Raw genomic sequence first — 56,672 nt, 5'->3', positions numbered from 1 at the left:
GGCCCCCTGGCACGCCCGTCATCGCGGCGCGTTCCTTGCCGCTCTCGACGCCGACCCCTTCGCCAAGGGGCTGGTCAGGCTGCTGGGCTCGACCAAGTGGATGCCCGCCCACGTCGTGCTCCCGCCCGCCGGCGGCATGCGCACCGTCCTGGACGACGAGCTCGCCCATGTGGCGACCATGCCCGACGCCCAAGTGCGGGCCGAGCTGGAGGAGTCGGTGGCGCACAGCTGGGAGCAGCACGCGTTGGACCAGTGGCTGAGCGGACGCAACTGGGCCGCCAGGACCGCGGACCTGTTCCGCTCCACCTGGACCGCTCATGTCGCGCCCGACTGGCCCCGCCGCCGGGCACTGCTGGAACGGGACGTCACCTACCGGGCCGGGCTGCTCGCCGCCTACGGCTGGCCCCGCGCCCTGGAGCAGATGAGCCGCCGCAGTGCCTGGGTCGGCACCGACGCCGTCCGCTTCAGCGACCGGCCCTCCCCGGACCGCTTCGTCGGCGAGGACGGCATGCAGTTCATACCGATCGCCGCCATCTCCGCGGGCACGTGGCTGTGCGAGGCGCCACCGGCCTCCTACGCCCTGGTCTACCCGGCCCGCGGCAGCGCCGCCACCGACCCGCGCCCCGAACCCGGCCAGGCGCTGGCGCGCCTGATCGGTACCGGACGCGCCGCCATCCTCCACGAACTGAGACGCCCCGCCACCACCAGCGAACTCGCCGCCCAACTCGGCCTGTCGCTCGGCACCGTGGGAGGCCACCTGACCGTGCTGCGCGACGCGGACCTCGTCACCGGGACGAGGATCGGCAGACGCGTCGTCTACCACCGCACCACGACCGGCGACCTGCTCGCCGGCCGGCACCAGGACCCATGACGTCGGTCCGTGACTCAGCCGCTCTTCGCCGCCTCGACGGCGCGCCGCAGGCTCTCCTTGAACGACTCCCCATCGGGGTCGCCGCCGAGGGCGAGGTGCAGCGACCCGGCCTCGGACTGGTGCGACCAGCGGGCGAACACCGACACTCCGGTGTCGTGCGCCCAGCGCGGATCGACGTCGGTGACCGTGATCCCGTCCAGGCGTGCGGAGTGTGCCGTGACACTGCCGGTGTTCCCGACGGCAACCGCGACCAGCAGATGCCGGGGCAGCACCACGGCCGCCGTCAGTGTCTCGGGCAGGGGCCTTCCCCCGAGCAGTCGCCCGACGCCGGTTCGGCGCCGGGGCACGCTGCGGGTCTCCACGCAGCAGACGGCGGTTGCCGTGACGTCACCGAGCAGTTCGCCCTCGGCCTCGGCAAGGATCGCGGTCCGCAGCCCGGAATCCAGATGCCCGACCGCGCACCCGCGGCTCGAGCGGTCGTACAGCTGCTCAGCCATCCGCGCATCGTAGCTCCGCCACAACTCCCGTGCGGCCGGAATGCCCTGGCCTTCCGCGCTCGGTGGCAGGCCACCCGGACGACCCGTCCGCGCCGGCTGTGCCGACTCGGTTCCCTTGGTCCCCGGTCATCCCGGCAGCGATGGGGAACACCCGTGCGATCGCCGCGGCGGTTCGGCATGCGCGCCTGAGAGGGCCGGCACCATCAGCGGGGCGTGGCCGGCGTCCGGGCGTCTCCACCGGTCAGCCCGCCTGAGCGGGCTGACCGTCGACGGGGATGTCCAGGCGGCCGGCCACCGTGGTGAGCGCTGTGCCCAGCGGGAGCGCGACGCGGGTGCGGGCGTACCGGTCGCCGCGGGTCGCGTCCCGGTTGACGATCAGCACCGGCTTTCCGGCCTCGGCCGCCTGCCGGACGAACCGGAGCCCGGACATCACCGTCAGCGAGGAGCCCAGGACCAGGAGCGAGGCCGCCTCGGTCACCAGCGCACGGCAGTGCTCGACCCGCCCCGGCGGAACGGCCTCGCCGAAGAACACCACGTCGGGTTTGAGCACGCCGCCGCAGACCGTGCACGGCACCACGTGAAAGTCCCGTACCTGGTGGTCGGTGAGGTCGGCGTCGCCGTCCGGGTTGATGCCCGCGGCCACCGGTTCGAAGCCCGGATTGGCCTCCTCCAGCCGCCGCGCGAGCTCGCGGCGCGGGCTGAGGGCGCCGCAGGAGAGACAGACGACCCTGGCCAGGCTCCCGTGGAGTTCCACGACCGCTTCGCTGCCGGCGGCCTGGTGGAGGCCGTCGACATTCTGCGTGATCGCGCCGGCGAGCAGGCCGTGCCGTCCGAACGCGGCCACGGCGCGGTGCCCGGCGTTGGGCAGGGCCCGGCCGAAGGTCCGCCAGCCCAGGTGACTGCGCGCCCAGTACCGGCGCCGGGCCTGGGCGTCGGCGGTGAAGTCCTGGTAGGTCATCGGGGTGTGCCGGCTCAGGCTGCCGCCCTCGCCCCGGTAGTCGGGGATGCCCGACTCCGTGGAAATACCCGCCCCGCTGAGGACCAGCACGCCCCCGGTGCTCAGCGCCTCGGCGACCGGTTCCAGGTCCGTGGTGCCGGGCGGTAGGTCCTCGGTCGGGGTCCAGCTCAAAGTAGGGCGCATGCGCATGCCGCCAGGGTACGGAACGCACCGCCGGTGCACGTTTCCCCCTGCCGGGCGCGGGCCCCCCTGTGGCTGCCCCGGGGGGTAACCACGACCGTACGGGTCAGCCCCGCGGCCGGGGAGGGGCCACGTGGCCGGCCCGGTTCCCGGAGGCCGTGTCCTCGGCCGGCTCGTCGGCCGTCCGGTCCAGGAGGAGTCGCAGCGATTCCGCGGAGGCGCTGCCGGGCTCGGCGGTGTGGACCACGAGGGCCTGTGCGGGGTCGTCGGCCACCCGCAGCGTCTCGTAGGAGAGGGTGAGGTCCCCCACGACCGGGTGATGGAAGCCCTTGGTGCCCGAGGTCTTGTCCCCCACCGGGCTGCCGCCCTGTCCATGCGCTGGAGGAGTCGACGCTGGTCATGAACCAGGAAACCAAGATCCCCCCAACCTCTTTCAGAGACCCGAGTCGATCGTGTGAGACTTGTTGTACAGGTCGCACGCCCGACCCGATCGGCCCTCCGGGCATGCCCCGCAAGCTCCTCCGTTCCATCACCCCCTATGCGACGAGGAAGTACCGGCCATGGGCCAGGAAACCGCACGTCCCACCGATGCCCCGGGAGGGTCCCGCCCCGCCGGCGGCCCGCCCGTGGACGGACTCAAGGCCGCTCTCGGGCCCTTCGGGATCTTCAGCCACGAACTGCGCTCCGAGGACCCGGCGCAGCAGGACCGGATCCGCCGGGCGGCCGCCGACGTCGAGAACCTGGGATTCGGCGCCATCTGGCTCGGCGGCAGCAGCAGCGTGCGCCACGCCGCCCACCTGGCCGCATCGACGGACCACGTCGTGCTGGCCACCGGAATCCTCAACATCTGGTTCGAGGACGCCCACAGCGTCGCGGCGCAACGCGCCGACCTCGAACGGAGCGACCCCGGCCGGTTCCTCCTCGGCCTGGGCGCGAGCCACGCCGCACTGGCCCGCGACTACCGGCGCCCCTACTCCACGATGGTGGAGTACCTCGACGCCCTCGACGCGGCCGCCCCGCCCGTCCCGGCCGACCGCCGCGTCCTGGCGGCGCTCGGCCCGAAGATGCTGGGACTCTCCCGCGACCGGGCCGCCGGCGCCCACCCCTACCTCGTCACGCCCGAGTACCTCGAACAGGCCCGCGGCATCCTGGGACCCGAGCCCCTCCTGGCGCCCGAGGTCACCGTCGTCCTGGACGACGATCCGGCAACGGCCCGCGCGACCGCTCGCGGCTTCCTCGGCTACTACCTCGGACTCCCCAACTACGCCGCCAACCTCAAGCGACTGGGCTACACCGACGACGACCTCGCCGACGCCGGAAGCGACCGCCTCGTCGACGCCCTCGTCGTCCGGGGCACCGACGACACCATCCACCACCGCCTGCGTCAGTTCCTCGCCGCAGGCGCCGACCACCTGGCCCTCCAGGTCATCACCGCAAGCGGCGACTCCGAGCCGCCGCTCCCCCAGTGGCGCCGCCTCGCCGCCCTCACCTCCGGGCTCACCCGCTGACCTGAGCACGGGGACGGCGTGCCCCGAGCGCGCGGGGCGACAATGAGGTCATGAGCGATGAGCCTTGGCACCAGGGTGGCGAGCCGGCCTGCATGCTGCATCTGGTGTGTCCCGCGTGCGGCCGCGTCCGGGAGCGGCCGGGCAGCGCTGTCTGCGAGCACTGCGGGGTGCGACTCGCCGAGGAGACAGTGGCACTCGGCGACGAAACAGGCGGACGCGCGCGGGACCGTGACAGCGCCGGCCGGGCGCGCAACGCCCGGCCGAGGGACGGCCTGGGCAGGCCCCTGCCCTACGGCGCCGAAGGGGTCACCAGGCAGCCCGAGGGAGTCGTCCGCTCCCCGGAGGAAACCCTGCGGGAAGCGCAACGGCTGCTCGACGCCGGAATGCCGTTCCATGCCCACGAGGTACTGGAGGACAGGTGGAAGGCCTCGCCGGACGACGAGCGGGCCTTGTGGCGCGCACTCGCCCAGCTCGCGGTCGGCCTGACGCACGCCGCGCGGGGCAACGCCAAGGGCGCCTCGGCTCTGCTGTCCCGAGCGGCCGACGGCCTCGCCCCGTACGCCGGCGCCTCCCCGTACGGTGTCGACGCCGCCGCGCTGGTGACCTGGGCGCGAGCACGGACCGGCGGGCGGGACGGCATACTGCCGCCACCTCCGTTGCACCGGCGATGAGACGAGCGCCGGGCTCGGAAAGCGATCCGGATCCACTTCTCACCCGTCGTCCGTGGGTCGATACTCTGCCCAGCGCCGGATGAGGGTCCACGCGCTGAGGCCGTCGGAGAGGCCAGTGGAGGCCGAGATGCTGTTCAAAGGGCTGCCGCAGGGGTCCCTGCCCAGGCTGGAGCGCCCGGGACCGTTGCGCGAGCGGGTGTACGAGACGTTGCTGCACCTGATCGGCTCACGGTCACTGCCGCCCGGCACGCACCTGGTGGAGAGTGAGCTCGCGACCCGTCTCGGGGTCTCCCGGCAGCCCGTGCACGAGGCGTTGCAACGGCTCGACGCCGAGGGATGGGTGGACCTCCGTCCCGCGCAGGGTGCCTTCGTCCACGAGCCGACCGGGGAGGAGACCGACCAGCTCTTCGTCGTCCGCACGCTGTTGGAGACCGAAGGAGCGCGGCTGGCCGCGGTCGGCCCGTCGGCCGAGGGACTGCAGCGGCTCGACGAGCTGTGCGCGACGGGCGAGGCCGCGGTCGCCGCCGACGACGTGGACGCGGTGGTGGCGGCGAACGCCACGTTCCACGCCTGCGTCATGGAACTGGCGGGGAACGCCGTGCTCGCGGAGTTGGCGTCCCGCGTCGAGCACAGGGTCCGCCGCTCCTACACGCCCATCGTCCGCCAGGCGTGGGTGGAGCACCGCGAACTGGTCGCGGCTATCGCCGCACGCGATGACACACGTGCCGAGCAGGTCATGCGCGCCCACACCCAGGACGCCAGAACGCGCTTCCCCCCGAGGTCGTAGGACTGTCGCCCCGGCGGTGGGAGGTCACGCCGGGGGCTGTGCCGGGTGGCGGAGCAGCCTCCCGGCCTTCTCCTCGAGCAGGGCCACCGCGAGCAGTTCACCGTCGGCGGGACCGTAGTGTTCGAGTGCCTCCTCATGGAGGCGGCGAACGGTGTCGGCTATGGCGTACGGCGTACCGAAGTGCGCCGCCAGGGCCGTCACCGCGGCGAGTTGGTCACGGATGTGGTCCAGGCCGAAACTGGCGAGGTAGTCGCCGCCGAGAAGGGCGGGCAGATCCCGCCGGATGAACGCGGTCGAGGCCGGGCTCTCGGCCAGGACCGCGGTGAGCACGCCCAGATCGATACCCGCGCGATCACCCAGCAGCAGCGCCTCGGCTGTGGCTGCCGCCTGGCCGAACCACAGGAGGTTCACCAGCAGTTTGGCGGTGTAGCCGGTGCCGAATCCCCCGAGGTGGGTGATGCGGTCGGCGACCGCGGACAGGAGCGGGCGATGACGCTCCAGGAGAACGGCGTCACCTCCGGCGAACAACCGCAGCCGTCCCGCGGCGGCATCCGCGGGAGAGCCACCGATGGGGGCCTCGAGGACGCCGACTCCGCAGGCGGTCGCCCGGTCCCGGCAAGGAGCCGCCGCTGTCGGCGTGTTGCTGCTCATGTCGATCCAGACGGCCCCTGGCGCCAGCGCCTCCAGCACACTGTCCTCGATCGCCTCGGCCACCTCGGCCGGCCCTGGCAGCACGGTGAGCAGCACCTCCGCCCCGGTCGCCGCGGCCAGGGCTGAACCGGGCCACCGGGCCCCGCGGGACACGACCGCCTCCCGGCGTTCGGGCCGGACGTCGAAGGCCCGGACCTCGTGTCCCGCGCGGACGAGATTGCCGCACATGGGTTCACCCATGCGCCCCACACCGAGAAGGCAGACCGTCGACACAGGCGGATGCTATATCGGTCGAACGCCACCACTCCCACGAGGTCGGTCCCGCCTCCAACGCCGTCCCGACCACCCGGCGCCGGGCCCAGGCACGACGGCCTCGTCCGGGCCTGCGAACGGTGGCGTCACAGGTGGTACGGGTACAGGCTGACGCTGTGCCGCGCGACGCGGACCCCCACCCACGTGGCATCGGCGCCCTGGGGCGGTGGCGGGTCGGCGAGGTCGAACAGGATCGATGCGGCACCCGCGTCCAGAAAGGCCGCTCCGTCCACGGTGAGGTGCAGTCGGCCGCGGAGAACGATCCGGTCCGCCTCATCTGACGCCCTCACGGGCCGGCCCACCGATCTGCACGGGCAGATCCACGACCAGGCCGGCTTGCAGGCCGCACTCCTTGCGTCGGCCGCCATGCCGCTCCTCGCAGGCGAACCCATCGAGATCAACGGCCGATCCTTCGTCGACGCCGGTGTGAGCGAGGCGGTGCCCGTACGGACCGCCGTGGCGCAGCGGGCCACCCACAGCGTGGCACTCCGTACGCGGCGTGCGGACGAGACCGCGTCCGCTCCGTCCGCCGTCCAACGCCTCGTGATGTCGCGCTGGTTCGCCCGGCGCGCACCAGGAGCCCTCACGCCGTGGCTGCAGCGTGAGGCGGTCAGAGGGGAGGAGGAACGGATCCTGGCCTCGCATCCCACGACCCTGCAGATCCGCCCGCCCCTCGGCAGCACGGCGATCGGCCAGACGGAGCGCCGCCCGGATCCGCTGCGCATGGCGGTCGACACCGGCCGGCAGGCGGCGCTGGACGCACTGGCGGGCTGCTGCGACAAGCCGCCGGCAGTGGGCTGAGTCGACGCTTCGCGAGGGTGGCGGGCCGGTCACCGGCCCGCACCTGGAGCCACCCCGCCTGCCACCCGGTGGTCACCCGGCGCCGGGTGTCAGCTGAGCCTGCACCAGGGGCCCGTACCGCGCGACGAGGTCGTCGGTGCCGGACTCCCGCATGACCGGACCCCGCGCGATGCCGTACATGACGCCGAACCCGAGCAGCGCGCCCAGGGCGAGCTCCGCGCGCAGCCCGGCATCGGGGCCGGGCAGCCGGCGGGTGAGCCGCTCGGTCACCTGGGCGTGGAAGTTGGCGCGCAGGACGTCCCCGGAGTCGCTCTGCAGGGACGCGAAGACGATCCGCAGGACGGGGTCGGTGCCGTGGTGGCGCTGGGTCTCCAGCACATGGCGGACCATGTGGTGGCCCAGCCGGTCGAGCGGCGCGTCCAGCAGTGCTTCCGCGTCGCTCTCGAAGGACAGCACCCGGGCGAACAGCGCCTCCTTGCTGCCGAAGTACTTCAGGACCAGCGGGGGGCTGACGCCCGCCCGTTCGGCCACCGCCTTCAAGGTGATGTCGGCGTGCGCCTGCCGGGCGAGGAAGTGGCGCACGGCCCGCAGGATCGCGGCCTTGGTCGCCTCCGCGTCCCGGCGCCCGCCAGGGCCGGCGCCGTGGGAGGCAGCGCCGTCGGAAGCGCCGGCGCTCACGCGTCCTCCATGGTCTGGGTCCGGGTCGGCGCCACCTGCCCGGCGCCCCGCCCGGCTCGGCGCTCCGCACGGTCGCCGGGGATGGACAGCGCGGCGCCGATGGCGGCGACCGCGACGACGCCTGCCAGGGTGAAAGCAAGCTGGTAGCCGGGGAGGGTCGGCACGGGTATGCCCGCGACCGGGCTGGTGTGGTGGACGAGTACGGCGGCCACCGCCGCGCTCGACGCGGCCTGACCGATGGTGCGCATCAGCACGTTGACGCCGTTGGCGGAGGCGCTCTGCTCGGCCGGCACGGCTCGCAGGATCAGGGTGGGCAGCGCCGAGTAGGCCAGCGTGGTGCCGCTGGAGATCACCGTCGCCCCGACCAGGATCACCCACAGGTCGCGGCTGTCCACGACGCGGATCACGTAGCCGAAGGCGATGACGGCAGCGCCGAGGGCCAGCGTGATCCGCGGACCGCGGGCGGCGGAGATCCGGGCCGAGACCGGTGACAGCAGCAGCATGGTCAGGCCCGCGGGCAGCAGGCACAGGCCGGTCTCGAAGACGGTCAGGCCGAGGCCGTACCCGGTCGCCTTGGGCGCCTGGACCAGTTGCGCGGTGACGAGGGAGTTGGCGTAGAAGGCGAAGCCGGTGAGCATCGCCGCCACGTGCGAGAGCCCGACCCGGGGGCGGGACGCCAGGCGCAGGTCGACCAGCGGATGCGCGCTGCGCAGCTGCTGGAGCCACCACAGCGCGAGGACGATCACCGCAGCGACGAACAGTCCGACGATGCGGCCGCTGACCCACCCCCACTGCCCGCCCTGGGACACGCCGAGCAGCAGGCAGATCAGCCCCGCCGCCAGCCCCAGTGCCCCGACGACGTCGAACCGGCCGCTCCCTCGGTCCGGCGAATCGGCGATCGCCCACCAGACGCCGGCCACACCCAGCGCGCCGAGGGCGCTGGTCAGCCAGAACATGGTGTGCCAGTCCGCGTACTGCACGACCAGCGCGGCGAGCGGCAGGCCGAGGGCGGCGCCGATGCCGACCGTGGAGCTCATCATCGCGACCGCCGAACCCCGCCGCTCGGGTGGCAGTTCGTCACGCAGCACGCTGATCGACAGCGGCACCACGGCGGCCGCGGCACCCTGCAGTGCCCGGGCCGCGATCAGGATCCCGATCTGCGACGACAGGGCGCACATCACCGAGCCGAGGGTCATCAGGGCCAGGGCCCCCGCCAGAACCCGGCGCTTGCCGTACAGGTCACCGGCGCGGCCGAGCACCGGGGTGAGCACGGCGCCGGACAGGAGGGTGGCCGTCACCATCCAGGAGACGGCACCCGCCGAGGAGCCGGTGAGCCGGGGCAGGTCCGGCAGCAGGGGGACGACCACGGTCTGCATGACGGCCATGAGGATGCCGCCGAAGGCCAGCACCGGCACGGTCATACGCTTGCGCAGACCGTCCGGGACGCGCCCGGTACTGGTCGTGTCGGGTATCGGGGCGGGCTGGGCCATCACGTCTCCAGACGAGCCGTACAGTCGGTGAATCAGAATTCACCGTAGCGGGTGAATTCTGATTCACCAACACGGCCGTGCCCTGCTACGTGACCGGCGCGGGCACCGCGGCTGCTGCCGGCGCCGTCGAATCCGGCGCCCCGGCGCCCTCGACGAAGGCACGGGCGGCCGCGAGTTCGTCGCGCGCCGACTCCTCGATCGCACCCGCGATCGCGTAGGCGTCCGCCCCGATCGGCACCCGCACCGGTGCCGCGTCCGCCGCGATTAGGCGCAGGACATGGGCGGCGAACAGCTCGGGGCGGCTGAGGGCGGGGTTGTCCTCCATGCCCCGCAGACCCGCGCGCACCTCCCCCGTGCCCTGCGCGTAGGCGGGGATACGGGTGGCGGTCTCGGCCAGGGCGGTTCCGTAGCCCGTCGCGAACTGGCCCGGCTGCACCACGCTCACCCGGATCCCGAACGGGGCGACCTCCGCCGCGAGCGCCTGACTCATCCCCTCCAGCGCGTACTTGCCCGCCACGTACGCGGACAGGCCGGGAAAGCCCATGCGGCCGGCCAGCGACGACACGTTGACGATGTGACCGGAGCCCTGGCCCCGCATCAGCGGGAGCGCCAACCGGACCAGGCGCCACGGCGCCACGGCCAGGACCTCCAACTGCGCGCGCAGTTCGTCGTCGGCCACCTCCTCCACGGCACCGAACAGGCCCGCCCCGGCGTTGTTCACCAACACGTCGAGTCCGCCGAAGCGTGCGACGGCATGGGCCACCGCCGCCTGGCACTGCCCGGGATCGCACACGTCCAGGGCCGCCGTCGTCACCCGGTCCGGGAACCGGGCCGCCAGGTCCTGCACGGACGAGGGATCGCGGGCCGTCACCACCACCAGGTCACCGGCCGCGGCGACAGCACCCGCCAGCGCCCGCCCCAATCCCGAGGAACACCCCGTCACCAGCCATCGTCGCGTCATGCGTCCCCCGTCGCCCACGGTCACCAATACGGCCGGGAGCCCGGCCGCCCGCGTCGATCGTGGCAGGCGGTCCGCTCCGGCCACAGGAGCGCACAGAGGCAGCAGCGGGGGCGCGCCGGGGGCGCGGGCGCGCGTCGCCCATGCCGCCGGGCCCGGACGTTCAAGGCCGCCAGGTGTCGGACGGCGGTTCGGGGCGGGACCGGGTGAGTTCCGGCTCCAGCCCCTGCGCGGGCGTGGTGAAGGGGCGTCCGACATCGGCGCGCCAGGCCTGGAAGGTGAGTGTGGTCGCGGTGACGACGACCAGGCCCAGCAGCCAGCCGCCCACCACGTCGCTGACCCAGTGCACGCCCAGGGCGACCCGGGTCCAGCCGACGCCGACGACCGTGATTCCGGCCAGGGTCCACGGCAGCGGGCGCCAGGCCCTTGGCACCACGGGAAGCAGAGCCAGCAGCAGCACGGCGCAGGAGGTGGTGGCCGTCATGGCGTGGCCCGAGGGGAAGGAGAAGCCGGGAGCGTGGGCGACCGGGTCCGGCAGGTGGGGGCGGGTGCGTTCCACGGTGTTCTTGGCGAGCAGCCCGGTCAGTCCGCCGGCGACGGCGGTGACCGCGGCCCAGACCGCGAGCCGCCAGGCCCGGCGGGTCAGCAGCCACACCGCCAGCGCGGCGACGAGCGTGCGCAGGGTCACCGGGTTCCAGACGACGTCGGTGAGGAACCGCAGGGCCTGTACCAGGCCGGGATGGTCCAAGGCCGTACGGTGCAGGTGGCCGGCGGTGCCCTGGTCCAGGCGGCGCAGTGGCGGCCATCGGGATTCCACGAGCAGCACGGCGAGAGCGAAGGGCACCGCCGTGATGGCGGTGACGGCCGTGGCGGCCGCCAGCCGGGCGCCGAATCGGGCGTCGGGTCCGAAGTGGCGGGTGAAGTGCGGTGTCGTCATGGGCGCGGACTCCTTCGCTGTCTCGGGCGGGCCGTCACACACCGGGGTCGTCGCCGGCTGGTGGCGCCACGCCGGCTCGCATCGCCTCCAGTTGCGCGGCGAACGCCAGCCCGAGGAAGAGCGCGACCGACGTGAGATAGGACCACAACAACAGGGCCACGAAGGCACTCAGCGGCCCGTACATGCTGGTGAAGGATCCGCTCGCTCCGACGTACAGGCTCAGGGCCCAGGTCGACGCGCTCCACAGCAGCAGGTAGACCGTCGCCCCGAACGCGAGCCAGGTGTAGCCGGGTTGGGCACGGCGCGGTGAGCGGCGGAAGATCGCGCTGGTGGCGAGCATCGCGAGGACGATGCCCAGCGGCCAGCGCAGCACGTCCCAGGCGTGGGTGGTGGCGGTGCCCAGGTGGTAGACCTCGGCGAGAGCACGGGTCAGGTCGGCGCCCAGCACGGTGAGGACGAAGCTGAGGCCCAGCGGCGCCCCGGCCAGCACGGCCATCACCAGCCCGCGGCTGTACTTGCGGAGGAAGGGGCGGTCGCGTTCCACGCCGTAGATGCGGTTGGCCCCGCGTTCGACCTGGCACAGCCCGGTGGTGACGTTGACGACGGAGAACAACAGCCCGAGCCACAGAGCCGCCTGGCCGCCGCTGTCGGTGTGCTGGTGGCTTTGCCGCAGGGCGTCGTCGATCACGTCCTGGCTGGGGCCGCCGGCGATCCGGCGGATGGTGATTTCGGCGACTCGGCCGATGTCGTCGGTGTGCAGGACACCGGACAGGCCGATCATGGCGATGGCCAGGGGGACGATCGACAGGACCGTCTGCAGGGCCAGCGCCCGGGAGTGGCTGAATCCGTCGGCGTAGCGGAACCGCACGAAGGAGTCGCGCATCAAGGGCCAGCCGCCGTAACGGCGCAGTGCGGCCCATGCCTCGTCGCCGGACAGTTCGTCGCCCCGCACGTCGGCTCGTTGCGGGACGCGGGTGGCTGTACCCATCGTTCTCCTTGGTGGCGGTGGCGGTGGCGGTGGGAGCAGTTCAACTGCCGGAGGTGAGGGCGCGATCGCCGGGTGTGCGGGCGTCGGCAGGCACGGGGGCGGCGGGACGGGTGGCGGGGAGATGGACGCGCAGTGCCGCCGGTTGCACCTGGATGGTCAGCCGGGTGCCGTCGGCGACGACGTCGCCGTCGAGTTCGCGTGCCTGGGGAGTGGCGAAGGCGATGTCGATCCGCCGGGCCCGGTAGTACTCCAGTGCCCCGTGGGCCACCAGCGGTCGGGTCGTGGCGCCGGTACCGCGGCGCTCGGCACGGCGGTGGGGCAGCATGCGCGCTCCGAGATATCCCGCGGCAGCCACCCATCCGACCGGGCCACGGGGGTTGAGCAGCACCAGGTCCAGGAATCCGCTGTCGGGGCGCGCCCGGGGCAGCAGCGGCAGCCCGCCCTGGAGGGTGCCCACATTGCCGATGAGGACCATCCGCGCCCGGCGACGCAGCACCGGGCCGCCGTCCAGACGGAGCGTCAGGCGCATCCGCGGGTCGGCCAGATGACCCATCCCCGAGAGGACATAGGCGCTCCAGCCCAGGCGCGCCTTGAGGCGGTCGGACGCGTCGCGCACCATGGCGGCGTCGAGGCCGGCACCCGCCATGACGGTGAAGCAGGTGGCGGGCAGACCGTCGCCGTCCACCCGACCGACGTCGATGCCGGCGGGCTCCCCGGCCAGCGCCTGCTCGAGCGCGGCGGCCGCATCGGTGGGCAGGCGGAGGTTGCGGGCCAGCAGGTTACCGGTGCCGCAGGGCACGACCGCCATCGCGGTGCCGGTGCCGACCAAAGGGCCCGCGCAGGCACGTACGGTGCCGTCGCCTCCGCAGACCACGACCAGCGCGGTCCCGGGCACCGCGGCCAGAGCCTCCAGCCCACCGTCGGGGCGCTCCGCGGTGGTTGACGTCCAGTGCTGGTCGGTGTAGCCGTGGCGGCTCAGGACGGAGCGGACCTTCGCGGCCAGCTCGTCAGGGCAGGCGTACGGATGCCGTACGACGACGACCCGGCGGCCGCCCGGGCCCGCGTCGGCGGCCGCGGCGGCGCGGAGACGGGAGTCGGGCGGCCGGAGGGTGAACCCGCGGGCAGGCGGCACGGCCCGGGTCATGACGAACAGGGTGCAGGCTCCGTTGAGGAGACCGCCGATGACGTCACTGGGGTGGTGCATCCCCGCGTACAGCCGGGAGACCGCGGCAGTGGCCGGGACGATCAGCAGCGCCGCGGCCGACGGCAGCCTCCACGGGCCACGCAGAACGGTCGCCGCGAGCAATGCGAGCCCCCCGTAGAGAGCGAGCGCGGCGCCCACGTGCCCGGAGGGAAAACTCGAGGTCGGCGGGGCGTGCTCCAGATGCACAACATCCGGACGGGACCGGTTCACACACACGGTGACCAGGACGAAGACCGCCGACTGCGCGGCCACCGCTCCCCCGAGGAAGAGCGCCTCGCTCCACCACGGGCGCCGCGGGAGCACGAGCAGCGCCACCACACAGACGCAGGCCACCGCGATCACGCCCTGCGTACCGGCGATCGTCGACACTGCCTGCGAGGCGGCGTCGCCCACCTCGGTGCGGTGTGCGGCCAGAGCCCGGTTCACCCCGTCCTCCACCGACAGCGGCCGACCGGCCGCCCACGGTCCGGTGACCAGCGCGCCCAGGCCCACGAGCAGCGCCCACTGCAGGGGCAGCAGCAGGAACCACCGCGGCCGGATCATGGCCGTACCGCTATCAGTCCTCATGGAGGGCGTCTTACCCGCACTCGTCAGGTAATGGCGGTCCCTGCCCCCGGGCTGCGAGGCCACTGCCGCCGGCGCCCGAGTTGCGCAGGGCGGCGCCGGCGATGCCGCAGGCGAAGGTGGTGAGGCAGCGCGCCGTCAGCCCGGCTCGGTGTGCGGAGGCAGGGCTCCCCCGTCGACGGCACGCCGGAACCGTGCTCGGTGCGGGCGCAGCCGTGCATCGTCAGCGCGACCTGAACGCCCGGACCCGCGGGCGCTCCAGGTCGGAACGACTTCTCCTCGGTGCCGAAGGTTGCGTCCAGGTGCCCTTGTCGAGCGGTGTGGGCTCGTAGGCGCACGGCGCGGCGCACAAACCGTGAACAAGCGCAGGTGCCCCGGTCACCGCCCGTCCACTCGCCCGCGGCAGTCCGGCCGGCTGCCCCGGACGGCCATCACCCCCCGGTCCCGGGCCCGTTCGGAGCCGAGTGTCCCCAGCCCTCGCGCTGGAGCCGCGCCAGGGCGTGGACCGTGTCGTGTGTCGCCGGATACAGGTCCCGGTACAGGCGGTGCAGCCTGTCGTACGCCGCTCCCGCGGCCGCGTCCGGTACACATCGCTCACGTACGGGGTTCCACGTCGCGGTTGCCGCGTCATCGGTCAGCCGGGCGGCGAGCCGGGCAGCCCCGTAGCTCGCGCCGACCGTGACGGTGGGGATGTCCTGGGGCAGTCCGGTGACGTCGGAGACGATCTGCGTCCACAACCCGCCCCGCGTGCCCCCGCCGACGGCGACGACCCTCTCGACGCCTGCACCCGCCTGCCGCATGGCCTCGATGTTGTGGCGCACACCGTGCGCTGTGGCCTCCAGCGCGGCCCGGTAGAGGTCGCCGCGGGTGTGCTCGACGGTGAGACCCGCGATCACCCCGCGGGCGTCCGGGTCGGCGATCGGGGTGCGCTCGCCGGCGAAGTACGGGAGCATCGCGAGGCCGCGGGCACCGACGCCGCTCTCTGCGGCCTCCGCCAGCAGCACGTCGCGGCCGGGCGAGCCGAACAGGCCCCGCATCCACTCGGTCACCGCTCCGGAGGTGGCCATGCCGCCGGCCAGTGAGCGGGTGCCGGGGAAGGCGCCGGCCGTGCTCCACAACTCGGGTACGCGCAGGTGTCCGGCGACGGTGGCGATCAGGAACATCGTCGTGCCGTACATGAGCATCAGGTCGCCCGGCCGGGTCGCGTCGACGCTGACGGCCTCGGTCCAGGCATCGACGGTCCCGGCGAGCACCGGCGTGCCCTGCGCGAGCCCGGTCGCCGCGGCCGCCTCGGCCGTCACCGTTCCGGCCTGGTCACCGGGCCAGCACAGCTCGGGCAGTTCCGCGTGCGGCCACACCGCGCGCACCCACGGGCGGTACCAGTCCTGCGCCCGGGCGTCGTAGAACGGGACGGACTGGCTGGCCGAGTGGTGGTCGAGCACATAGGCACCGGTGAGCCGGTGGGCGAGAAGGGAGGCCGGCATGAACAACCGCCGGGCGGCGGTGAAGACCTCCGGCTCGTGTTCGGCCACCCAGGCCACCTTCGGCCCCACCGCCTGGGTGGACAGCACGCTTCCGCACCGGTCGAGGACGGCCGCGCGGCCGAGCTCTTCGTCGAGCCGGGCGATCTGGGCCACGGCCCGCGTGTCCACACCGTAGAGGATGGCCGGCCGCAGCGGCCGGTTCGAGGAATCGGCCAGGCAGACGCACGGGCCCATGCCGCTGACTCCGACCGCCTCCACCCGCCCACCGGCGGGCAGGAGTTCACGCGTGATGCCGCGGAATTCCCGCCACCACACCTCGGGATCCATCTCGACGTGTCCCGGTCGCGGGCGGGAGACGGTGTGCGTGCGCACCGCGGTCGCGATCACCTCGCCGGAGGCGTCGACCAGGACGCCCTTGCTGCTGGATGTGCCGATGTCGACACCGAGAAAGGTCACACCCCACGGTAGGGCGACCGGGCCCGGGTGCCGACTCCCCGTGTCTGCCGGGACTGGCCTCGGTGCCGGCGAGCGCCGCCACCGCGCCGCCACCGCATCACCGTGCGGACGGTGGGGCGAATTCCCTAAGGCAGGTTGATAAAGTAGCCTTAGCATATGAACGATGATCTGGACCCCGCCACGGTCGCCTCGGCCCTGCTGGCGAGCCTCAGCGTGCTCTTGCGACGGGTGCGTCAAGTGCCCGTCGAAGGCGGGCTCACGATGCCGGAGCGGACCGCGCTGTCGCATCTCGAACGCTCGGGCCCCACCACCTCCTCCGCACTGGCCCGGGAAGTCCAGATCACCGCACAGGCCATGGGAGCGACGCTCAGCGCCCTGCGGGTCCGCGGCCTGGTCGAGCGCCGCCCGGACCCAGAAGACGGCAGGCGCGTGGTGCTGACGGTGACCGGCGCCGGCCTTCAGGCGCTGAAGGACAAGCGCAACGCGCGGACCGAACTCCTCGCCCGCGCCCTGACCGGCGGCGCGTTCACCGCGGCGGAACTGGAGCAGCTCGCCGCGGCGGCCCCGCTGCTGGAGCGGCTGGCCCGGAACATCTGATGCCGGACGGAGAACCGAACCCGGAGGAAAGCCCGTTGATACCCGACCCTCCCGAAGCGCACACCGCCCGCCGGGCGGCCGGCGACCGGTACAAGTGGACGGCGCTGACGAACACGACGGCAGCCGTCTTCATGTCCGCGCTGGACGGCTCGATCGTGCTGATCGCGCTGCCGGCCGTCTTCCGCGGCGTGCACCTGGACCCGCTGGCTCCGGGCAACATCGCCTACCTGTTGTGGATGATCATGGGCTACCGGCTGGTCCAGGCCGTGCTGGTGGTCACGGTGGGCCGTCTGGGAGACATGTACGGCCGGGTCCGGATCTACAACTGCGGATTCGCGGTCTTCTCCTTCGCCTCGATCCTGCTGTCCTTCGACCCCTTCGACGGGGGCCACGGAGCGATGTGGCTGATCGCCTGGCGCGTGGTGCAGGCCGTCGGCGGCTCGATGCTGACGGCGAACTCCGCCGCGATCCTGACCGACGCCTTCCCCAAGGAGCAGCGCGGCTTCGCCCTGGGGATCAACCAGGTCGCGGGCCTGGCCGGGATGTTCATCGGCCTGGTCGCCGGAGGACTGCTGTCGGCCTGGGACTGGCGGGCGGTGTTCTGGGTGAACGTGCCCGTCGGCGTGTTCTTCACGGTGTGGGCCTACCGCACCCTGCGCGAGACCGGCACACGAGGCGGCGGCAGGATCGACTGGTGGGGCAACATCACCTTCGGGGTGGGCCTCAGCGCGACCTTGATCGCGGTCACCTTCGGCCTGCAGCCGTACGAAGGCCACACCATGGGGTGGACCAACCCGCTGGTCGACGGGCTGATCGTCGGCGGACTGGCCCTCCTGGCGGCATTCGTCGCCGTCGAGAGACGCGTTCCCGCGCCGATGATCCGGCTGGGCCTCTTTCGCCAACGGGCCTTCACCTTCGGCAATCTGGCAGGCCTGGCCATCTCGATCGGCCGCGGCGGGATGCAGTTCGTGCTGATCATCTGGCTGCAGGGCATCTGGCTTCCGTTGCACGGCTACGACTACGGCGACACTCCGCTGTGGGCCGGCATCTTCATGCTGCCGCTGACCGCCGGATTCCTCGCCGCGGGCCCCGTCTCCGGGTACCTGTCGGACCGGCTCGGCTCCCGGGGCCTGGCCACCGGCGGCGCGCTGCTGTTCGGCGCCAGCTTCCTGGGCCTGATGGTGCTGCCCATCGACTTCAGCTACTGGATCTTCGCCCTGCTGATCGCGCTCAACGGGATCGCCAACGGCATGTTCGCCTCCCCCAACTCCTCCTCGATCATGGGCAGCGTTCCCGCAGACCTGCGCGGCGTCGCCTCCGGTATGCGCGCCACATTCCAGAACTCCGGCACCGCCGTGTCGATCGGCGTGTTCTTCTCCCTCATGATCGCCGGACTGGCCGGCAGCCTCCCGCACACCCTCACCGCCGGCCTGCGGGAGCAGGGCGTACCGGCCCACGTCGCCACCCAGGTCGGCAGCCTGCCACCCGTCTCGTCCCTGTTCGCCGCCCAGCTGGGCGTCAACCCGATCCAGCACCTGCTCGAGCCCAGCGGCACCCTGGCCCACCTGACCGCGGCGCAGCGACAGAGCCTGACCGGACGCGAGTTCTTCCCGGGCCTGATCGCCGGCCCCTTCCACTCCGGCCTGGTGATCGTGTTCGCCTTCGGCGCCACCCTCGCCCTGCTCGCCGCCATCGCCTCCCTCCTCCGCGGTGCCGGGCCCGCCACCCCGTCCTCACGACCGCGACCGGCCTCCACCGGTGACGCCGTCGCCCTGCGGCCGAAGGCCTGACAGGGACGCCGGACGGCTGAGACCGCCACGCCTCCGACCTCGCAACCAGCCGACCTCCACAGGAGCAACCACCTCCATGACCCTCACAGCGATCGACCCCCGGTCCGCGCTCGTCGTGATCGACCTGCAGAAGGGCATCGTCTCCGCCCTCGACGATCCCGCGGTCACCGACGCGGTCGAGCACGCCGCCCATTTGGCCGCCCAATTCCGCCGGCACACCCTGCCCGTGGTCCTGGTCAACGTCACCGGACGCGCCCCCGGACGGACCGAGGACGGACGGCCGGGGAGCAGAACGGCCGCACTGCCGACCGGCTGGGCCGACCTCGTCGACGAACTCGACGTCCAGCCGAGCGACCACCTGCTCACCAAGCGGCGCCGCAGCGCGTTCCACGACACCGGACTCGACACCCTCCTGCGCGACCTGGGCATCACCCAGATCGTGCTCGCGGGGATCTCCACCAGTTCAGGCGTCGAGTCGACCGCACGCTCGGCGTCCGACCACGGCTACCACGTCGTCCTGGCCACCGACGCGATGACCGACCCCGACGCAGAAGCCCACCGCCACAGCGTCGAGCGCGTCTTCCCCAGGATCGGCGAGACCGCCACCACCGCCGAGGTGGTCGACATGGTCGAGGCCACACGATGACCCTGCTCGGCCGGCTCCTGAACAACCGCAGAGCGGGCGAGACCCACACGGCCTGGAACCTGCCCAACCTGCAGGGCCCCGAGCTGCTGACGCTCACCAGCCGGCACTTCGCCGACGGCGGCTCCCTACCGCTGGAACACTGCGCGAAGCACATAGGCGGCGCCGACCGGTCCCCTCACCTGGCCTGGGCTCCGCTCCCACCCGGCACCGCACAGCTCCTGCTGGTCGTCGAGGACATCGACGTCCCCCTGGCCAAGCCCGCGGTCCACTGCACGGCCCTGATCGACCCGGCAGCCGGACACCTGGAGCCCGGTGCCCTGGCCTCGCGGCAGCCCGGCCCCGGGGTGCGGGTGCTGCGTTCCACCATCGGCCGGGGCTACCACGGTCCCGCGCCCATCAAGGGCCACGGGCCGCACCGCTACGTCTTCGAACTGTTCGCCCTGTCCGCCGCCGTGGACGGCACACCTGACACCACGCCGGTGGACCGGGCACGGCCCCGCGCCCTTCTGGGCGCCGTCACCGCCCCCGTACTCGGCCGCGGCCGACTCACCGGCGTCTTCGAACGCTGACACCGGGGCCGGGCCGCCCTCCGGGCAGCGTGCTGTGCGTTCTCCGGCGCAGCCTGAGAACGCACAGCACGGGACCGGGTCACAGGCCGAAGGCTCCGCCTTCCACAAGGATGAGCAGGCCGATGGCGACGAGAACCAGCGGCAGCAGGACGTGACCCCCGCGGGCGAGGCCCCTGGAGACAACCGGACGGGTCGCGAACCAGCGGCCCGCGAAACACCACACCGCCACCAGCGCCAGGAACACCACGGCGTACACGCTCATCCCGCCGACGCCCGCGGTGGTGAGGACGGGAACGTAGACGCCGATGTTGTCGCCGCCGTTGGCGAAGGTGACCGCGGCGACCTCCAGCGGGCCCGGACCGCTCCCCCCGGCCCGTGTCCTCTCCTTCGTTCCGCCTCGCGGCGGCCCTTCCACGCCTGCCACGCGGATGTGAGGCCCAGCGCGACCGGCAGCAGACCGAGGTAGGGGACGGCGGACCCGGGCAGGAGCGTGGCGCCGAACGCGGCCGCCACGGCGACAGCGAGGATCGCGGTGAGCCCAGGTACTGACCGAGCACGATGCGGCCCGTGGAGCCGCGGTGTCCGGCGCCCTGGGCGAAGAACAGCGCCAGTACCAGGATGTCGTCGATGTTGGTCACGGCGAACAGCCCGGCCGCCTGCCCGATGACGCCTGGACTCTCAGGTGGGTCGTCTTCCTCTCGGAGCCGGGGACCAGGCGACGGATACCCGGTGCGGGTGACGGTGCCGTCCTCCGGATCACGCCGCTGGCCCGACGAGGGGACGGCCCCCGCGTGCGCGGCGACGGGGACCGTCGGCACGCGTCTCGTTCCGCACAGCCGGCGGCCGCCAAACGGCCGTCAGCGCCCCGTCAAAAAGGCGTACATGGGACGGTCGCGGTCTCCCCGGGCGCCTACCGTCGCCGTGTTCGGGCAATGTGGGAGGTGGAGTGGTGCGCGGCTTCGCTGGAGCATCCCTGGTCGCGATCCTGGCCGTCTTCGCGCTGGTCGGGCTCGGCTGCTGCCTGGTGGTGATTCCCGCACGGACGAACCGCTTCCTCAACGAAGCGTTCGTCGTCGTCCCCGTGGTCGGCGGCAGACGCCACGGGCTGAAGCGGGCGATCGCCACGGCGGTCGGCGCGACCCTGATCGTCCACGGCGTGTACTTCGGCGACCATGTCCTCATGGGCGGCCGGGTTCTCTGGGGTCGCGTCAGCACCAGCACCTGAACCGCGCGGCACCAACTTCCCCCGGTGCCCACCTCGTTCTCCGCCGCACCGGAGGACCTGGGCGCCGGCCCGCGCGGCCATCGCCGGCAACGCCGGGTCCGGCTGCCGGCACCGCTTCGCGGTCAACGCCAACGGCGCACAACAGACCGCGGCGGACGTCGACTTCGGCTCCTCGCCGACGGACGGCAGCACCCCGCTCCCAATCACGGGGAGGAGCCGGGTGCTGTCGTCCCGCGCTGCCGGGGCGAACCGAGGATCCGGTCGAATCCGTACACCCACTTCCAAGGACGCAACCGTCGGACCCCGACGCACCAAGCATCCGTGACACATGGGGGCCAGCGGAATGACCGGTTCGCTCACGTCGGTGCGACCGCGGCGGTCACACCGACGGCGTCGGCGGCCCGGAGCTCGCCCCTGCCGGGTATCCGGCGGCCATCTCGACCCGGACCTCGGCGGATTCGAGGCGTCCGGCTGCCTGGGACGTGATGGCAAGATGGGCCGGAGGCGATCACACCGGTGGTCGTGCGCGACGGTCACGCAGGGACGGGGACAGCCATGAGCTCGGAAAGTCAGCCCACTCCGCGGGCCGTCCTCGGGACGTGGCCGACTCCGCTGGAGCCGATGCCGCGGCTTGCCCTCGCACTCGGCCTGGGCGCCGATGACCTGTGGGTGAAACGGGACGATCTCACCGGACTGGGCGGCGGTGGGAACAAGGTGCGCAAACTCGAGTGGACCTGCGGTGAGGCACTCGCCGACGGCGCGACCGTTCTGGTCACCACCGGAGCACCACAGAGCAACCACGCACGCCTGACCGCCGCCGCGGGGGCGCGGCTGGGACGTGACGTCGTCCTCGTGCTGTCCGGAGAAGCCGGATCCTCGACGTCCGGCAACCTCGCGCTCGACAGCCTGTTCGGGGCCACGGTCGTCTGGGCGGGTGACGTCGACGATCAGGAACTCGCCTCCGTCGCCGACGACGTGGTCGAGCAACTGCGGCGGCAGGGCGCCGTGCCGTCGCTGATCCCCTTCGGGGGTTCGAGTGTCTCCGGCGCCCGCGGCTACGAGGAGTGCGGGCGAGAACTGCTCGTGCAGGCACCCGACCTCGCGACGGTCGTCGTCGCGGTCGGTTCCGGGGGCACGATGGCGGGCCTGCTCGGTCCGCTGGGCGCGACACGCGTGCTCGGGGTCCACTGCGGAGCCGTCACCGATCCCGGACGTGCGGTGGCCGACCTGGCCTCCGGCCTGTCCGGCGCGGACTGTCCGCCCGAAACGCTGCGGCTCAGGCTCGACCAGGTCGGCGACGGCTACGCGGCCCTGACCGGGGCCACCTTGGCGGCCCTCACCGTGACCGCGCGCACCGAGGGCATCGTGCTGGACCCCGTCTACACCGGGCGCGCGATGGCCGGCCTCATCGCGGCGATCGCGGAAGGCGAGGTACGCCCGGGGCAGCGCACGGTCTTCCTGCACTCGGGCGGAATGGCCGGCTTCTTCGGCCATGGGGCGACGATCGCGAAGCTGGACGAGAGGCTGGCGGTCTCGACGTCGCGGACCGTACGGCCCTCGACGTCGTAGGCCGCGACGCACCCGTCCGCACCGCCGACCCACCGGGCCGGGCGGGCATGACAAGGCACTGCCCGTGTGTTGAGGTCCATGAAGCGTCCATGAAGGGGTCCCACCACATCCCGTGGAGAAGCCGCCCACCGGACCGAACCGAACCAACGGGAGACACCATGCCTGTCTGCGGGGAATGCAAGCACCCCGTGTACGCCCATGCCGGAACGGCACAGGGCGGGACCGCCTCCTCGCGGCCGGGCTGCCACGACAGCTGCGGCACCTGCCGGGGTCAGGAACTCTCGCGGTCGGCAGAGGTGTTCGAAACGGCCCAGACGCCTCCGACACACGCGCGGATGGTCCTGCTCACGCCGCACGGCGTCTCCACGGTGGAGTTCGCCGTGGAACCCGCGGTGAGTCTGCGGTGCACCGCGGACGAGGGGACCGCGGCCCTGGCCCTGGGTGCGTGGCTGTTCACGACGGATCACGCCAGGTACAGCGACCTGGAGATCCCGCTGCTGCAGTTCGCCTGCAACCCGGGTCACGAGTCCTTCACCGCCGACGAGATCCTGGCCCTGCGCGACTTCCTGGCCGAGCAGCAGGGCACGGCGCGCTGGAACGACGCCCTGACCGCCCTGCTGGCGAGACTCAGGACCACCGAGGCAGCGCTGCGCCACACGGCCGACGGCACACCTGACTGACGCACTCGCGCGTCGCCTTCCTGCTCGGGGACCTGCTGCTCGGACCTGTTGCTCGGACCCGCTCGGCCGGCGCACCGGAGCCGCCCGCCACGGGTGAAGCGTCCGTCGCAGGTCCTGACCCATCGGACGGGACCGACCACCCCGGAGGCGTCCGTGCAGGTGATGCACGGTTGGTCTGCTCGGCGGCCAGCGGATGCGGAGTGACGGGGCCGGTGTCAGAGTCGGACGACAGTGATCACCAGTGGCGAGGGACGCTCCCTGGCGGATGTGCCCTCGTTCCAGGTGGGGTTGCGTCCGCCAGGGGCTTCGGAGGTGAAGGGCGGTTGTCCAGAGTGGAGCCGCAGTCGCTCCCGCCGAGTGAGGCCGCCGCCTGGGTCGTCGACCGGCAGGCGGACGCGCCGAGCCCGGAGGCAGGACCGCACACCGACGTGGTGGTTCGGGTCGAGGCCGAGCTGGTCGCCTGCATGGCGGAGCGGCGTCTGGTCGACCTCGATGTCGCGCCGGGCGGTGTCGCTCCGGCCGACGCACTGACGGCGTTCGTGCTGCGGGGAGGATCCCGGCTCCGTGCGCGATGCGTGTGGTGGGGCTGGCTCGCCGGTGGCGGTCCGGACGCGGGGGAAGCGTCCCGGTCGCCGGTCGGACTGGCGGTGGCGCTGGAGCTGTTGCAGGCGTCCGCGCTGGTGCACGACGACGTGATGGACGGCTCGCGGACACGGCGTGGCGGTCCGGCGCTGCACGTCCTCTTCAGTACGGCGCACCGCCGTGCGGGGTGGTGCGGGGACGCGGCGGCCTACGGTACGGCGCAAGCGGTGCTCGCCGGGGACCTGGCCCTGATGTGGGCGGAGGACGTGTTCAGGTCGGTTCCGCTGGACGTCCCTGTGCGACGTCGCGCCGACCGTACGTGGCGGTCCATGCTCGCCGAGATGGTGGCGGGTCAGCACCTCGACCTGCGGCTGCAGGCGGAAGGCTCGGAGTGCCCGGAGGCGGCCCTGCGGACCGCGGAACTGAAGACCGCCCTGTACAGCGTCGCCCGCCCGCTGGAACTCGGCGCCGTCGCGGCGGGCGCCGCGGATGACGTGACGCGCATCCTCCACGAATACGGCCGTCGGATCGGGCTCGCCTTCCAGCTCCGGGACGACCTGCTGGGTGTCTACGGGGACCCCACGAAGACGGGCAAGCCGTCGGGCGACGACATCCGCTCGGGCAAACGCACCTACCTGACGGCCGTGGCGTTGCGTCTGGCCCGGAAGGCCGCGTCGCCGGAGGCGGAGAACCGGATCCGGGCCACGCTGGGTGATCCTCTGGCGAGCGGCACGGCACTCCGGGCCTTCCGTGAACTGCTGGTGCAGCTGGGTGCGGTACAGGCCGTGGAGGCCCGCATCTCGGCTCTGGCCGACGAGGCCGTCGCCCTCCTCGGGGACGAGGCTCTCGCCCCGGAAAGCGCCCTCCCCTTGGAGCGGCTCGCCCGCCGCGTGGCCAAGGGCACCGTCACGTGAACCCGCGATGGAGCCCGCCGCGCCCGCCGCGCCCGCCGTGCCCGCCGTGCCCGCCGTGCCCGCGAAGGAGGACGCACCGCCGATGAAGACCGTCCAGGGACCCACCGACCAGGTCGTCGTCGTGGGAGCGGGGCTGTCGGGCCTCTCGGCCGCCTTGCACCTGCTCGGCGCAGGACGCCGTGTGACCGTACTCGAACGTGCCGGCGTTCCCGGCGGCAGGGCCGGCCTGCTCGAACTCGACGGTTACCGCATCGACACCGGCCCGACCGTGCTGACCATGCCCGACATTCTGGAGGAGGCCTTCGCGGCCACCGGCGGATCCCTCGCCGACCGCCTGGATCTGCGACCGCTGCACCCCGCGTACCGAGCGCAGTTCGTCGACGGTTCCGCCCTCGACGTGCACACCGATCCCGCCGTGATGGAGTCCGAGATCAGCCGGTTCGCCGGCGGGCGGGAGGCCCTGGGGTACCGGCGCCTGCGTGCGTGGCTGAGCGAGTTGTACCGGGTGCAGATGCGCAGCTTCATCGACTCCAACTTCGACTCGCCGCTGTCGCTGCTCACCCCCGACCTGGCCCGCCTCGCCGTGCTCGGCGGCTTCGGCCGGCTCCAGCCGCGCATCGCCCGGTTCATCCAGGACGAACGCCTCCAGCGTGTCTTCTCGTTCCAGTCCCTGTACGCCGGAGTGCCGCCGGCCCGCGCGCTTGCCGCCTACGCCGTCATCGCCTACATGGACACCGTCGCCGGCGTGTACTTCCCCCGCGGCGGCATGCACGCCGTCGCCGAGGCCCTCGCCGCGGAAGCCGCCCACGCCGGGGGCGACATCCGCTACGGCACCGAGGTCGCCGCCCTGGAACGCACCGACGGCGGCCGCGTCACGGCCGTACGCACGGCACACGGCGAGCGGATCGGCTGCGACGCCGTCGTCCTCACCCTCGACCTGCCGGGGGTGTACGCGCTGCTGGGCCGCGCTCCCCGGCGGCCGGTCCCGCTGCGCTGGTCCCCCTCGGCGTTCGTGCTGCACGCCGGCACCCGCCGGACCTGGCCTCACCTGGCCCACCACACCCTCTCCTTCGGCGGCGCCTGGGGCCGTACCTTCGCCGAACTGACGCGGTTCGGACGCCTCATGAGCGATCCTTCGGTGCTCGTCACCCGCCCCACGGCCACCGACCCCTCACTCGCTCCCGAGGGCCGCCACCTGCACTACGTACTCGCGCCCTGCCCCAATCTCGAGACCGGGCCCATCGACTGGGACCGGACCGCCCCCGGCTACCAGGAGCGGCTGATGGAGGAACTGGAGAAGCGCGGCATGGAGGGCTTCCGGGCGTCCGTCGAGACCCAGCGGGTGGTCACACCCGCCGACTGGGCCGCCGAGGGGCACGCCGCGGGTACCCCCTTCTCCGCCGCGCACACCTTCGCCCAGACCGGTCCCTTCCGCTCGCGCAACCTCGTCCACGGTGCCGAGAACGTGGTCCTGGCGGGCTGCGGCACAGTGCCGGGCGTCGGGGTGCCCACCGTGCTGATCTCAGGGAAGCTCGCCGCCGCGCGCATCGCCGGGGATCGAGCGGTCTCCCGGCACCGCCCGCGAAGGAGCCTGCTGTGACCGCCCGGGAGCTCGACGCCGCGGGCATCACCGATCCCCGGGCGCGTGCCGCGTACACCCGCTGCCGCGTGCTCAACGCACGGCACGGCAAGACCTACTTCCTGGCCACCCGCCTGCTCACGCCGGACCGGCGCCCCTTCGTGCACGCCCTGTACGGCTTCGCCCGCTGGGCCGACGACATCGTCGACGACGACCCCGCCGGCGTCACCGCCGCCGTTCGGCAACGGGTACTCGCGGAACTGGAAACGGTGCTCCTGGCCGGTCTGCGCAACGGTCACGCCGACCATCCCGTCGTCACCGCACTCGCCGACACCGTCCGCAGGCACCGGCTCGACCACACGCTGTTCACCGACTTCATGGCGTCCATGCGGATGGACCTGACCGTCACCGCCTACCCCACCTACGGCGACCTCGCGCGGTACATGCACGGCTCGGCCGCGGTGATCGGTCTCCAGGTCCTGCCCGTCCTCGGCACCGTGGTGCCCCGGGAGGACGCCGAACCCGCGGCCGCCGCGCTCGGCCTCGCCTTCCAGCTCACCAATTTCCTGCGCGACGTCGGCGAGGACCTGGACCGGGGCCGCGTGTACATCCCCGGCGACATCCTGACCGCCCACGACGCCGACCACGCGCTGCTGACCTGGTGTCGCGAACGCCGCACCACCGACCCGAGGGTCCGCGCCGCGCTGCGCGAGACCACGGCCCTCACCCGCACCCTGTACCGGCGGGCCGCGACCGGGATCCCGCTGCTCGCGCCCGTGTCGCGCCCCTGCGTCCGCACGGCTCTCGTGCTCTACCAGGGCATCCTCGATGAGATCGAGGCGGCCGACTACCCGGTGCTCCACCGGCGGGTGGCCGTGCCGCGCCGTCGCCGTGCCCGCGCTGCCGCGCGAGGACTGCTCGCCGTCGCTTCGAGCCGCGCCGTCCAGCGGGTTCGTCCGCACGCAGTGGTGTCCCGGACCGCTTCCGACACACGGCAGGAGTCGCCGGTATGAGGCGTTCGCGTCGTCCGCTCACACCGCTCGCCCGGCTCGGCGGCGGCCGATGGGAGGATCAGCGGCCCACTTGGCGCGAGGCCAGGCCCGCCCTCATCGCGTCGGCTCTGAAGAGGGCCCAGAGCCGTCCGTCCGGCAATTGGTACGTGGCGGCGGCAGGCTCCGAGGTCGGCAGCGGCCGGATCACCGGTCGGACCGTGGCGGGCATCGAACTCGTGCTGTGGCGGGACTCCGCGGGCGCGGTGCACGCCGCGCCCGGCGCCTGCCCCCATCTGGGCGCGCCGCTGTGCGAGAGCGGTTTGCGGGAGGGCACCATCGTCTGCCACTGGCACGGCCTCGCACTCGAACCCGGTGGAGTTCCCGGTTGGGATCCCTATCCCGCCCACGACGACGGGCTGCTGGTGTGGGTCCGTCTGGACGCCCCGGGCGGTGAGACCCCGACACCGGCTCCGTTCGTCCCCGAGCGGCCCGCTTCCGAGGCGTCGCTCGCGGCTGTCATGACGGTCGTCGGTCGCTGCGAGCCCGAGGACGTCGTCGCGAACCGGCTGGATCCCTGGCACGGCGCCTGGTTCCATCCGCACGCGTTCGCCGACCTGACGGTGCGCCAGGCACCCGCCACCGCTGAGGACGCGCAGAACGCCGCCGCGGACCGTTTTCTCGTCGACGTCGCCTTTCGGGTCCGCGGACGGCTGGGGGTGCCCGTTCGAGCGGAGTTCACCGCACCCGGGCCCCGCACCGTGGTGATGCGCATCGTCTCCGGCGAGGGGACCGGCAGCGTGGTCGAGACCCATGCCACCCCCCTGGGCACAGGCGCCGACGGACGGCCGCGCACCGCGGTGATCGAGGCCGTCGTCGCCCACTCGCGGCGTCCGGGCTTCGCGGCGGCACGCCACGCGGCGCCGTTGCTGCGCCCGCTGGTCCGTCGCACCGCCGCCCGTCTGTGGCGCGACGATCTCGCCTATGCCGAGCGCCGCTACGACCTGCGCAGCCAGGGCCGTTTCCCGGGTTGAGGACGTCCCGGGACGCGCGCCCGGGCGGCGGACCGGTGACGCCGCCGGCGCCCGGCCGCTTCAGCCCCACCGAGCCAGGGCCCGCAGGAACGCGTTCCGGCCCCCCAGGGGAACCGACCACAAGGGGTGGCCCCGGACTCCCCAGGTGGACAGGAGTGCGTTGGCCGCCTGGATGCCCGTGGTCGCGGCGCGTTCCATCAAGGCCACCGGCAACGCGGTGCGCACCAGGTCGCCGGCGAGGGCCAGACGAGGATGGGCGGTGCGCACGGCGGGCCGGTCCTGGTAGCCGCCGACGGCGAACAGGGGACAGTCCTGGCGCCATTCGTGGCGTACGTCGACCACCCTCGCGCCGGTGCACTCGGGGTAGATCCGCGACAGTTCACGGAGCGCCGCGGCCTCGACGCCGGTCCGATCGGCGGCGGGGTCGACGGCATACGCATGCAGTTCGACCACGGAGCCGCCGGTCGCCTGCGCCCACCGTGCCGCCTCTCCCTCCCAGTGGCTCAGGACGCTGACGTTGTCGACCGGCCCGTAGCCGCTGGTCCCGAGAAAGCCCGGGCGTTCGCGGCGCACGGGGCGGTCCAGCCAGTAGCGCGAGACCAGGAAGGGGGGCGCCTGCCGGAGTTGTTCGATTCCCGTCCGCCAGGTCGCGTCGCCCAGTCCCGGGGATGCCCCGACCACGGATCGCAGACCGGCGCTGTCCAGGGCCAGGACCACGGCGTCGTACCGGTCCTCCTGGACTCCCCCGGACGAACCCGGGACGGTGCGCGCCAAGCGGAAGCCCTCCGCGCAGGGCGTCACGGCGAGGACCGTGGTGCCGGTACGCACCGTGGCGCCCAGCCCGGACAGGTGGTCGGCGAGTGGGTCCCACAGGGCCTGCGGATAGGGCTCTCCCGGTACGTCGAAGAGCAGCCCCTCGGCGGATCCCAGGAAGTAGATGTGGAACATCAGCACCAGTTCCGCGGCCGACAGTTCGCCCGGATCGGCGAAGAAGCTGCGGGAGAACACCTCGAACGCCAGATCTCGGGCCTGCTCGGGAAAGCGGATGTCGTCCAGGAACTTCTGCGCGCTGATCGTGTCGAGCCGCTCGTACACGTCGGGGACCCGTACGTCCAGCAGCGGGAGGGCGGCCCGCGGGTTCATCCGCGTCAGGCCCGACCAACTGAAGCTGGGGCTGAGCGCTACGAAGCCCAGGACGCTCCACGGGGGCGTCCGCGGAACGTTCCGGAAGCTGTCGCCGGCGCCATCGGCTCGCCGCAGCGGGTAGTCGGTCAGCGGCCGCAGTGAGCCGAGGGCCGGGTCGACCCGGCGCAGCAGTCCGCGCAGGTTGTAGTACTGACGGAAGAAGGCGTGAAAGCCGCGGCTCATCGTCGCCGTCGAGCCGTCGGCCAGAGTGGTCGGCCATCCCGCGGCCCGGCCGCCCAGCGTTTCCGCCCGCTCCAGCAGATCGACCCGGACGCCGCGCTCGGCGAGGCCGGTGGCCGCCGCGAGTCCGGCGATGCCCCCGCCGACCACGGCCGCGCTCGGCCCGGCAGCCGCGGCGCGTTCAAAGCCGCTCGTCGCCCGCCACAGGACGGCTTTGGCGTCGCGGCCCGGACGGGACGGCCGGTGCGAGGAATTCAGGACCATGCTCTGCCCTTTCGCCGTGGGGCCACAGGGAGTTCCGCCAGCGCGCGGAGCATGGTCGGCACCGGGGTGCTCAGGCCGATCGCCCATTCGTCGCGCAGGGTCGAGGTGCCGTCGAGGAAGCGAAGCACCCGGTCAGGGGGATTGCGGCCGAACAAGCCCTCGAAGAACGCCGCCCCGCCCGCCCCGCCGGTTGCCAGGGCACGCAGCATGACGGCGTCCATGAGCCGGTGGCGCGCCGCGTGCGGCTGCGGAGGCTGCGGGGTCCGGCCGGCATGCCACGCGTCGGCGATCGCGGCCGTCTGCCGCTGGATCGCGGCGAAGGCGTACCCCGTCGAGGGGCGGGTGGCGCCGCCGGCCACGCCGATCCGGAAGACACGTTCTCCGGCGCGGCGTGCGAAGACCCCGTCCGTCATGGGAATCACCCCCTGTTCGACGCCGGTGACGAGCAGGGCGCCCAGCGGGCGCGCCGTGCGGACGTATGTGTCCAACGCCGCGTCGTAGGCGGCCTCCGGCAGCGGCTCGGCGGAGAACACCGTGTACTCGACCAGCGCCTCGCGCGGGGTGAAGGGCAGGACGTAGGCAAAGGACAGTCCGCGGTCGGGCTGCCGGGTGCGGAAGTCCATCAGATCCGCGACGCCGGGCTCGAAGCGGTCGTCGCGTGTGGTGACGAACCATCCGCGGAAGTGCTGCAGGAGTGTGGTGCGCGCGCGCGGAAGGTCGCGTGGGGGGCGGGAGTCGTAGACCCAGCGGCCTTTCAGCCGTACCGGGCGTCCTCCGGAGTCCCGCCCGGTCACCTCGGCGCCGCCGGGTACGTCACGGACACAGGTCACCGTCGCCTCCACGGTCCGTACACCGGATCGGTGCGCGAGCTCGGCACCGACCTCGCGCAGGAAGTCGGTCGAGCGGATCATCTTGTAGGTGCGCGGGAAGGCAGCCGATGCCGTACGGCCGTCGCGCGCTGTGATCCGCATTCTGCGCCAGCGGGCGGCGACCAGGGCGTCGTACTCGCCCGGGTCGTTCTCCCAGAAGCACCAGGTCCGGTCCGGGGAGCGCAGGGAGGAACCGGCCGGCGGCTCGATCACGACGACCGATGCGGGCCCTCCCTCCGGGGCCGGCGGCGCCGTCAGCCGACGCGCGAGCGACAACCCCGCGGCGCCGGCGCCGACGATGACGACGTCGGCACCACCTTCGATGGGGGCCTGGGGCACGAATCCTCCGGGAGCCGGCGGTGTGAGCGGACCGTTGTGGCGATCATCGCTGCTCCCGCGGCCAAGCGCGGGGAAGGCGCCCCGGACACGCTGCTCGTGGCGGGACTTCCGGTCGCGGGCGTCCGGCCGCGGCGGTGCAATGGGCGGGTGACCGCAGCGTTCCCGTCTCGCGGAGGTGTGTCGATGTCACTCATGCACGACGCCGAGCTCGCATCGGCTTTCGACCACGCCTCCGACCTGTACGACCGCATGGTCGCCGCCAATCCGGGCTACCACGCCCATCTGCGGCGTTCCGCCCGGCGCCTGCGACTGCCCGCCGGAGCCGCGCGGATGCGGCTGCTCGATCTGGGCTGCGGCACGGGCGCGTCCACTGCCGCCCTGCTCCGCGCCGCCCCACGTGCGCGGGTCGTCGCGGTCGACGCCTCGGCCGGCATGCTCGAAGCGGCGGCCGCCAAACGATGGCCCTCCGGGGTCAGGTTCGTCCACTCGACGGCGGAGCGGCTTGCCGAGGTGGCAGCGGACGGTCGGTTCGACGCCGTGTTCGCCGCCTACCTCTTCCGCAACGTGCTCGACCCCGACAGCGTTCTTGCGCACGTCCGTGACGCGATGGTCCCTGGCGGGCGCATCGCCGTCCACGAGTACGCGCTCAGCGGGCGACCCGCGCATCGCGCGGTGTGGACGGCGGTGTGTCGCGCGCTGCTGATGCCGGTCGCGCGCCGGACCGGGGACGGCCCCCTCTACGAACATCTGTGGCGCAGCGTTCTCGACTTCGACACCGCCGACGGCTTCGCGGAGCGAATGGAACGCGCGGGATTCACCCAGGTGCGCGTCCTGCCGCTTCCCGGCTGGCAGACCGGCATCGCGCACACCTTCGTTGCACGGGCGCCGGTCGACAGGACGCATTCCCCCGTATGACCACGCCGGACAGACCGGCGGAGGACCGAGGGCGGACCGCGGGTGCCGGCCTCCGTTCCCGGTCGCGGACGAAGGGACGGCCGACGGCCGGGGAACATGGGTCCGGGCTCGGAGCAGCGGCGTCTCAGGGCTGGTGGATGGCCCGTTCGGCGGCCTTGCGGGCGGCCTGCCGCTCGCTGTCGCCGGGGCTCACGCTCAGCATGCCGCCGGGGTTCTCCAAGTGCGCGCGCACGAACCACTGGAACAACTCCAGCTGGCGAAGATGCCCGATGAGCATGTCCTGAGTGACCGGGTCCAGCTCGTCGGTGGCCCGCACCGCCTTGCGGTGGTCGGCGATCACACCGCTGTAGACCATGTCGAGCGCCCCCAGGTGCGCCATGCTCTCGGCGCGACCGACGGCGTAGTCGTGCCAGCTGCGCTCCCTGACCAACGCGCCGGGGGTGCCGACCGGCGATCCGCCCAGGATCGAGATGCGCTCGGCGGTCTGATCGACCATCTCACGGACCGCGTCCACCTGCGGGTCGAGCATCTCGTGCACCGCGATGAAGTGCGGCCCCACGACGTTCCAGTGGACGTGCTTCAGGGTCAGGGCCAGATCGTTGAGAGCGTGCAGGCGCATGCGCAGCACCTCAATGGTCTGTGCTCCCTCGTCCGCGCTCATGGAGGGGATGGTGTACTCGGGTGTGTTCATCTCGGCTCCTGCCGTTGGGGATCGGTTCGCGCCTGCCCGGGACATCGGCCCATTGGCGGTCCCTGCCGGCGCGTCCCGCGATCGCCGGCTCCGCGGGCGGCGTGCCGATCACCGCCTTGGCGGGCCGGTACCCGGGGTGTCGAGCGGTCGCTACCGTTCGGCTAACCGCAACGAAGGGATCAAAACCCCTGAAATCGCCCGATCTGGTCCCGCAGGTCGCATCGACGGCCCGCCTACGTACGGTGGCGCCGTTCGCCACTGCCCTCAAGGCCGGGATCGGTCAGCACGACGCGCGCACCTGGCTGCCGTGCCCGGTGGCTCTGCCGTACCCCCGGCACGCGTTGCGCGCGCCGTCGTACCGGGGATCAGCGTTCACCGTTTCCCCTCGTCGTCCTCGTCGTCCTCGTCGTCCTCGTCGGCCTCTTCATCCTCGCCCCCCTCCTCGTCGTCTTCGGCGTACTCCTCCTCTCCGTCCTCGTCCTCGTCGTACTCCTCCTCTCCGTCCTCGTCCTCGTCCTCGTCGTATTCGTCTTCCTCGTCCTCGTCGTATTCGTCTTCCTCGTCCTCTGGGGATTCCTCCTCTTCGCCTTCCTCATCCGCGTATTCGTCGTCGGCGGTGTCCTCTTCACCCTCTTCCTCAGCGGCCTGTTCCTCTTCCTCCAAGGCCTCCTCATGGGTGCGGACCACTTCACCCTCGCGGATCTCGCCGCGCCAGCCCTCCGGTTCCTCGTCGGTCAGCGTGACGTAGCGCTGGAAGTGCTTGAAGTCCAACCGGAGCCGCCGACCCTGAGCGCGCCAGATGTTCCCGGTCTTCTCGAAGAACCCGGAGGGGTAGTACTCGACGACCAGGACGACGCGCGTCAGCGTGGGCGTCAGTTCATGGAAGCTGACGCAGCCCCGCGTGGTGCCCTTGGCTCCCTCGGAGGTCCACACGATGCGTTCGTCCGGGATCTGCTCCTGAACCGTGGCCTTCCAGCCGCGCGTGGAGGGGCCGACCTTCACCTTCCAATCGCTGTCGGCCTCCTTGCCCTTGGAGACACTCCGGACGCCCTTGGTGAAGCCGCTGAACTTCTCGAACTGGGTCCAGTAGTCGTAGGCATCGCGTATCGGAACGCCCACGTCCAGTACTTCGATGATGTTCATCACCTTGGTGGTACCGGACCCGCGACCCTTGCCGCCTCCGCCGAAGGCCTCCTTGACCTTGCCGACCACGTTGTCCTTGACGCTCTTCGCCTTCTCGCCGATCAAAGCCTTGATCGGCGAATCCCCTTGCAGCATCCGCAGACCAGCTTTGGGCAGTACGCCGCCGTTCTCCGCGACACCTGTCAACCCGCTGGTGATGTCGCTCAGCTTGTCACCGGCCTTGTCGGCCAGGTTGCCCACCTGGGCTCCGACAAAGTCCTTGAACGCGCCCCGCAGTTGGTCGAGTCCCGAGCCCTGCTCGCCTTTGGTGTCACGTGCCGTGTCGGCCATGGGTCTACCTCCGCCGCCCTGTTGACGTCTTCTTCGCCGCTGTCTTCTTGGCCGCCGTTTTCTTGGCTGCGGCCTTCTTCGGGGGTGCCGAGGATTTCCTCGCCGAAGGTGTCTTCTTCGCGGGCGCCCCCTTCCTGGCGGGCGCGGCCTTCTTGGCGGGCGCGGCCTTCTTCGCCACCGTCTTCTTGGCGGGCGTGGCCTTCTTGGCGGGCGCGGCCTTCTTGGCGGGCGCAGCCTTCTTCGCCGACGGGGCCTTCTTGGCGGGCGCAGCCTTCTTCGCCGACGCGGCCTTCTTCGCCACCGCCTTCTTCGCAGGTGGCGTCTTCTTGGCCGGTGCCTTGCGAGCAGCGGACGACTTCTCACGACGCGCGCTGTCGCGTCCGTGCGGGGAACCCTCTTCGCGGTCCTCGTCCGACTTCCTGCCGGCGGCCGCGCGACGCCGAGGAGCAGGCTTCGCCGGCTCCTCTTCCGCTTCCGGTTCCTGTTCTTCCTCGGGCTCTTCTTCTTCGGGCTCTTCCTCTTCGCCCTCTTCCTCTTCGTCCTCCGGCTCGTACTCGTCCTCCCCCTCTTCACCCTCCGGTTCTTCCTCCTCCTCTTCGGGCTCCTCCTCTTCGTCCTCCGGCTCGTACTCGTCCTCCCCCTCTTCACCCTCCTCTTCGTCCTCTTCCTCTTCGTCCTCGGGCTCTTCCTCTTCGCCCTCTTCCTCTTCGTCCTCCGGCTCGTACTCGTCCTCCCCCTCTTCACCCTCCGGTTCTTCTTCCTCCGGCCCCTCGTCTGCCACGCCCTCGCCCTCCGGCTCTTCCTCCTCGGCCTTGCTGCCTATGCGCTCGGTGCGCTTGTGCAAGGACTCGGCCAGATCAGCGAGTTTGCGATCGGCCAGCGTGCCCGCCGCCTTGCGCCCGGCGGCGAACAGCTCACCTCGCAGCTGCTCGTTGAGGTCGGCGAACTGGGGAAGTTCACGCAGCTTCTTGACCCCCTCCATCACCAATTGCTGGGGTTCCAGGCCCACCCGACGGCCGGCCAGGTAGGTCGCCAACGCAAAGGCGACACGTCCCTTCTTCGTCCGGCCCAGAACGTACCCCCCGGCAACTGCAGCGGCGAGGGCGATCTTGGGTACATCAGCCATCAGATTTCCCTTCGAAGGGCTGCCGAGCCGGCACTGCGGCTCGTGAGTGACGCCCGGCAGTGTCAGGGCTCGCTCGCAGGAGGGAGGCGACCATACGGAGTAGCCGGCACCGGCCGCGCTGGTCCCTCCTCTCCTTTCAGTCTGGGTGTCGACGTCAGCTGGCGCATGCGGAGAGCAGAGAGTGGCACGGGGCTGCCGCGGCGTCCGGTGGCAGCATGGACAAACTTCGCACCATGGACATATGTGCGCAGATGACGCCCAGCGGCATCAGCCGCACCGGGACTTCACGGCACGCGCCTGGCCTGCCGGCAAAGCTTCTGGCCGCATCACTGAGGGAAGGCCCCGAGATTTCGACCAGGCCGAGGCGGCCCCCTACGGAATTGCAGGAGCGGCCAGCCAGGTTGGCGACGTGGTGGAAGCGGTCGCCGAGACGATGGAGCCGCTCAAACCCAAGCTCCGCGGCTGGTTGCACGCGGGGATGTTTCCCGTGGCGCTGATCGCCGGCGTTGCACTGATCTGCCTGGCTCGCACATCCGCGGCGGCACTGGCCTGTGGAGTCTTCTCCGCTTCCGCGTGGCTGCTGTTCGGTGTCAGCGCTGTCTACCATCGCGGCACGTGGGGTCGGCGCGGCGAGGCGGTCCTGAGGAGGTTGGACCATGCCAACATTTTTATGATCATCGCCGGGACGTACACGCCCCTGGCCATGATTCTTCTCCCCCAGCACAAGCGAACCGTCATGCTGGGGCTCGTATGGACCGGCGCCCTGGCCGGAGTTGCGTTCCGGGTGCTGTGGGTTGAGGCTCCCCGATGGCTGTACACCCCCTGCTATCTGGCGCTGGGCTGGTCCGCCGCCTTCCTCCTCCCCGACTTCCTGCACGTCGGAGGAGTAGCGGTGGCAAGCCTGCTCGTGGCCGGCGGCCTTCTCTACACCGCGGGCGCCGTGGTGTACGGAATGAAACGACCCGACCCCTCTCCGCGCTGGTTCGGATTCCATGAGGTCTTCCACGCCTTCACCCTGGCGGCCTTCACGACCCACTATGCGGCGATCGCCCTGACCGTCATGTGCTCATGACCGCATGTCCCAGCGCTCGAAGGTGCGCCGTCGGGCGGACGGAGCGTAGCGTGGAAGGTGTCCGGCCAGCCCGGGCCTGCCGGAGAGGCTCCCTGCAGCACCCGAGATACGACGTGCTGCCGGAGGGGAATCGGAGGCGTCCCCGCTGCCCGGCGCCGGCATTTCGCATCCGTATCCCTTGGCGCGGGCTCTCCTTGAAACCGTGGACTCTTCCGGACGATGCCTCTTCGCGCCTGGAATGTTGGTGTCCCTGCTGACTAACGTGGCCCTGCGGCGAATGTTCCGGTGGCATTCCGTGACCATTCTCAACTCTCTGATCTCGGAGGCGGCATTGGGGACTCGGAGAGGCCGGCAGACGGGCATCGCGTTCCCTGGCGGGTTGCGCCCCGACGGTCTGCCGGCTGCCCTGTCGGACCGTCGGCGGCTGACGGCGGTGGACGCGACCGGGCTGCTCGACACCGGCCCTGAGGACGCCTTCGAGGACCTGGCCCAATTGGCGGCGTCGGTGACCGGCTGCGGGCGGGCTTTCATCACGCTGGTCGACGAGCACCGGTCGTTCTGGAAGTCCTGCGTGGGTGTGGACGTCCAGGAGGCGGTCGAACGGCAGAGCCCGATCGGGGAATCCTTCTGCTCCTTCCTGGTCGGCCTGGCCGGGGACGCTTTCGTGGTCGAGGACGCTGCCGCCGATCCCCGCACCAGCGGCCATCCGTCGATCGCCCGGATGAAGATCGGGGCCTGGGCGGGGCATCCGATCCTCGCCCCCGGCGGGGAGGTGCTCGGCAGCACGTGCGTGATCGACGAGAATCCCCACGTATGGCAGCCCGAGGAACTGGCAGCACTTGCCACGATCGCCCGTGCGGTCAGCAACGAGATCAACCTCCGCACCTCTCTGACAGCCGTCGAGGACGCCCTGGAGACCTCCAGCACCCTGGCCCGCAGCCTCCAGGACAGCCTGCTGCCCCCCGTCCTGCAGAAGGTGCCGGGGCTGGAGGCCGCCGCCTCCTACCTACCGGCGGCCGGTGGCAGCACCGTGGTCGGTGACTTCTACGACCTGTTCCACGCCAAAGGCCCGTGGTGGTGCACCGTGATGGGCGACGTGTGCGGCAAGGGCACCGAGGCGGCCAAGGTCACCGCCCTGGCCCGCTACACCTTGCGCGCCGAGGCGACCCAGCACCTGTCTCCCGCCGCCGTCCTCGGCAACCTGAACCGCGCCCTCATCGAGCAGCGCAAGGGGGAGCGGTTCCTGACCGCCGTCTACGCCACCTTCCGCAGCACGTCCTCCGGCATCGCGGGCCGCCTGTGCAGAGCGGGACACCCCCCGGCCCTGATCCGCCGCGCCGACGGCCGCGTCCGGGACATCGGCCGATCCGGAAGCCTGCTCGGCGTCCTCGCGGACGTCAGGCTCGCCGACGTCACCTTCAGGCTCGCGCCCGGCGACGCGCTGCTGCTCTACACGGACGGCGCCACCGAGGCCCGCGCCCGCCGCACTGCTTCCTCCGGCGCCCGCGCACAGTTCGGCGAGGACGCGTTGTCCGCCGCCCTCGCCGGCTGCGGCGACCTGGACGCCCAGGGCATCGTCACCCACCTCGGGCAGCTCATCGCGGAGCACAGCGGCGACTGGGCCAGCGACGACACCGCCCTCCTCGCCCTGCGCGTCCCCCCTCGCCCCTGACCGGTATACGGCTTGCGGCGACGGCAGGGCCTACGGATTCCTCTCTCTGGTCCCACGTGAGGAAGGGCCGCCGGACGGCTCCTGCGGGTCCACCGCGGTGGACTCGGACACGTCCTTACCGCCACTGGGGCGTCCGGAACGGCCACGCGGCCCCATGTCCTGGATCCCCTTCTTCCCGGACTTCCCGGACCGCTCCTCACCGCTGCGGGAAACGCCTTCCACCGGCGTGCCCTCCAGCGAGTCCTCTATGTCCTGCTGACTCGGTTCGCGGTTCTTGCCACCCGGCGCGTAGGTGTCGGGATGGAACGAACGATGTGCACTCGGGTTCTCCTCTTGATGTGTCGCGTCCACATCCGGAGACCATCCGTGCTGGTCATCGCCTTCGAACCGGCTCGTGGCCTTGCCAGGCGGAACCGAGCTGCGCTTTTTCGTCATGACAGTGCCCTTTCCATCCCCCTTGGCGTCATTTGCCCTCTTTACACGCATGCCCACTATTCGGCACTCAACCGGACGGGGCTCGATCGGCGCGAGGGACGCCGCACCGCCCAACCTCGTCGCACCGTGCCCAGGGACCCGGATCACTGCCACGGCACAGCCCGGCAACGCGGGACAGGGGACCGCAGGCACGACGGCCCGGGCGCCGCCGCCGGGGCCACCCCGGGGCGGCGCGTCGCACCCGCAGCGGCAGCGTGCGGCCCGCGCAACCGGGCCGGCGTATCGCTACCCCGCTTCACCGGTCCGCCCACTCCCGCATGGCAACGTCCCGGCAGCGCCAACCGGTTGAGGACTCGGGGACGACCACCACCGGTGTCCCCGCCAACGCTCCGAGAGGCACTGCCGATGAGGCCCCGAGGCGGGTCACAGCGGTCCCCCGCCCGGCCTCCCTACGGGTCGACGAACCCGACGCGGTGGGCGAGGGCGGCGGCCTCGGTGCGGCTGGTGACGCCGAGCTTGGCGAGGATGTTCGACACGTGCGTGCTCACCGTCTTCGCCGAGATGAACAAGGTCTCCGCGATGCGGCCGTTGCTGTAGCCGCGGGCGACCAGTCGCAGCACCTCCTGCTCCCGTGCCGTGAGTCCTTCCAGACCCGTGGCCGGTACGGCACCGGTGCCGGGTGCGGCGGCGGGACCGGCGGCCTCCGCCGGCCCGTCGCCGCGCCGCAGCGTGATTCCGGCGCGTCCGGCCAGGGCCTCGATGTCGCTCCGCAGATGCCGGGCGCCCAGGGACCGGGCGCTCTCCCACGCCTGGTCCAATACCGGGACGACGTTCGAACGGGGGGTGCGGACGGCCAGCGCGCGGGCGGCCCACCGGCTGCGGGCCACGGCCAGTTCGTACGGACGCTCCAGACCGGTCAGCGCGTCCACGGCCCGTGCCCAGGCCTCCGGGCCCGCATGTCCCGCGGCCCGGGCGAGTTCCGCCTCGATCATGAGCCGATGAGCCCGCCACACCGGCACCCGCGGGGGAAGCGCGTCCGTCTCCGCGCGGACGGCCGCCAGGACCCGGTCGCGTTCGGCATCCACGCCCGGCGTCCAGGCGTCCGCCTCGGCCGCTGCCGCGACGTACAGCAGCCGCAGGGAGTACCGCTCGGTGGCGGGCGGCAGACCGGCGGACAGTACGGTGAACAGCTCCCGCCGGACGTCGGCCAGGCGGCCCTCCCGGGCGGCGATACGGACGGCCACGGTGGCCAGTCCGATCACCAGCTGAGGCTGCCGGTCCTGCGTGCCGAACAGCTCCCGCGCAGCCCCCAGTTGCCGCGTCGCCTCCCCCAAGTCGCCCGCCACGGACCCCCACTCGGCCCGCAGCGCCGCGACCAGTCCGCGGGCCTTGCGGGACCGGGCCAGCCGCGCCGCCTCGTCCGTCGCGGCCGCCATCTCCGGCCAGCGTCCCAGTGCGAACAGCGACAGCGCACGGTTGGCATGCACCCATGCCTCGACGTTGGCCAGGCACAGGCTGCGGCAGAGCCGAGCGCTCTCGTCCCCCGCGGCCAGCGCCTCGACGGACCGCCCCAGCCCCTCCAGCACGGACGGCAGCATGATGCAGGCGCGGCCGATCACCGCGGCATCGCCGAGTTCCTGCGCCCGGCGCAGCACGTGCCGCAGTTCGGTGACGCTCTCCTCGAACCGCTCGGTGCCGGTGAGCAGCCAGGCGCGCGTGACCCGGGCGTCCAGTTCGCCGTACGCGTCGCCGACCTCCCGGGCGTAGCCGACCGCGCGTTCCGCGGCCTGCATGCTGTCCGGGCCCGGCTGGTGCCGCGCACCCCACGCGGCGATCCTGCCCAGGATGTCGGCGTGCACGGCGGACGGCGGCAGATCCCGCACCAGGTCCTGGGCACGGTCGAGTTCGCTCTTGCCGTCGCCGAGCCCGAGGTCCTGCACGAGCTGCGCCCGTTCGGCCCAGAACCAGGCACGGCGCAGCGGATCGACCTGGGTGCCGGTGAGGACGCCCGCCTCCTTGCAGATGGCCATCGCCCGCTCCCGGTCGCCACCGAGCCGCGCGGCCACCGCCGCCTCGGCCAGCAGATCGGCGTAGACGAAGCCGGCCGCCCCGGCCGCGACCGCGGGATTCTGCGCGAACGGGGTTCCGGGGATCCGCAGGGTGTCCCGGGCCTCCGGCGGAACCTTCTGCCACAGCTCCATCGCCCGGGTGAGCAGACGCAGTTGCTCCGCGAAGGCGTAGCGCCCCCTGGCCTCACCGGCCGCCGCCACGTAATGCGTGAACGCCCTCGCCGGCTCGTGCGCGCCGGCCCAGCTGCCCGCGAGGCGGGCGTTGTACTCCTCCGGCGGCACCAGTGAGGGGTCGGCCTCCAGCGTCTCGGCGCAGCGGCGACTCCAGCGGACGCGTTCGCCCGGCAGCACTTCGTCGGTCACCGCTTCGCCGACCAGGGCATGGCGGAACCGGTAGCCGTACGCCGTGGGCCGGAAGAGCTGGGCGTCGACAGCCACCCGCACCACCTCGATCAGCTCCTCCTCCCGCAGTCCGGCGACGGCAGCCAGCAGCGCGTGCGGCACGGCACCGCCGCCGACCGCGGCGATCCGCACGACCTCCTGCGCCGCGTCCGGCAGCGCGTGGACCCGGTCGAGCAGCAGATCCCGCAGTGACTCGCTCAGCCGGGAGCCCGGACCCGTCTGCGCGGCATGCACCAGCTCCTCCACGAAGAAGGCGTTGCCGTCCGACCGCTCGAAGATCCGGTCCACCACGGGCGGATCCGCCGGCGCGCCCTGAAGCGCCGCCACCAGTGCGCTCACCTCGCTCCGCGTGAAAGCCGGCAGGTCGACGCGGATCAGATGGCGCAGCCGAGCGGCCTCGGCGAGGAACGGACGCAGCGGATGGCGGCGGTGCACGTCGTCGGAGCGGTAGGTTCCGACGATCAGCACCCGGCCGGACCGCAACGACCGGAACAGGTACAGCAGCAGTTGCCGGGTCGAGGCGTCCGCCCACTGCAGGTCCTCCAGGACCAGGACCAGGACCCGTTCCGCCGACAACCGCTCCAGCAGGCCGAGCGCGAGCTCGAACAGCCGGACCGCGCCGTTCGGCGCCCGCGGCGGAGCGCCGCCCTCGTGCCCACGCGCCACCCCTGCCCCCAGTTCGGGCATGATCCCGGACAGTTCGGCGGGCACGCCGGCCAGCGGGAACGCACCGCCTTCGTCGACGGGTCCCCCGGACGCCTGACGCAGCGCGGACCGCAACGCGGCCAGAGGCGCGGCGAACGGCACCTCCTCCGCGTCCATCTCCATGCAGCCGCCCACCGCGACGAGGGCTCCCCGGCCCCGGGCCGTCTCCCCCAGCTCGTCCACCAGGCGTGACTTCCCCACCCCGGCCTCACCACCGACGAGCACCATGCGCGGCTCGCCCGCGGCCGCGTCGGCGAGAGCCCGCGTGAGCGTGGCCATCTCCTCGTCACGACCGATGAAAACGGGGCTGACCATGACATCCTTCACACAAGCGATCATCGCACGGGACGCGGGCGGCCCCGGTGACCCACGGTGACAGTGGACGGTTCCCTTCCGCCCCGCGCAGTCCGCTCCCAGCCGGTTCGCCGCCGGTCGTCAGGGGGTACCTCCCGCGGTCTCCATCCGCACCCGGATCTTGCCCGCCGCCGACCACGCGTGGTGCAGGGCCAGTTCCGCCGTCTCCCCCTCGGCCAGGACGATGGAGACCAGACCGCGCTGATCGCCGGTCGTCGCGATCCGCGCCCCACGGTCCTGGACGGCGTACAGCTGGGGACTCCCGGGGTGACTCGCCAGGGCCGCGGCCCCCTCGACGGACGCGACGACACCGGGCTCGGGAGCGTACAGGGCCACGCCCGCCGCGCCGGTGGGCGGCGGCGGGACCAGGTCCATCAGGGCGGGGCGCTCCCCGAGCGCCATCTCCACCAGCGCCTGGTGGACGTCCAACCCGGCGGCACGGCGCATGAGTTCCCCGATCACGACGCCGCCGAGACGGGGGTTCACCTCCACGATCTCCACTCCGTCGGCGGTCCTGATGAACTCCGTGTGGGTGAATCCGTGCCGGTAGCCGACCGACGCCAGGGTCCGCGACACGTGCTCCCGGATCTCCGCCTCCAGGTGGTCCGGCAGCGCGACGGGGAAGGAGGCCGACTCCTCGCGGAAGTGGGGCTCGGGCGACAGCGTGCGACTGCAGACACCGAGCACGCGCGTCTGCCCGTCCCAGGTCAGCGTCTCCGCGCTGTACATCGGGCCGATCAGGTAGGTCTCGGCGATCAGGTCCCGACCGCCCAGGGACGTGGACATCCGGGCCGCCTCCAGTACGCCGGTGAGCTCGTCCTTGTCCCGGACCAGCCACACATTGCGGCTGCCTGCCCCCGCCACGTCCTTCACGACGCACGGGAAGTCCAGGAACGGGACCAGGTCGTCCGTCGTCGCCGTGGCGGGGTCGAAGACGTGGCTGCGCGCCCGGGACAGGCCGTGGCGGCGCAGATGGTCGCGGAATCCGCCCTTGTCGCGCAGCAGCGCCACGGCGGCGGGGTCCGCGTGCGGCAGCCCGAGTTCACGTGCGACGTGTACGGCCTGGTCACTGACGGAGTCCACCATCCGCAGCACCCCTGCCACGGCGGGCATGGCGCGCAGCACCGCCAGCACGCGGCCGGCGTCATCGGTGTCGACGTCGACCACCGTGACGGTGCCCGGCTCGGCCTGCGCCAGCTCGTGCAGATAGTGGGACCGGTCGGCGGTCAGGAGCACCAGCTCGTGACCGCGGCGCCGGGCCGCGGCGGCCAGGTGGTCGAGACCGAAGTTGAGCGCTTCTACGGCGGCGATGACCGACATGGGGAACCTCCAGCGGGTGGGAACGAAGACAGTGAGGACACACGGACGCGGACGCGCGTGCCCGGCTCAGGTGCGGGCGGTGCCGCGCCGGCCCGCCGCCCGTGGACGCTCGGCGTCCGCTTCCGGACGTGCCTGACCGTTCCCGGGGGTCCCGGGACCGCTCCCGAGCCTGAGCACGAGGAAGGCGCAGGCCGCCAGGAGACCGACGGCCGCACAGCCCGCCCAGAGCACCGAGCCGCCGGCGCGGTCGAGGACGATGCCGCCGGCGATCGGCGCGACACAGGACGCGGCCGCCGTACCGAAGCCGAAGACGCCCTGGTAGCGACCTCTCAGATGCGACGGCGACAGGTCGGCGACCGCGGCCGCCGACGTGGGCGCGAAGACCATCTCGCCGACCGTCCAGATCACCACGCCGAGCCCGTAGACCGTTGCGGCGCTCCCGGCGAGGGCCGTCACGCCGAACCCGGCCCCGAACAGGACGGCGGCCCCGGCGAGCAGCGGGCCGGGCCGCCGGCCGCGCAGCCCCCGCGACAGCGGGATCTGCAGCAGCACGACCACCAGGCCGTTGAGGCCGATCACCAGGCCGTACGTGCGTGTGCTGAGCCCCTGGGCCTCCATGGCCACCGGCAGGGTGGTCACGCCCTGGTGGAACAGCAACCACAGCGCGAAGGACACGGCGGTCAGTGCGAGCAGCCGGCCGTCGCGAAGGGCCACGGTCAGGCCGCGCGCGGCAGCCGGCCCGGCCGTCGGCGCCGGGACCGCGTCGTTCGCCGCCGGACGCGTCTCCGGCAGCAGCAACCAGGCCATGAGTCCGCAGACCAGCGTCGTCGCCGCGTCGCCGACGAAGATCCACACGAAGTCGGCCCGCACAAGAAATCCGGCCATGACCGAGGACAGGCCGAAGCCGATGTTCACCGCCCAGTAATTCAGCGAGAAGGCACGCTGCCGGTCCTCCGGGCCCACGAGGTCCGCGATCATGGCCGAGAGCGCCGGGCGCGGCGCGGAGCTGCCGGCGCCGAAGAGAAACGTCAGCACGGCCATGGCGGCAACCTGCGGGGTCACGGCCAGCGCGGCCGTGACGGCCGCGGTCACGACGTAGGACCCGGCCATGGTGGCCCGCCGGCCGAGCCGGTCGCTCAGCTCGCCGCCGACGAGCGAGCCCGCGACCGAGCCGAGGCCGAAGCACGAGACCACCAGTCCCGCCGCGGTCGCGGAGAACCCCCGGTCGAGCGTGAGGTAGAGGGTCAGGAACGGATAGACGAAGGTACCCAGCCGGTTCACGAGCGTGCTCGACCACAGCCACCAGAAGCCCCGGGGCAGTCCCCCGAACACGGCCCCGCCCGTCCACCGCACAATCGACTCCGTCCCGCCGCTGCTCACCGACCGGCTTTTCCGGTCACACCGAGCGTGGGCCACGGGCCCGGGTCACTTCATCGGGAGAAAGCCCCGTCCTGGGGCGACACGTACCTGAGGCCGCCTCCTGGGTGCGGACACGCCCGGCCGGCGGAGGCCGCCCCACCTGGTACATCACTGGTGCGTCCCGCGGCTTCGACGTCCTGGTGAACAACACCGGACAGGGCCTGCTGGGCGCACTGGAAGAGAGCAGCGACGCCGACCCCCGCTCGCTGTCCGGCCTCGTCGTCTTCCGGCTGATCAAGGTCAGCCGCGCCGTCATGCTTCGGCGGAGCCGCGACGACCTCGCTCCCTGGCGTACGAAGTCCGCGGCCACCGTGCACGACGACGCCGCTCGGTGGTCATCCGCGAGCTGACTCCGTGAAGCGCAACGGGGTCGCCCTCCACGAAGAGAGCGACCCCGCGCGAGACGGCCCCCGCTGGGAGCGGTGGGCCGGAGGTCAGCCGCGGACGATGTTCTCCGCCTGCGGGCCCTTCTGTCCCTGCGTCACGTCGAAGGTGACGTGCTCACCCTCCACCAGCTCGCGGTAGCCGTTGCCGGAGATGTTGGAGTAGTGGGCGAACACGTCCGGCCCTCCCCCGTCCTGAGCGATGAAGCCGAAGCCCTTTTCCGAGTTGAACCACTTCACAACGCCAGATGCCACTCGCTCGTCCTTCACATGCTGCTGCTGCGGCGCGCCACCGGCGCGCCGGCAAACCTCCGATGCCGGGCTGCCGCCCCTTGCATACCCGATGATCCGATGCCTTGGCCAGCGAATACCCCCACGTCGGCGCAGATGTCGCGTTCGTGTCGTCTGTCCAGGTGCCTGTCGGCGAGGGGGTCGCCTCCGGGTGGTGGGCCCACCCGTCCGCGGGGCCGCGTTCAGCGCACCTGCGCATTGAACCTCGCCACTTCCTCCGGGAGCGCCGAGAGACCCTCCACGCGGAACGTGGGCAGTCCGGCCTCCGGCTCCCTCCATTGCATCAGGGCCCAGGGGCCACGGCGCACCAACGCCGTCCGCATCCCCGCCGCGGCAGCCGGCACGACGTCCTCGTCCAGACGGTCACCGACGTACAGGGTCTCTCCCGCCGGGAACGGAACGGCCTCGCCCATGCGGACGAAGAACTCGGGATCGGGCTTGCCGACCCCCCAGCCGGCCGAGGTGCCGATGGCGTCCACGTCCCCGGCGAACAGGCCCGCAGGTGCCGCTCGCCCCCAATGGTCTGGTTCCCGGCTATGCCGAGCCAGAGCCCGGCGCCCCGCAGGGCGGCCAGGGCGGGCCGGGCGTCGGGGTAGAGGTCCTCCTCGCCGAAGGATTCCGGCTTCCCCGCGGCAGCGCGTTTCTCGCGTTCCTCGTCAAGGTCCGCTCCGGGCCGGAACAGATGGAAGACATCGCGGTGATCGCGGCCCTGTGCGACGAGCACGCCGAACATCGCGTGGAAGGTGTGACGGGGAACACCGAACCAGTCGGCCCACGACTCATATGCGCGAGTGTCGTCCACGAGGCACTCACCCACGTCGAACACCACGGCACGAATCATGACCGGCAGCCTACGGTCCGCACGCCGAAAAAAGCGTACACACGCGCGAATTCAGGCCGAATCCGGAATGTCTGTCGCCGGACCGCGGCCGGACGGCAGCGCCCCCGACTCCTTCCTCGACTGCTCGCGCCTTCACGGTCCACGTGCGGAGCCGGTCTCAGAAATGCCTCCGCCACGGGCGATCGGCGACCCGATCGGCCCCCTGACGGAGGATTTCGATGGTCCTCCCCTCCCCGCCCGGCGTACCGGTGCCGGGCCAATTCCCTGAAAGGCAGAGTCCCTGTGTGACCGAAAGCGGTCGGGGCCGCGGCGGGCGCGGCGTGGTGCGCCATGTGCCGGGTAGGCGGCAGGGGTGCCCAAGCGCACGTCCTAGGAGCGCGATACGTGAAGATGATCACTGAGGAAAGCAAGAAACGCGCGCGATCGGGCATCGGGGACCCCGTCGGCAACGAGGCACGCCTCCCCGTACTGGAGGACCCCACGAAGGTGGCCGCCAGGGACGCCCGGGAGTTGTCGAAGGTGTTTCTCGGCAGACTCGGCGTCCTCGAGGAGGGGACGCCGGAGTTCCAGTACATCAGGAACACACTGATCGAACTGAACCTCTCACTCGTCCGTTTCGTGGCGACCCGTTTCCGCAGCCGCGGTGACGAGATGGAGGACATCGTCCAAGTCGGCACGGTCGGCCTGATCAAGGCCATCGACCGCTTCGACCTGAGCCGCGAAGTCGAGTTCACCACCTTCGCCATCCCCTGTATCGCGGGGGAGATCAAACGCTACTTCCGGGACACCAGCTGGGCCGTTCACGTCCCACGCCGACTGCAGGAACTGCGGATCACTCTGGCCAAAGCCATGGACGAGATGGCCCAGGTCCTGGACACCGACCCCACACCGGCGGAACTGGCGCGGCACCTGGGACTCAGCGAGCAGGAGGTCCGCCAGGGCATCGTGGCGTCCAACGGCTACACCGCAAGCTCCCTGGACGTTCCCCTCGACCGGGACGACGAGGCCGGCGGCAGCTACGCGGAGCAGCACGGGGGCACCGACCCCGCCCTGGAAGGCGTCGAGGACATAGCGGCCCTGAAACCGCTCATCGCCCGGCTCGGCGAGCGTGACCGCCTGCTCCTGAGGATGCGATTCCGTGAGGAGATGACGCAGTCACAGATCGGCCTCGCCCTCGGCCTCAGCCAAATGCACGTGTCCCGACTGCTGTCGCACATCCTCACCCGCCTGCGTGGCGACCTGCTCCTCGACGAATAGCGGCCGGGACGTCCGCGGCGCAGAGCGGCCCCCGGTGGCCCTGATCGGCGTCACCGCGCGCGGCGCGCATCCGTGCGCGGTCCCCGCCAGTCGAGGCAGAGAATCGTGGCGTCGTCCTGCAGTTGTCCGAGGCACGCCTCGAACACGGCGGCGGTGGCCGCACGGACCATTTCACGCGGGTGCTCGGCGGCGGTCTCGCGGATCACGGCCGCCAAGTCCACCACTGTGGCCCGGCGTTCCTGCATGCCGTCGGTGTACAGGACCAGCCGGTCGCCGGCCCGCAGGTCGAGAGGCTGAGCACGGAAAGGCGCGCTCGACGGGACGCCGAAGGGCAGGTGGACGTCGAGGCGGACCTCCTGGACCGCGCCGTCGCGCAGCCGGAGCGGCCACGGGTGTCCGGCGTTGATCACCTGGGCGCCGGCTCCGTCCATGGCGATGCGGATGAGTTGACCGGTGGCGAGACCGTTGTGGCCGTGGTCGAGGAGCGTGCGGTGCATCCGACGCGCCTGCTCGGCGAGATCGCACCCGGCCCGGCGGGCGCCCCGCGAGGCGTTGACCGTGAGGGTGGCCAGCACCGCGGAATCGACGTCGTGCCCCATCGCGTCCGTGATGGACAGATGCAAGGTGTCGTGGTCGACCGCGTAGTCGTAGGTGTCACCGCCGATGGAGTCCGCGGGCACGAGCGCGCCGGCCAGCGTGAACTGCTCCCCTTCGTAACTCGCGGCCGAGGGCAGCAGTGCCCGCTGGATCTCGGCGGCCAGGCTGACGGACGTGGTCCGCTCGAGCCAGTGGTAGAGATCGGTGAAGCGCCGGTCCATGACGATGAGGAACGCGAGCGCGTGGGCGGCCTCGCCCACCTCCTCCAGGACGTTCGGCGTGGATTCCGGAAGCGTCAGTTCCAGCAGGCCGATCGCGTCGCCGCGGTTGGTGACCGGCACGATGACCCGCAGGCCCTCGCCGTCGCCCGGCTCCTGCACGAGCCGCTGGCCGCGCAGCGCCCGCTCGTACAAGGTGCCGGACAACGGGATCTGCTCCACGTCACGGCGCTGCCCCGACACGCCTCGCTCACCGATCCGCACCACCCTCCGGCCGATGACGTCGGCGACGAGGAACGACACGGACCGCGCCCCGAACCGGTCGCGCAGGTTGCGGGCGATGACCTCGACGGACTCCGCGGGCGCGGCCGCCTCGGCCGCCGCGAGAACCTCGCTCAGTCGAAGCTGCTCGTGGGCCACAACGTCTCCCTGCTGTCGGCGCACCCGGCCCCCTCGCCGCCAGGGCCTTCGGCTGCCCGACCCGACTTTCCTCGCTCGGTCCACCGCCTACGGCCCATGCTGGCACGGCATCCGCGTGCACGCCGACACGAAGACCCGGCGGCCGGAGCGCCGCGTGTCAGGTGCGTTCCCCGAAGCGGTTCCGGCGGGTGAGGGCGCGCTGTGTTCCGCTGAGCAGCCGGCTCGGGGACCGGAAGCGCAGCGCGGCGCGGGCCGCGTTGGCGCCCGGGGCCCCGTGGACGCCGCCGCCGGGATGGGCCGCCGCGGAGGCCAGGAAGAGCCCGGCGACCGGTGTTTCCGGGCGCCCGGTCCCCGGAACGGGCCGGAACACCAGTTGCTGGTGCAGCGCGGCGGTGCCGCCGTTGATCGCGCCGTCGTGAAGATTGGCGTCGGCCGATTCGATGTCGGGTGGGGCCAGGACACGACGGGCGCGGATCAGTGCGCGGAATCCGGGGGCGTACCGCTCGACCTGTTCTTCCACGCGGTCGGCCATCCGCTCCCGGTCACCCGAGTGCCACGCCCCCGTGATGCCTCCCTCGCCCGCGTCGCCGCGGATGTGGTGCGGGAGGTGGGTGTAGGCCCAGGCCGACTCCGTTCCGGCCGGCGAACGCGTGCCGTCGGCCGTGGTCATCTGCCCGAACAGCACGAAGGGCCGCTCGGGCACCTCCCCCATGGCGATCTGCGCGGCGAACCGCGTCAGCCCGTCCACCCCCTCAGCCAGATGGACCGTGCCCGCGCCCCGCGCGGCGCCGGCGGTCCACGGCACCGGGCCGTCGAGCGCCCAGTCGACCTTGAAGGTCGCGAAGTCCCACTGGAACCGCCGCAGGTCCTCCTGGACGCGTGCGGGAAGGTCGGCCGGGTCCAGCAGTCGCGTGTAGAGCGCCGGCGCTGAGACGTCGGCCAGGACGGCGCGGGCGGCCGGGACGACCCGGCCGTCCGCCGTGCGGACGCCGATGGCCCGCCCGGAACGGACCACCACCGACGTGGCCCGGACCCCGCAGCTCACCGTCCCTCCGTTGCGCCGCAGACGGGCGACCAGAGCGGTGACCAGGGACTGCGCGCCGCCCACGGGGACCGGAAACCCGTACGCCTGCCCGAGCATCGCCATGAGCCAGCCGTACCCACCGCTGCCGGCGGCTTCCGGGGCAAGGTCGGCGTGCAAGGCGTTGCCCGCCAGGAGCAGCGGACCCAGCGCGCCGCGGAACTCCTCCTCCCCCAGCCTGCGCACCGGAAGCACCAGGGTGCGGGCCAGGCGGAGTCCCCCCGCGGTGCGCAGCCGGGCGGCCAGGCGCAGTCCGGCCCGCACTGGTGGGAAGGGCGTGAACAGCGCGTCCAGGATGTCGTCACCGAGGCGGTCCCACAGAGCGCACAGGCGCAGCCAGGCCTCGCCGTCACCGGGGGTGTCCCGGTCGAGGAGCGCCGCGGTGTCCGCGGCGTTCCGGTGGAGCACGGCGCAGCGACCGTCCAGCAGCGGGTGCGCGACCACGGCCGGGGCGTGGCTCCAGCGCAGGCCTTCTCGTTCCAGCTCGAGCCGGCGGATGACCGGCGAGGCGGCGGCCAGCGGATAGAAGGAGCTGAACAGGTCGTGGACGAAGTCGGGGTGGACGGCACGGTCGGAGCGGACCCCGCCGCCGGGCTCGTCCTGGGCTTCCAGGACCTCCACGGCCCATCCCGCCTCGGCCAGGAGATTCGCGGCGACGAGACCGTTGGGGCCCGCACCGATCACCACCGCGTCCGGCATGCGATCGCCTTCCGTAGAGTCACCGCTCACGTACCGGACGCGGTCCGGTCCACGCGCTCCTCGACCAGGTGCGCCAGTCTGTTGAGCATGCTGCGGTGGCGCAGTTGGAGGAACGCGTCGAGCAGGGAGTTGTGCAGCATGCCCCCCGGACCGCGCAGCGGATGCTCGTCGACGATCACGAGGGTGTCGTCGGCCCAGGGGCGCAGTTCGAGGGCGATGCGGGCGCTGCCGAGCCATCCGCTCATGGCTTCGAGTTCCAGTTGCCGGCCCGGCCGGCTGATCCGCACGACAGTGGTTCCCTGGAGCTTCATCGGCCCGATGTCCACGGTGTACCGGATGCTGGAGCCGACCTGGGGCCAGTCGCCGTCGTCCCGCTCGGACCCCGATGGCCCGACGACCCACTCCCCGTAGCGGTCGACGTCGGCCAGCACGGCCCACACGTCCTCCGGCGTGCCGGCCACCAGCCGGTGCCTGACGGCCATAGACCCTCCCGATCCCGGGCCGGCGCGCCGGCACTCGCCGACGCCGGACAGCCGGCTCGCCACTGATGTCACTATCGTCACTTTCATCACCATTCACCTCCGGAAGGAGATGGTGCCGATGGCAGGCTCCGGATCGGTCCTGGCGGGACGCACCGCCGTGGTGACCGGCGCCGCACGCGGCATCGGGCGGGCCGTGGCCGGCGCCCTGGTGGCGCGCGGGGCGAAGGTCGCGCTGCTGGGCCTCGAGCGGGACGAACTGTCGGCCGCGGCCGAGGCCGAGGCAGGACCCGGCTCGGCGAAGGCATGGCAGGTGGACATCACGGACGAGGCGGCCCTGCGGGATACGGCCGATCAGGTGACGCGGCTGTTCGGTCCGGTGTCCGTGGTCGTGGCCAATGCCGGTGTGGCTGCGGTGGGACCGTTCGAGGATGCGGACATGACGGTCTGGCGGCGCGTCGTGGAGGTCAACCTGGTCGGCAGCGCACTGACCGCCCGCGCCTTCCTCCCAGGGCTCCTCGCCACCCGCGGCTTCTACCTGCAGATCTCGTCCCTGGCCGCCCTCGGCGCCGCCCCGATGATGTCCGCGTACTGCGCGTCCAAGTCGGGGGTCGAGACCTTCGCCCACGGCCTGCGCACCGAGGTCGCGGGCCGTGGAGTGGGCGTGGGCATCGCCTACCTCAGCTGGACGGACACCGAGATGATCCGGGAGGCCTGGCGCCACGGGCCGCTGCGGGAGGTGCGGGCGCTGATGCCGTGGCCGGCCAACCGGGCCCACCCGGTGGAGCCCACGGCGGAGCGTCTGGTGCGCGGCATCGAACGGCGGTCCTCCTCCGTGTACGTCCAGCCCTGGGTGCGCGGCGTGCAGACCGCGCGCGCCCTCCTGCCCGGACTGGTCACCTGGCGGGCCGGACGGGTCCTGGGCAGCGGGGGACCCCGTCCCGGGACCGCCTTCCCAGGGCTCCTCGGCCCGGGCGGCCGGGCCGCCGGCTGAGGGGGCGAAGGGACCGGCGGCGGTCGGGGGGCCACGGTCCCTGTCGTCCCCGGCGGCCGCCGCGTGGTTCGCGGGCCGCGCCTCGGGTAGCCGAACCTTCTGTCCTGCCGGACGTCCCCGTCCGAGAGGAGTGACCGACCATGCGCGCGACCGTGTGGCACGGCAAGCGTGACGTGAGGGTCGAGACGGTGCCCGACCCGGGGATCGAGAAGCCGACGGATGCCGTGATCCGGATTACGTCGACCGGGCTGTGCGGCTCCGACCTGCACCTGTACGAGGTCCTGGCGCCGTACATGACCCCCGGGGACATCCTCGGTCACGAGCCGATGGGCATCGTGGAGGAGACCGGGCCCGACGTCGGCGACCTCTCCCCCGGCGACCGGGTCGTGGTGCCGTTCCAGATCTCCTGCGGCACCTGCTGGATGTGCCGGGAGGGACTGCCCACCCAGTGCGAGACCACCCAGGTCACCGAGTACGGCAGCGGTGCCGCACTGTTCGGCTACACCAAGCTGTACGGTCAGGTCCCCGGCGCCCAGGCCGAGTACCTGCGGGTGCCGCAGGCCCAGTTCGGGCCGATCAAGGTGCCCGACGGCCCGCCGGACGACCGGTTCGTCTATCTCTCGGACGTACTGCCCACCGCCTGGCAGGCCGTGAAGTACGCGGCCGTACCCGCGGGCGGCACCGTCGCCGTCCTCGGCCTCGGGCCGATCGGCGCGATGAGCTGCCGGGTGGCACGCCGGCTGGGCGCCGGACGCGTGATCGGCATCGACCACGTGCCCGAGCGGCTGACCCGGGCACGGCAGGACGGTGCCGAGGTGTACGACCTGGACGACTTCGACGACGCGCAGAGCCTGGTCACAGCGGTCAGGGACGCCACCGGCGGCCGCGGCCCGGACGCGGTCGTCGACGCCGTCGGCACCGAGGCCCACGGCAGCACTCTGGGCCGGGCGGCACAGCAGGCGGCCGGCCTCCTGCCACGGCAATGGGCCGCCAAGCTCATGGAGTACGTGGGCGTCGACCGCCTCGGCGCGCTGCACCTGGCCATCGACATGGTCCGGCGCGGCGGCACGGTGTCGGTGAGCGGCGTCTACGGCGGGATGAGCGACCCGATGCCGATGATGACCATGTTCGACAAGCAGATCCAGCTCCGCATGGGCCAGGCCAACGTGCACCGCTGGAGCGACGAGATCCTGCCGCTGCTCACCGACGACGACCCCTTGGGCGTGGACTCCTTCGCCACGCACCACGTGCCGCTCGACCAGGCTCCGCAGGCGTACGAGATGTTCCAGAAGAAGACCGACGGCGCCATCAAGGTACTGATGCGGCCCTGAGGGGCCGCATCAGGCCGGTGTCCTCCGACTCGCCGTCGTGGCTCCCTCCCGACCGCGTGATGCACGCGTGACCGCGGCAGGACCGGGCAGCCGAGTGATGAAGAGCTTTCGCTCGGAAAAGGAGATTCTCATGGGACACGGCGGCAACGTCATCGCGGAGCTCACGGCCGACCACCGCGAGGTCGAGGAGTACTTCGCCCGCCTTGGAGCTCTCCCCGCGGGCGACAAGAAACGACGCGACGTCCTGGACGACGTGACCATCGAGCTCGTACGGCACTCGGTCGCCGAGGAGATGTACCTCTACCCGGCGGTGCGCGAGCACGTCCCCGGCGGGGGCCAACTCGCCGACAAGGAGATCCAGGACCACGCCGAGGTCGAACAGGTCCTCAAGGATCTGGAGAGCGTCGACGTGGACGACGCGCAGTTCGACGTCCTCGTGCAGAAGCTGATCACCGATGTCACGGAGCACCTCCGGGAGGAGGAGCGGCTGCTCTTCCCGAGCCTGGCGCAGGCCTGCTCGCCCGAGCAGCTCATGGAGCTGGGCGACCAGGTCCGCCGGGCCAAGAAGGTCGCCCCGACGCGGCCGCACCCCAGCGCGCCGGACACCCCTCCCGCCAACAAGCTGCTGGCTCCCGGCACCGGCCTCGTCGACCGGGCACGGGACCTCATCACCGGACGCGGCAAGTCCTGAACCAGGCGACAGGGGCAGAGGGGGCCGGCCACTGCCGGCCCCCTCTGCCGTCCGTATCCCGGCTCGCTTCCGGAAACCGGGGGTGGGCTGATCGTCGACATCTCGCCCGCGGGCGCACGCCGGTACGCGCACCACACCCCTTACGGTGCGGGCAAGGCCGCCCGGGACAAGATGACGGCGGACACGGCCGCGAAGTTGCGCACGGACCCCGAGGTGCAGGACGCGACACCGGGCGCTGCGCGGAAGACCGCGTCACGGCGGCCGGTCGACGCGGGCCGGCGGACGTCAGCCCAGGGCGATGAACTCGAGTTGGAGGTTGTCGGGGTCCCGGAACACGACGGTCGAGTAGGCGAAGGGTTCGGACTCGTCCCGGATCGGCGTGTGTGCGATGCCCAACTCGTCGAGCCAGGACATCCAGGACTCGAGGTCGGCGCGGGAGCCGACCTGGAACGAGATGGGGTCCAGCCCGCTCCGGGCTTCGAGGAATCCCTCGTGCCGGTGCCCGTGTTCTTGTGCAACCCGATCACGACACCGGAGTCGGGCGTGATCAGCAGGACCCCGTACCCCGTCTGTTCGCGGTAGAGGTGGTGGAACCTGTAGTCGACCCGCTCGGCGCTGAACAGCCGCTGGTACCAGTCCAGGCTGTCCTCCAGGTTGGACACCGTGAAGGACAGGTGGTGGACGCCGGTGATCGTGGGGCCGGCGATGACCTGCGCCATGACGTACCTCCCGTGATGAGTGATCGGCCCTCCGGCGTGGCTCCGGTCAGGAGAGGGCCTTGAGCAGTTCCTCTGCGAGGGGACCCGAGGAAGCGGGGTTCCGCCTCGTGAGGAGACCGCGGTCCACGACGGTGCAGGGCTCCCGGGCGGGGCCCCGCGAATACCGGGTGGCCAGGTTCTTCAGCTCGTCCTCCGGCAGCCGCTTCGCGCCTTGTCCGCGACCCCGACGCCGGCCTCCTTCTCGTCGCAGAGGCCCGTCACACCGTGGTCGGCGAAGAGCGTGTCGCCGTTCGCGTCGCGGGTCGCGAGGAGTGCGGCCGGTGCGTGGCGGACGATTCCGGGTGGTCTGCCCGAGGCGAGTGCCTCGCGCAGCAGTGAATCCGGAGTCGGGGTCGGCCGAGAGGTCTTCCATCGGGCCCTGGCCTCCGGGGCTCATCGTGTCCGCAACGGGCATGACCCCGCCGGGAGTTGCCATGGTGACCTCGTGCCCGGCTTCGGCGAGGACGCGGCACGGCGCGACGAACTCCTCGGCCCAGTAACCGGTCGGGTCCCCGTGACCGTCTTTCAGGCTCCAGCAGCTCGCGCCGGTCGGCACGGAAAGGATCTCGGCCATGGTGACGCCCGGGCAGTGGCACGGTACTCAGCGCTCGAAGGTGCCGTACATGGTGGCCCGCGCGATGGCGTGGGTGAACAGGCGGAAGTCCATAAGGGCGGGGGCCGTCGTCTCGGACACGTCCAGCTTTTCCACGTCGACGGCGTGCACCACGAGGAAGTAGCGGTCCGGGCCGTTGCCCGGGGGTGTCGCCGGGCCCAGGTACCTTCGGTAGCCGGCGTCGTTGGGCAGCGTCACCGCTCCGCCCGGCAGCTCGCTTCCGTCTCCCGCTCCGGCCGGCAGGTCGGTCACGGAGACGGGAAGGTCGGCCACGGCCCAATGCCAGAAGCCCGAGGCGGTCGGCACGTCGGGGTCGAACATCGCGACCGTGAAACTGCGGGTTTCCTCGGGGAAGCCCGACCAGCTCAGCTGCGGCGAGATGTCCGATCCGCCGGCGCCCAGGATGCCGCTCACCTGCTCGCGGGCCAGTCGCTCGCCGTGGACCACGGACTGAGAGGTCACCGAGAAGCTCGGGATCGGGGGCATGAAGTCGTAGGGGCCATAGGGCTTGATCACGACGATCTCCCACTTTCCCGTCCGGTCGGCGGCGGGGTCGACCCATCCGCTCGCTGCCCGCGTCAGCGGCGCCCAAGGAAACGGCGGTGGAGACCCGCATCAACGCCGTTTCCCGCACCGCCGCGCGACCACGTGTCCGGCGTGGCACTCCCACCCGTCAACGGTAGGCGCCGGCGGTGGAGTGAGCCACCGCGCGTCCCCGCGAGGACCTCAGCGTGTGAAGGGCGGGGCGCGGCAGGGAGCTTCCACGGGCTCGTGGTCGCACAGGCGGGTACCGACGCGACGGGTGCGGTGGTGGGCAACGAGGGTTCCGCGGCACGGTCACCGGTCTCCGGATGCGCGGCGCCGGCATGCGCAGGACCCTGGAGTTGTCGAAGCGGAGCGGCGGCCGCGCCGGCCGGTGAGGCATCCGCAGCTCGTCGGGCTGCGGCGGTCGGGCCCGCACGGCTGCCCGCCGGCGAAAGCGAGGCACCCCCATGCAGATGATGCAAGCAGCTCGAATGCACGGATACAAAGAGCCCCTTCGCATCGACGAAGTCCCCATGCCCGACCCGGCGCCGGACGAGATCCTGCTGAAAGTCGCCGCGACCGGCATGTGCCGCAGCGACTACCAACTCCTCAACGGCTACTTCGAAGGCCCGTTCCCCGTGGACCTCCCCTACATCCCCGGCCACGAGGTCACGGGCCGCGTGGCCGGGATGGGCAGCGCCGTACCGAAGACGGTGGGCTACTCGGAAGGCGACATGGTTGTCGTCAACCCCAGTTGGGGGGACGGCACATGCCGCCAGTGCCGCGAGGGCAACGAACAACTGTGCAGCGGAAACGGCAGGTGGGTGGGCTTCGG

The 56,672-nt window shown here is 72.2% G+C and carries 51 protein-coding genes and 2 pseudogenes (1 of these 53 running past the window's edge); 25 read left to right on the top strand and 28 right to left on the bottom strand.

Annotation, left to right across the window (positions count from 1 at the left end; genetic code table 11):
* Positions 1-871: the 3' portion of an ArsR/SmtB family transcription factor gene (locus ACIP98_RS31505; protein ID WP_401979123.1), read on the top strand. It extends 119 nt beyond the left edge of the window; 871 of the gene's 990 nt are visible here — the last part of the coding sequence; its start codon lies off the left edge, out of view; the stop codon is at positions 869-871.
* Between the two features lie 14 nt (positions 872-885).
* On the opposite strand, the gene ACIP98_RS31500 is transcribed toward ACIP98_RS31505, so the two are convergent.
* The 3 genes from ACIP98_RS31500 to ACIP98_RS31490 all read right to left on the bottom strand — a co-directional run bounded on the left by ACIP98_RS31500 (position 886) and on the right by ACIP98_RS31490 (position 2,861).
* Positions 886-1,368: a hypothetical protein gene (locus ACIP98_RS31500; protein WP_401979121.1), complete on the bottom strand. Its 483-nt coding sequence runs from the start codon at positions 1,366-1,368 to the stop codon at positions 886-888.
* 241 nt (positions 1,369-1,609) lie between these two features.
* A complete protein-coding gene (locus ACIP98_RS31495; protein ID WP_319662316.1) occupies positions 1,610-2,515 on the bottom strand; it encodes an NAD-dependent protein deacetylase in 906 nt (301 codons plus the stop codon).
* A 97-nt stretch (positions 2,516-2,612) separates the two neighbouring features.
* A complete protein-coding gene (locus tag ACIP98_RS31490; protein ID WP_401979120.1) occupies positions 2,613-2,861 on the bottom strand; it encodes a hypothetical protein in 249 nt (82 codons plus the stop codon).
* Between the two features lie 205 nt (positions 2,862-3,066).
* Between ACIP98_RS31490 and ACIP98_RS31485 the strand changes: the two genes are divergently transcribed.
* The 3 genes from ACIP98_RS31485 to ACIP98_RS31475 all read left to right on the top strand — a co-directional run bounded on the left by ACIP98_RS31485 (position 3,067) and on the right by ACIP98_RS31475 (position 5,472).
* Positions 3,067-4,014 carry an LLM class F420-dependent oxidoreductase gene (locus ACIP98_RS31485; protein WP_401979119.1) on the top strand — a complete coding sequence of 316 codons (948 nt, stop codon included), beginning with the start codon at positions 3,067-3,069 and terminating at the stop codon, positions 4,012-4,014.
* A 50-nt stretch (positions 4,015-4,064) separates the two neighbouring features.
* Positions 4,065-4,685, top strand: a complete 621-nt coding sequence (locus tag ACIP98_RS31480; protein ID WP_401979118.1) for a DUF309 domain-containing protein — start codon at positions 4,065-4,067, stop codon at positions 4,683-4,685.
* 127 nt (positions 4,686-4,812) lie between these two features.
* The gene (locus ACIP98_RS31475) at positions 4,813-5,472 is read left to right on the top strand and encodes a GntR family transcriptional regulator (RefSeq protein WP_401979116.1); all 660 of its coding nucleotides are present in this window, start codon (positions 4,813-4,815) and stop codon (positions 5,470-5,472) included.
* A gap of 24 nt (positions 5,473-5,496) precedes the next feature.
* On the opposite strand, the gene ACIP98_RS31470 is transcribed toward ACIP98_RS31475, so the two are convergent.
* A complete protein-coding gene (locus tag ACIP98_RS31470; RefSeq protein WP_401979115.1) occupies positions 5,497-6,396 on the bottom strand; it encodes an NAD(P)-dependent oxidoreductase in 900 nt (299 codons plus the stop codon).
* 125 nt (positions 6,397-6,521) lie between these two features.
* On the bottom strand, positions 6,522-6,725 hold the full coding sequence (locus ACIP98_RS31465) for a hypothetical protein (RefSeq protein ID WP_401979166.1): 204 nt from the start codon (positions 6,723-6,725) through the stop codon (positions 6,522-6,524).
* Between ACIP98_RS31465 and ACIP98_RS31460 the strand changes: the two genes are divergently transcribed.
* On the top strand, positions 6,670-7,236 hold the full coding sequence (locus ACIP98_RS31460) for a patatin-like phospholipase family protein (RefSeq protein WP_401979114.1): 567 nt from the start codon (positions 6,670-6,672) through the stop codon (positions 7,234-7,236). The two genes, ACIP98_RS31465 and ACIP98_RS31460, sit on opposite strands and share 56 nt — an antisense overlap.
* A gap of 72 nt (positions 7,237-7,308) precedes the next feature.
* Here the strand turns inward: ACIP98_RS31460 and ACIP98_RS31455 are convergent, their stop codons facing one another.
* The 7 genes from ACIP98_RS31455 to ACIP98_RS31425 form a co-directional block, all read right to left on the bottom strand.
* Positions 7,309-7,914, bottom strand: coding sequence for a TetR family transcriptional regulator (locus tag ACIP98_RS31455; RefSeq protein ID WP_319662322.1), 606 nt, complete (start codon positions 7,912-7,914; stop codon positions 7,309-7,311).
* Positions 7,911-9,404 (bottom strand): MDR family MFS transporter, encoded by a 1,494-nt coding sequence (locus ACIP98_RS31450; protein WP_401979113.1) that lies wholly within the window; start codon positions 9,402-9,404, stop codon positions 7,911-7,913. Before ACIP98_RS31450 ends, ACIP98_RS31455 begins: the two co-directional genes overlap by 4 nt.
* An 85-nt stretch (positions 9,405-9,489) precedes the next feature.
* Positions 9,490-10,365, bottom strand: a complete 876-nt coding sequence (locus tag ACIP98_RS31445) for an SDR family oxidoreductase (protein WP_401979111.1) — start codon at positions 10,363-10,365, stop codon at positions 9,490-9,492.
* A 160-nt stretch (positions 10,366-10,525) separates the two neighbouring features.
* Positions 10,526-11,299 (bottom strand): phosphatase PAP2 family protein, encoded by a 774-nt coding sequence (locus ACIP98_RS31440; protein WP_319662325.1) that lies wholly within the window; start codon positions 11,297-11,299, stop codon positions 10,526-10,528.
* 34 nt (positions 11,300-11,333) lie between these two features.
* Complete coding sequence (locus tag ACIP98_RS31435) at positions 11,334-12,287, bottom strand: YihY/virulence factor BrkB family protein (protein ID WP_319662326.1); 954 nt, start codon at positions 12,285-12,287, stop codon at positions 11,334-11,336.
* 40 nt (positions 12,288-12,327) lie between these two features.
* Positions 12,328-14,058: a diacylglycerol kinase family protein gene (locus ACIP98_RS31430; protein ID WP_401979109.1), complete on the bottom strand. Its 1,731-nt coding sequence runs from the start codon at positions 14,056-14,058 to the stop codon at positions 12,328-12,330.
* A gap of 428 nt (positions 14,059-14,486) precedes the next feature.
* Positions 14,487-15,995 carry an FGGY family carbohydrate kinase gene (locus ACIP98_RS31425; protein ID WP_319662328.1) on the bottom strand — a complete coding sequence of 503 codons (1,509 nt, stop codon included), beginning with the start codon at positions 15,993-15,995 and terminating at the stop codon, positions 14,487-14,489.
* Positions 15,996-16,151: 156 nt separating this feature from the next.
* On the opposite strand from ACIP98_RS31425, the gene ACIP98_RS31420 reads away from it, so the two are divergent.
* From ACIP98_RS31420 to ACIP98_RS31405, 4 genes are all read left to right on the top strand, one after another.
* Positions 16,152-16,592: a MarR family winged helix-turn-helix transcriptional regulator gene (locus ACIP98_RS31420; RefSeq protein WP_319662329.1), complete on the top strand. Its 441-nt coding sequence runs from the start codon at positions 16,152-16,154 to the stop codon at positions 16,590-16,592.
* A 131-nt stretch (positions 16,593-16,723) separates the two neighbouring features.
* Positions 16,724-18,382, top strand: coding sequence for an MFS transporter (locus ACIP98_RS31415; protein WP_401979165.1), 1,659 nt, complete (start codon positions 16,724-16,726; stop codon positions 18,380-18,382).
* 76 nt (positions 18,383-18,458) lie between these two features.
* On the top strand, positions 18,459-19,028 hold the full coding sequence (locus tag ACIP98_RS31410) for an isochorismatase family protein (protein WP_319662330.1): 570 nt from the start codon (positions 18,459-18,461) through the stop codon (positions 19,026-19,028).
* Positions 19,025-19,597, top strand: a complete 573-nt coding sequence (locus tag ACIP98_RS31405; protein WP_319662331.1) for a YbhB/YbcL family Raf kinase inhibitor-like protein — start codon at positions 19,025-19,027, stop codon at positions 19,595-19,597. Before ACIP98_RS31410 ends, ACIP98_RS31405 begins: the two co-directional genes overlap by 4 nt.
* 79 nt (positions 19,598-19,676) lie before the next feature.
* On the opposite strand, the pseudogene ACIP98_RS31400 reads toward ACIP98_RS31405, so the two are convergent.
* A pseudogene (locus tag ACIP98_RS31400) lies at positions 19,677-20,262 on the bottom strand (cadmium resistance transporter).
* A gap of 284 nt (positions 20,263-20,546) precedes the next feature.
* Between ACIP98_RS31400 and ACIP98_RS31395 the strand changes: the two are divergent.
* From ACIP98_RS31395 to ACIP98_RS31365, 7 genes are all read left to right on the top strand, one after another.
* Positions 20,547-20,822 (top strand): hypothetical protein, encoded by a 276-nt coding sequence (locus ACIP98_RS31395; protein ID WP_319662332.1) that lies wholly within the window; start codon positions 20,547-20,549, stop codon positions 20,820-20,822.
* Positions 20,823-21,377: 555 nt separating this feature from the next.
* Positions 21,378-22,391, top strand: a complete 1,014-nt coding sequence (locus ACIP98_RS31390) for a pyridoxal-phosphate dependent enzyme (protein ID WP_319662333.1) — start codon at positions 21,378-21,380, stop codon at positions 22,389-22,391.
* A 335-nt stretch (positions 22,392-22,726) separates the two neighbouring features.
* On the top strand, positions 22,727-23,071 hold the full coding sequence (locus tag ACIP98_RS31385; protein WP_319662334.1) for a hypothetical protein: 345 nt from the start codon (positions 22,727-22,729) through the stop codon (positions 23,069-23,071).
* 332 nt (positions 23,072-23,403) lie between these two features.
* Positions 23,404-24,567: a polyprenyl synthetase family protein gene (locus tag ACIP98_RS31380; protein ID WP_401979164.1), complete on the top strand. Its 1,164-nt coding sequence runs from the start codon at positions 23,404-23,406 to the stop codon at positions 24,565-24,567.
* A gap of 82 nt (positions 24,568-24,649) precedes the next feature.
* The gene (crtI, locus tag ACIP98_RS31375; RefSeq protein WP_401979163.1) at positions 24,650-26,167 is read left to right on the top strand and encodes a phytoene desaturase family protein; all 1,518 of its coding nucleotides are present in this window, start codon (positions 24,650-24,652) and stop codon (positions 26,165-26,167) included.
* Complete coding sequence (locus ACIP98_RS31370) at positions 26,164-27,159, top strand: phytoene/squalene synthase family protein (protein WP_319662336.1); 996 nt, start codon at positions 26,164-26,166, stop codon at positions 27,157-27,159. The genes crtI and ACIP98_RS31370 overlap by 4 nt, the downstream gene beginning before the upstream one ends.
* Positions 27,156-28,169 (top strand): DUF5914 domain-containing protein, encoded by a 1,014-nt coding sequence (locus ACIP98_RS31365; RefSeq protein ID WP_319662337.1) that lies wholly within the window; start codon positions 27,156-27,158, stop codon positions 28,167-28,169. Before ACIP98_RS31370 ends, ACIP98_RS31365 begins: the two co-directional genes overlap by 4 nt.
* A 60-nt stretch (positions 28,170-28,229) precedes the next feature.
* Here the strand turns inward: ACIP98_RS31365 and ACIP98_RS31360 are convergent, their stop codons facing one another.
* Together ACIP98_RS31360 and ACIP98_RS31355 are read right to left on the bottom strand one after the other, a co-directional pair.
* Positions 28,230-29,798 (bottom strand): FAD-dependent oxidoreductase, encoded by a 1,569-nt coding sequence (locus tag ACIP98_RS31360; protein ID WP_401979106.1) that lies wholly within the window; start codon positions 29,796-29,798, stop codon positions 28,230-28,232.
* Positions 29,789-31,006, bottom strand: coding sequence for a lycopene cyclase family protein (locus ACIP98_RS31355; RefSeq protein ID WP_401979104.1), 1,218 nt, complete (start codon positions 31,004-31,006; stop codon positions 29,789-29,791). Before ACIP98_RS31355 ends, ACIP98_RS31360 begins: the two co-directional genes overlap by 10 nt.
* 183 nt (positions 31,007-31,189) lie before the next feature.
* Between ACIP98_RS31355 and ACIP98_RS31350 the strand changes: the two genes are divergently transcribed.
* Positions 31,190-31,921 carry a class I SAM-dependent methyltransferase gene (locus ACIP98_RS31350; protein WP_401979102.1) on the top strand — a complete coding sequence of 244 codons (732 nt, stop codon included), beginning with the start codon at positions 31,190-31,192 and terminating at the stop codon, positions 31,919-31,921.
* Positions 31,922-32,045: 124 nt separating this feature from the next.
* On the opposite strand, the gene ACIP98_RS31345 is transcribed toward ACIP98_RS31350, so the two are convergent.
* The 3 genes from ACIP98_RS31345 to ACIP98_RS31335 all read right to left on the bottom strand — a co-directional run bounded on the left by ACIP98_RS31345 (position 32,046) and on the right by ACIP98_RS31335 (position 35,211).
* Positions 32,046-32,612 carry a DNA starvation/stationary phase protection protein gene (locus ACIP98_RS31345; protein ID WP_319662341.1) on the bottom strand — a complete coding sequence of 189 codons (567 nt, stop codon included), beginning with the start codon at positions 32,610-32,612 and terminating at the stop codon, positions 32,046-32,048.
* A gap of 372 nt (positions 32,613-32,984) precedes the next feature.
* Positions 32,985-34,085 carry an SRPBCC family protein gene (locus ACIP98_RS31340; RefSeq protein WP_401979100.1) on the bottom strand — a complete coding sequence of 367 codons (1,101 nt, stop codon included), beginning with the start codon at positions 34,083-34,085 and terminating at the stop codon, positions 32,985-32,987.
* A 4-nt stretch (positions 34,086-34,089) separates the two neighbouring features.
* Positions 34,090-35,211: a histone protein gene (locus tag ACIP98_RS31335; protein ID WP_401979098.1), complete on the bottom strand. Its 1,122-nt coding sequence runs from the start codon at positions 35,209-35,211 to the stop codon at positions 34,090-34,092.
* Positions 35,212-35,452: 241 nt separating this feature from the next.
* Here ACIP98_RS31335 and ACIP98_RS31330 point away from each other — a divergent pair, with 241 nt between their 5' ends.
* Both ACIP98_RS31330 and ACIP98_RS31325 read left to right on the top strand, forming a co-directional pair.
* Positions 35,453-36,283: a hemolysin III family protein gene (locus ACIP98_RS31330; protein WP_401979097.1), complete on the top strand. Its 831-nt coding sequence runs from the start codon at positions 35,453-35,455 to the stop codon at positions 36,281-36,283.
* Between the two features lie 379 nt (positions 36,284-36,662).
* Complete coding sequence (locus tag ACIP98_RS31325) at positions 36,663-37,955, top strand: PP2C family protein-serine/threonine phosphatase (RefSeq protein ID WP_401979096.1); 1,293 nt, start codon at positions 36,663-36,665, stop codon at positions 37,953-37,955.
* Between the two features lie 884 nt (positions 37,956-38,839).
* On the opposite strand, the gene ACIP98_RS31320 is transcribed toward ACIP98_RS31325, so the two are convergent.
* From ACIP98_RS31320 to ACIP98_RS31310, 3 genes are all read right to left on the bottom strand, one after another.
* Positions 38,840-41,881 (bottom strand): AAA family ATPase, encoded by a 3,042-nt coding sequence (locus ACIP98_RS31320; RefSeq protein WP_401979095.1) that lies wholly within the window; start codon positions 41,879-41,881, stop codon positions 38,840-38,842.
* Positions 41,882-42,001: 120 nt separating this feature from the next.
* Entirely contained in the window at positions 42,002-43,240 is a 1,239-nt protein-coding gene (locus ACIP98_RS31315) for an ATP-grasp domain-containing protein (protein WP_401979093.1), read from the bottom strand.
* Positions 43,241-43,306: 66 nt separating this feature from the next.
* Positions 43,307-44,593, bottom strand: coding sequence for an MFS transporter (locus ACIP98_RS31310; RefSeq protein WP_319662350.1), 1,287 nt, complete (start codon positions 44,591-44,593; stop codon positions 43,307-43,309).
* Positions 44,594-44,724: 131 nt separating this feature from the next.
* Here ACIP98_RS31310 and ACIP98_RS31305 point away from each other — a divergent pair, with 131 nt between their 5' ends.
* Complete coding sequence (locus ACIP98_RS31305) at positions 44,725-45,009, top strand: hypothetical protein (protein WP_401979091.1); 285 nt, start codon at positions 44,725-44,727, stop codon at positions 45,007-45,009.
* Positions 45,010-45,093: 84 nt separating this feature from the next.
* On the opposite strand, the gene ACIP98_RS31300 is transcribed toward ACIP98_RS31305, so the two are convergent.
* Positions 45,094-45,297: a cold-shock protein gene (locus ACIP98_RS31300; protein ID WP_319133361.1), complete on the bottom strand. Its 204-nt coding sequence runs from the start codon at positions 45,295-45,297 to the stop codon at positions 45,094-45,096.
* Between the two features lie 218 nt (positions 45,298-45,515).
* Positions 45,516-46,174 (bottom strand): annotated as a pseudogene (locus ACIP98_RS31295) (HAD family hydrolase).
* Between the two features lie 390 nt (positions 46,175-46,564).
* Between ACIP98_RS31295 and ACIP98_RS31290 the strand changes: the two are divergent.
* Positions 46,565-47,431 (top strand): SigB/SigF/SigG family RNA polymerase sigma factor, encoded by an 867-nt coding sequence (locus ACIP98_RS31290; protein WP_401979161.1) that lies wholly within the window; start codon positions 46,565-46,567, stop codon positions 47,429-47,431.
* 50 nt (positions 47,432-47,481) lie between these two features.
* On the opposite strand, the gene ACIP98_RS31285 is transcribed toward ACIP98_RS31290, so the two are convergent.
* The 3 genes from ACIP98_RS31285 to ACIP98_RS31275 form a co-directional block, all read right to left on the bottom strand.
* Positions 47,482-48,666: a PP2C family protein-serine/threonine phosphatase gene (locus tag ACIP98_RS31285; RefSeq protein WP_319662354.1), complete on the bottom strand. Its 1,185-nt coding sequence runs from the start codon at positions 48,664-48,666 to the stop codon at positions 47,482-47,484.
* 157 nt (positions 48,667-48,823) lie between these two features.
* Positions 48,824-50,446, bottom strand: a complete 1,623-nt coding sequence (locus tag ACIP98_RS31280; RefSeq protein WP_319662355.1) for an NAD(P)/FAD-dependent oxidoreductase — start codon at positions 50,444-50,446, stop codon at positions 48,824-48,826.
* Between the two features lie 26 nt (positions 50,447-50,472).
* Positions 50,473-50,928, bottom strand: a complete 456-nt coding sequence (locus ACIP98_RS31275; RefSeq protein ID WP_319662356.1) for an SRPBCC family protein — start codon at positions 50,926-50,928, stop codon at positions 50,473-50,475.
* A gap of 118 nt (positions 50,929-51,046) precedes the next feature.
* Between ACIP98_RS31275 and ACIP98_RS31270 the strand changes: the two genes are divergently transcribed.
* The 3 genes from ACIP98_RS31270 to ACIP98_RS31260 all read left to right on the top strand — a co-directional run bounded on the left by ACIP98_RS31270 (position 51,047) and on the right by ACIP98_RS31260 (position 53,941).
* Positions 51,047-51,919 carry a short-chain dehydrogenase/reductase gene (locus tag ACIP98_RS31270; RefSeq protein ID WP_401979089.1) on the top strand — a complete coding sequence of 291 codons (873 nt, stop codon included), beginning with the start codon at positions 51,047-51,049 and terminating at the stop codon, positions 51,917-51,919.
* Between the two features lie 140 nt (positions 51,920-52,059).
* On the top strand, positions 52,060-53,250 hold the full coding sequence (locus ACIP98_RS31265; protein ID WP_319662358.1) for a zinc-dependent alcohol dehydrogenase: 1,191 nt from the start codon (positions 52,060-52,062) through the stop codon (positions 53,248-53,250).
* Between the two features lie 130 nt (positions 53,251-53,380).
* Positions 53,381-53,941 carry a hemerythrin domain-containing protein gene (locus tag ACIP98_RS31260; RefSeq protein WP_319662359.1) on the top strand — a complete coding sequence of 187 codons (561 nt, stop codon included), beginning with the start codon at positions 53,381-53,383 and terminating at the stop codon, positions 53,939-53,941.
* A 285-nt stretch (positions 53,942-54,226) separates the two neighbouring features.
* On the opposite strand, the gene ACIP98_RS31255 is transcribed toward ACIP98_RS31260, so the two are convergent.
* Together ACIP98_RS31255 and ACIP98_RS31250 are read right to left on the bottom strand one after the other, a co-directional pair.
* On the bottom strand, positions 54,227-54,355 hold the full coding sequence (locus tag ACIP98_RS31255; protein ID WP_401979087.1) for a hypothetical protein: 129 nt from the start codon (positions 54,353-54,355) through the stop codon (positions 54,227-54,229).
* A 945-nt stretch (positions 54,356-55,300) separates the two neighbouring features.
* The gene (locus tag ACIP98_RS31250; RefSeq protein WP_319662361.1) at positions 55,301-55,828 is read right to left on the bottom strand and encodes a YbhB/YbcL family Raf kinase inhibitor-like protein; all 528 of its coding nucleotides are present in this window, start codon (positions 55,826-55,828) and stop codon (positions 55,301-55,303) included.
* Positions 55,829-56,370: 542 nt separating this feature from the next.
* On the opposite strand from ACIP98_RS31250, the gene ACIP98_RS31245 reads away from it, so the two are divergent.
* Positions 56,371-56,672: alcohol dehydrogenase catalytic domain-containing protein (locus ACIP98_RS31245; protein WP_401979085.1), on the top strand; the 302-nt coding region annotated here is incomplete at its 3' end.

The organism is Streptomyces sp. NPDC088354, from assembly GCF_044753585.1.
Classification (GTDB): domain Bacteria; phylum Actinomycetota; class Actinomycetes; order Streptomycetales; family Streptomycetaceae; genus Actinacidiphila.
This window is presented reverse-complemented; position numbering and strand designations above follow the sequence as displayed.

Bases quoted from the DNA above. Each gene is read 5' to 3' on its own strand.
- ACIP98_RS31500 (WP_401979121.1), bottom strand. From the start codon at position 1,368: ATGGCTGAGCAGCTGTACGACCGCTCGAGCCGCGGGTGCGCGGTCGGG.
- ACIP98_RS31495 (WP_319662316.1), bottom strand. From the start codon at position 2,515: ATGCGCATGCGCCCTACTTTGAGCTGGACCCCGACCGAGGACCTACCG.
- ACIP98_RS31485 (WP_401979119.1), top strand. From the start codon at position 3,067: ATGGGCCAGGAAACCGCACGTCCCACCGATGCCCCGGGAGGGTCCCGC.
- ACIP98_RS31480 (WP_401979118.1), top strand. From the start codon at position 4,065: ATGAGCGATGAGCCTTGGCACCAGGGTGGCGAGCCGGCCTGCATGCTG.
- ACIP98_RS31475 (WP_401979116.1), top strand. From the start codon at position 4,813: ATGCTGTTCAAAGGGCTGCCGCAGGGGTCCCTGCCCAGGCTGGAGCGC.
- ACIP98_RS31450 (WP_401979113.1), bottom strand. From the start codon at position 9,404: ATGGCCCAGCCCGCCCCGATACCCGACACGACCAGTACCGGGCGCGTC.
- ACIP98_RS31445 (WP_401979111.1), bottom strand. From the start codon at position 10,365: ATGACGCGACGATGGCTGGTGACGGGGTGTTCCTCGGGATTGGGGCGG.
- ACIP98_RS31440 (WP_319662325.1), bottom strand. From the start codon at position 11,299: ATGACGACACCGCACTTCACCCGCCACTTCGGACCCGACGCCCGATTC.
- ACIP98_RS31435 (WP_319662326.1), bottom strand. From the start codon at position 12,287: ATGGGTACAGCCACCCGCGTCCCGCAACGAGCCGACGTGCGGGGCGAC.
- ACIP98_RS31430 (WP_401979109.1), bottom strand. From the start codon at position 14,058: ATGAGGACTGATAGCGGTACGGCCATGATCCGGCCGCGGTGGTTCCTG.
- ACIP98_RS31420 (WP_319662329.1), top strand. From the start codon at position 16,152: ATGAACGATGATCTGGACCCCGCCACGGTCGCCTCGGCCCTGCTGGCG.
- ACIP98_RS31415 (WP_401979165.1), top strand. From the start codon at position 16,724: ATGTCCGCGCTGGACGGCTCGATCGTGCTGATCGCGCTGCCGGCCGTC.
- ACIP98_RS31410 (WP_319662330.1), top strand. From the start codon at position 18,459: ATGACCCTCACAGCGATCGACCCCCGGTCCGCGCTCGTCGTGATCGAC.
- ACIP98_RS31405 (WP_319662331.1), top strand. From the start codon at position 19,025: ATGACCCTGCTCGGCCGGCTCCTGAACAACCGCAGAGCGGGCGAGACC.
- ACIP98_RS31390 (WP_319662333.1), top strand. From the start codon at position 21,378: ATGAGCTCGGAAAGTCAGCCCACTCCGCGGGCCGTCCTCGGGACGTGG.
- ACIP98_RS31385 (WP_319662334.1), top strand. From the start codon at position 22,727: ATGGTCCTGCTCACGCCGCACGGCGTCTCCACGGTGGAGTTCGCCGTG.
- crtI (WP_401979163.1), top strand. From the start codon at position 24,650: ATGAAGACCGTCCAGGGACCCACCGACCAGGTCGTCGTCGTGGGAGCG.
- ACIP98_RS31365 (WP_319662337.1), top strand. From the start codon at position 27,156: ATGAGGCGTTCGCGTCGTCCGCTCACACCGCTCGCCCGGCTCGGCGGC.
- ACIP98_RS31360 (WP_401979106.1), bottom strand. From the start codon at position 29,798: ATGGTCCTGAATTCCTCGCACCGGCCGTCCCGTCCGGGCCGCGACGCC.
- ACIP98_RS31350 (WP_401979102.1), top strand. From the start codon at position 31,190: ATGTCACTCATGCACGACGCCGAGCTCGCATCGGCTTTCGACCACGCC.
- ACIP98_RS31345 (WP_319662341.1), bottom strand. From the start codon at position 32,612: ATGAACACACCCGAGTACACCATCCCCTCCATGAGCGCGGACGAGGGA.
- ACIP98_RS31340 (WP_401979100.1), bottom strand. From the start codon at position 34,085: ATGGCCGACACGGCACGTGACACCAAAGGCGAGCAGGGCTCGGGACTC.
- ACIP98_RS31335 (WP_401979098.1), bottom strand. From the start codon at position 35,211: ATGGCTGATGTACCCAAGATCGCCCTCGCCGCTGCAGTTGCCGGGGGG.
- ACIP98_RS31330 (WP_401979097.1), top strand. From the start codon at position 35,453: ATGTGCGCAGATGACGCCCAGCGGCATCAGCCGCACCGGGACTTCACG.
- ACIP98_RS31320 (WP_401979095.1), bottom strand. From the start codon at position 41,881: ATGGTCAGCCCCGTTTTCATCGGTCGTGACGAGGAGATGGCCACGCTC.
- ACIP98_RS31315 (WP_401979093.1), bottom strand. From the start codon at position 43,240: ATGTCGGTCATCGCCGCCGTAGAAGCGCTCAACTTCGGTCTCGACCAC.
- ACIP98_RS31290 (WP_401979161.1), top strand. From the start codon at position 46,565: ATGATCACTGAGGAAAGCAAGAAACGCGCGCGATCGGGCATCGGGGAC.
- ACIP98_RS31280 (WP_319662355.1), bottom strand. From the start codon at position 50,446: ATGCCGGACGCGGTGGTGATCGGTGCGGGCCCCAACGGTCTCGTCGCC.
- ACIP98_RS31275 (WP_319662356.1), bottom strand. From the start codon at position 50,928: ATGGCCGTCAGGCACCGGCTGGTGGCCGGCACGCCGGAGGACGTGTGG.
- ACIP98_RS31270 (WP_401979089.1), top strand. From the start codon at position 51,047: ATGGCAGGCTCCGGATCGGTCCTGGCGGGACGCACCGCCGTGGTGACC.
- ACIP98_RS31265 (WP_319662358.1), top strand. From the start codon at position 52,060: ATGCGCGCGACCGTGTGGCACGGCAAGCGTGACGTGAGGGTCGAGACG.
- ACIP98_RS31260 (WP_319662359.1), top strand. From the start codon at position 53,381: ATGGGACACGGCGGCAACGTCATCGCGGAGCTCACGGCCGACCACCGC.
- ACIP98_RS31255 (WP_401979087.1), bottom strand. From the start codon at position 54,355: ATGTCCTGGCTCGACGAGTTGGGCATCGCACACACGCCGATCCGGGAC.